This window comes from Streptomyces sp. NPDC050610 (genome assembly GCF_040654875.1).
Classification (GTDB): Bacteria; Actinomycetota; Actinomycetes; order Streptomycetales; family Streptomycetaceae; genus Streptomyces.
The window spans coordinates 1-56,033 of record NZ_JBFAIV010000038.1 but is presented as its reverse complement, the minus strand read 5'-3'; the positions used below and the strand labels follow the sequence as shown (position 1 = coordinate 56,033).

Annotated in this window: 52 protein-coding genes (1 of these 52 running past the window's edge); 32 read left to right on the top strand and 20 right to left on the bottom strand. The window is 72.7% G+C overall.

The features are described 5' to 3' along the window. Both AB0I22_RS33360 and AB0I22_RS33355 read right to left on the bottom strand, forming a co-directional pair. Positions 1-681, bottom strand: the 5' portion of a protein-coding gene (locus AB0I22_RS33360) for an ABC transporter substrate-binding protein (RefSeq protein WP_363134742.1). Its footprint begins 270 nt before the window's first position; only the first 681 of its 951 coding nucleotides appear in the window; it begins with the start codon at positions 679-681; the stop codon falls past the left edge of the window. 11 nt (positions 682-692) lie between these two features. Continuing rightward, positions 693-1,220 carry a GNAT family N-acetyltransferase gene (locus AB0I22_RS33355; RefSeq protein WP_363134741.1) on the bottom strand — a complete coding sequence of 176 codons (528 nt, stop codon included), beginning with the start codon at positions 1,218-1,220 and terminating at the stop codon, positions 693-695. A 561-nt stretch (positions 1,221-1,781) separates the two neighbouring features. Here AB0I22_RS33355 and AB0I22_RS33350 point away from each other — a divergent pair. The 7 genes from AB0I22_RS33350 (at position 1,782) to AB0I22_RS33320 (ending at position 10,502) form a co-directional block, all read left to right on the top strand. Continuing rightward, positions 1,782-2,720 (top strand): amino acid ABC transporter permease, encoded by a 939-nt coding sequence (locus AB0I22_RS33350; protein ID WP_363134740.1) that lies wholly within the window; start codon positions 1,782-1,784, stop codon positions 2,718-2,720. After that, positions 2,717-4,735 carry an FAD/NAD(P)-binding protein gene (locus tag AB0I22_RS33345; RefSeq protein ID WP_363134739.1) on the top strand — a complete coding sequence of 673 codons (2,019 nt, stop codon included), beginning with the start codon at positions 2,717-2,719 and terminating at the stop codon, positions 4,733-4,735. The genes AB0I22_RS33350 and AB0I22_RS33345 overlap by 4 nt, the downstream gene beginning before the upstream one ends. 117 nt (positions 4,736-4,852) lie before the next feature. Continuing rightward, positions 4,853-5,665: an amino acid ABC transporter ATP-binding protein gene (locus AB0I22_RS33340; protein WP_363134738.1), complete on the top strand. Its 813-nt coding sequence runs from the start codon at positions 4,853-4,855 to the stop codon at positions 5,663-5,665. Between the two features lie 230 nt (positions 5,666-5,895). Next, positions 5,896-6,984 (top strand): LLM class flavin-dependent oxidoreductase, encoded by a 1,089-nt coding sequence (locus AB0I22_RS33335; protein WP_363134737.1) that lies wholly within the window; start codon positions 5,896-5,898, stop codon positions 6,982-6,984. Then, positions 6,981-8,354 (top strand): NtaA/DmoA family FMN-dependent monooxygenase, encoded by a 1,374-nt coding sequence (locus AB0I22_RS33330; protein ID WP_363134736.1) that lies wholly within the window; start codon positions 6,981-6,983, stop codon positions 8,352-8,354. The genes AB0I22_RS33335 and AB0I22_RS33330 overlap by 4 nt, the downstream gene beginning before the upstream one ends. A gap of 5 nt (positions 8,355-8,359) precedes the next feature. Then, complete coding sequence (locus AB0I22_RS33325) at positions 8,360-9,172, top strand: DUF1684 domain-containing protein (protein WP_363134735.1); 813 nt, start codon at positions 8,360-8,362, stop codon at positions 9,170-9,172. 421 nt (positions 9,173-9,593) lie between these two features. Beyond that, complete coding sequence (locus tag AB0I22_RS33320; RefSeq protein ID WP_363134734.1) at positions 9,594-10,502, top strand: S1 family peptidase; 909 nt, start codon at positions 9,594-9,596, stop codon at positions 10,500-10,502. A 264-nt stretch (positions 10,503-10,766) separates the two neighbouring features. On the opposite strand, the gene AB0I22_RS33315 is transcribed toward AB0I22_RS33320, so the two are convergent. Together AB0I22_RS33315 and AB0I22_RS33310 are read right to left on the bottom strand one after the other, a co-directional pair. Next, on the bottom strand, positions 10,767-11,618 hold the full coding sequence (locus AB0I22_RS33315) for a hypothetical protein (RefSeq protein ID WP_363134733.1): 852 nt from the start codon (positions 11,616-11,618) through the stop codon (positions 10,767-10,769). Positions 11,619-11,662: 44 nt separating this feature from the next. After that, a complete protein-coding gene (locus AB0I22_RS33310) occupies positions 11,663-12,007 on the bottom strand; it encodes an MmcQ/YjbR family DNA-binding protein (protein ID WP_363134732.1) in 345 nt (114 codons plus the stop codon). Positions 12,008-12,096: 89 nt separating this feature from the next. Between AB0I22_RS33310 and AB0I22_RS33305 the strand changes: the two genes are divergently transcribed. Continuing rightward, the gene (locus tag AB0I22_RS33305) at positions 12,097-12,936 is read left to right on the top strand and encodes an aminoglycoside adenylyltransferase family protein (protein WP_363134731.1); all 840 of its coding nucleotides are present in this window, start codon (positions 12,097-12,099) and stop codon (positions 12,934-12,936) included. Positions 12,937-13,015: 79 nt separating this feature from the next. Continuing rightward, positions 13,016-13,993 (top strand): slipin family protein, encoded by a 978-nt coding sequence (locus tag AB0I22_RS33300; protein WP_363134730.1) that lies wholly within the window; start codon positions 13,016-13,018, stop codon positions 13,991-13,993. Between the two features lie 70 nt (positions 13,994-14,063). Here the strand turns inward: AB0I22_RS33300 and AB0I22_RS33295 are convergent, their stop codons facing one another. Continuing rightward, on the bottom strand, positions 14,064-14,648 hold the full coding sequence (locus AB0I22_RS33295) for a TetR/AcrR family transcriptional regulator (RefSeq protein ID WP_363134729.1): 585 nt from the start codon (positions 14,646-14,648) through the stop codon (positions 14,064-14,066). 134 nt (positions 14,649-14,782) lie between these two features. On the opposite strand from AB0I22_RS33295, the gene AB0I22_RS33290 reads away from it, so the two are divergent. Next, a complete protein-coding gene (locus AB0I22_RS33290) occupies positions 14,783-15,844 on the top strand; it encodes a zinc-binding dehydrogenase (RefSeq protein ID WP_363134763.1) in 1,062 nt (353 codons plus the stop codon). A gap of 241 nt (positions 15,845-16,085) precedes the next feature. Here AB0I22_RS33290 and AB0I22_RS33285 read toward each other — a convergent pair whose 3' ends face one another. Continuing rightward, positions 16,086-16,499, bottom strand: a complete 414-nt coding sequence (locus AB0I22_RS33285; protein ID WP_363134728.1) for a MerR family transcriptional regulator — start codon at positions 16,497-16,499, stop codon at positions 16,086-16,088. A 155-nt stretch (positions 16,500-16,654) separates the two neighbouring features. Between AB0I22_RS33285 and AB0I22_RS33280 the strand changes: the two genes are divergently transcribed. Both AB0I22_RS33280 and AB0I22_RS33275 read left to right on the top strand, forming a co-directional pair. Continuing rightward, positions 16,655-17,731 carry an alkene reductase gene (locus AB0I22_RS33280; protein WP_363134727.1) on the top strand — a complete coding sequence of 359 codons (1,077 nt, stop codon included), beginning with the start codon at positions 16,655-16,657 and terminating at the stop codon, positions 17,729-17,731. A gap of 466 nt (positions 17,732-18,197) precedes the next feature. Further along, positions 18,198-19,253, top strand: a complete 1,056-nt coding sequence (locus AB0I22_RS33275) for a S1 family peptidase (protein WP_363134726.1) — start codon at positions 18,198-18,200, stop codon at positions 19,251-19,253. A 339-nt stretch (positions 19,254-19,592) separates the two neighbouring features. Here AB0I22_RS33275 and AB0I22_RS33270 read toward each other — a convergent pair whose 3' ends face one another. Beyond that, complete coding sequence (locus tag AB0I22_RS33270) at positions 19,593-20,027, bottom strand: subtilase-type protease inhibitor (RefSeq protein WP_363134725.1); 435 nt, start codon at positions 20,025-20,027, stop codon at positions 19,593-19,595. A 656-nt stretch (positions 20,028-20,683) separates the two neighbouring features. After that, positions 20,684-21,529, bottom strand: a complete 846-nt coding sequence (locus AB0I22_RS33265; RefSeq protein ID WP_363134724.1) for a hypothetical protein — start codon at positions 21,527-21,529, stop codon at positions 20,684-20,686. 160 nt (positions 21,530-21,689) lie between these two features. Between AB0I22_RS33265 and AB0I22_RS33260 the strand changes: the two genes are divergently transcribed. Beyond that, entirely contained in the window at positions 21,690-22,643 is a 954-nt protein-coding gene (locus AB0I22_RS33260; RefSeq protein ID WP_363134723.1) for an aminoglycoside phosphotransferase family protein, read from the top strand. A gap of 102 nt (positions 22,644-22,745) precedes the next feature. On the opposite strand, the gene AB0I22_RS33255 is transcribed toward AB0I22_RS33260, so the two are convergent. Next, complete coding sequence (locus AB0I22_RS33255) at positions 22,746-23,960, bottom strand: amidohydrolase family protein (RefSeq protein WP_363134722.1); 1,215 nt, start codon at positions 23,958-23,960, stop codon at positions 22,746-22,748. Positions 23,961-24,061: 101 nt separating this feature from the next. Between AB0I22_RS33255 and AB0I22_RS33250 the strand changes: the two genes are divergently transcribed. Then, on the top strand, positions 24,062-24,520 hold the full coding sequence (locus AB0I22_RS33250) for a MarR family winged helix-turn-helix transcriptional regulator (RefSeq protein WP_363134721.1): 459 nt from the start codon (positions 24,062-24,064) through the stop codon (positions 24,518-24,520). 87 nt (positions 24,521-24,607) lie between these two features. Here AB0I22_RS33250 and AB0I22_RS33245 read toward each other — a convergent pair whose 3' ends face one another. Together AB0I22_RS33245 and AB0I22_RS33240 are read right to left on the bottom strand one after the other, a co-directional pair. After that, positions 24,608-24,808 (bottom strand): DUF397 domain-containing protein, encoded by a 201-nt coding sequence (locus AB0I22_RS33245; protein ID WP_363134720.1) that lies wholly within the window; start codon positions 24,806-24,808, stop codon positions 24,608-24,610. Continuing rightward, a complete protein-coding gene (locus AB0I22_RS33240) occupies positions 24,798-25,640 on the bottom strand; it encodes a helix-turn-helix transcriptional regulator (protein ID WP_363134719.1) in 843 nt (280 codons plus the stop codon). The genes AB0I22_RS33245 and AB0I22_RS33240 overlap by 11 nt, the downstream gene beginning before the upstream one ends. 533 nt (positions 25,641-26,173) lie before the next feature. On the opposite strand from AB0I22_RS33240, the gene AB0I22_RS33235 reads away from it, so the two are divergent. Continuing rightward, the gene (locus AB0I22_RS33235) at positions 26,174-26,419 is read left to right on the top strand and encodes a hypothetical protein (RefSeq protein ID WP_363134718.1); all 246 of its coding nucleotides are present in this window, start codon (positions 26,174-26,176) and stop codon (positions 26,417-26,419) included. A 27-nt stretch (positions 26,420-26,446) separates the two neighbouring features. Here the strand turns inward: AB0I22_RS33235 and AB0I22_RS33230 are convergent, their stop codons facing one another. From AB0I22_RS33230 to AB0I22_RS33205, 6 genes are all read right to left on the bottom strand, one after another. After that, positions 26,447-26,656 (bottom strand): DUF397 domain-containing protein, encoded by a 210-nt coding sequence (locus AB0I22_RS33230; protein WP_363134717.1) that lies wholly within the window; start codon positions 26,654-26,656, stop codon positions 26,447-26,449. A gap of 136 nt (positions 26,657-26,792) precedes the next feature. Beyond that, positions 26,793-28,673, bottom strand: coding sequence for an ATP-binding cassette domain-containing protein (locus tag AB0I22_RS33225; RefSeq protein ID WP_363134716.1), 1,881 nt, complete (start codon positions 28,671-28,673; stop codon positions 26,793-26,795). Positions 28,674-28,749: 76 nt separating this feature from the next. Continuing rightward, a complete protein-coding gene (locus AB0I22_RS33220) occupies positions 28,750-30,237 on the bottom strand; it encodes a hypothetical protein (protein ID WP_363134715.1) in 1,488 nt (495 codons plus the stop codon). Positions 30,238-30,846: 609 nt separating this feature from the next. Next, positions 30,847-31,524: a restriction endonuclease gene (locus AB0I22_RS33215; protein ID WP_363134714.1), complete on the bottom strand. Its 678-nt coding sequence runs from the start codon at positions 31,522-31,524 to the stop codon at positions 30,847-30,849. Between the two features lie 805 nt (positions 31,525-32,329). Then, positions 32,330-32,731, bottom strand: coding sequence for a PIN domain-containing protein (locus tag AB0I22_RS33210; protein WP_363134713.1), 402 nt, complete (start codon positions 32,729-32,731; stop codon positions 32,330-32,332). Further along, on the bottom strand, positions 32,728-32,976 hold the full coding sequence (locus AB0I22_RS33205; protein WP_363134712.1) for a type II toxin-antitoxin system CcdA family antitoxin: 249 nt from the start codon (positions 32,974-32,976) through the stop codon (positions 32,728-32,730). The genes AB0I22_RS33210 and AB0I22_RS33205 overlap by 4 nt, the downstream gene beginning before the upstream one ends. A 234-nt stretch (positions 32,977-33,210) precedes the next feature. Here AB0I22_RS33205 and AB0I22_RS33200 point away from each other — a divergent pair, with 234 nt between their 5' ends. After that, positions 33,211-33,567, top strand: coding sequence for a cupin (locus AB0I22_RS33200; protein WP_363134711.1), 357 nt, complete (start codon positions 33,211-33,213; stop codon positions 33,565-33,567). 137 nt (positions 33,568-33,704) lie between these two features. Beyond that, positions 33,705-34,247, top strand: a complete 543-nt coding sequence (locus AB0I22_RS33195; protein WP_363134710.1) for a DUF1707 domain-containing protein — start codon at positions 33,705-33,707, stop codon at positions 34,245-34,247. A gap of 74 nt (positions 34,248-34,321) precedes the next feature. On the opposite strand, the gene AB0I22_RS33190 is transcribed toward AB0I22_RS33195, so the two are convergent. Both AB0I22_RS33190 and AB0I22_RS33185 read right to left on the bottom strand, forming a co-directional pair. Next, positions 34,322-34,510, bottom strand: a complete 189-nt coding sequence (locus AB0I22_RS33190; RefSeq protein WP_363134709.1) for a hypothetical protein — start codon at positions 34,508-34,510, stop codon at positions 34,322-34,324. A gap of 52 nt (positions 34,511-34,562) precedes the next feature. Then, on the bottom strand, positions 34,563-35,615 hold the full coding sequence (locus AB0I22_RS33185) for a DUF3533 domain-containing protein (protein ID WP_363134708.1): 1,053 nt from the start codon (positions 35,613-35,615) through the stop codon (positions 34,563-34,565). Between the two features lie 241 nt (positions 35,616-35,856). On the opposite strand from AB0I22_RS33185, the gene dnaE reads away from it, so the two are divergent. The 4 genes from dnaE to AB0I22_RS33165 all read left to right on the top strand — a co-directional run bounded on the left by dnaE (position 35,857) and on the right by AB0I22_RS33165 (position 42,174). After that, complete coding sequence (gene dnaE / locus AB0I22_RS33180; RefSeq protein WP_363134707.1) at positions 35,857-39,441, top strand: DNA polymerase III subunit alpha; 3,585 nt, start codon at positions 35,857-35,859, stop codon at positions 39,439-39,441. A gap of 338 nt (positions 39,442-39,779) precedes the next feature. Then, positions 39,780-40,799 (top strand): helix-hairpin-helix domain-containing protein, encoded by a 1,020-nt coding sequence (locus AB0I22_RS33175; RefSeq protein WP_363134762.1) that lies wholly within the window; start codon positions 39,780-39,782, stop codon positions 40,797-40,799. 143 nt (positions 40,800-40,942) lie between these two features. Beyond that, positions 40,943-41,830 carry an alpha/beta fold hydrolase gene (locus AB0I22_RS33170; RefSeq protein WP_363134706.1) on the top strand — a complete coding sequence of 296 codons (888 nt, stop codon included), beginning with the start codon at positions 40,943-40,945 and terminating at the stop codon, positions 41,828-41,830. A 128-nt stretch (positions 41,831-41,958) separates the two neighbouring features. After that, the gene (locus tag AB0I22_RS33165; RefSeq protein ID WP_363134705.1) at positions 41,959-42,174 is read left to right on the top strand and encodes a hypothetical protein; all 216 of its coding nucleotides are present in this window, start codon (positions 41,959-41,961) and stop codon (positions 42,172-42,174) included. Between the two features lie 51 nt (positions 42,175-42,225). On the opposite strand, the gene AB0I22_RS33160 is transcribed toward AB0I22_RS33165, so the two are convergent. Beyond that, positions 42,226-42,549 carry a nuclear transport factor 2 family protein gene (locus AB0I22_RS33160; protein WP_363134704.1) on the bottom strand — a complete coding sequence of 108 codons (324 nt, stop codon included), beginning with the start codon at positions 42,547-42,549 and terminating at the stop codon, positions 42,226-42,228. A 249-nt stretch (positions 42,550-42,798) separates the two neighbouring features. On the opposite strand from AB0I22_RS33160, the gene AB0I22_RS33155 reads away from it, so the two are divergent. From AB0I22_RS33155 to AB0I22_RS33105, 11 genes are all read left to right on the top strand, one after another. Further along, positions 42,799-44,235: an MFS transporter gene (locus AB0I22_RS33155; protein ID WP_363134703.1), complete on the top strand. Its 1,437-nt coding sequence runs from the start codon at positions 42,799-42,801 to the stop codon at positions 44,233-44,235. Positions 44,236-44,316: 81 nt separating this feature from the next. Then, the gene (locus tag AB0I22_RS33150) at positions 44,317-45,036 is read left to right on the top strand and encodes a GntR family transcriptional regulator (RefSeq protein WP_363134702.1); all 720 of its coding nucleotides are present in this window, start codon (positions 44,317-44,319) and stop codon (positions 45,034-45,036) included. A gap of 311 nt (positions 45,037-45,347) precedes the next feature. After that, positions 45,348-45,938, top strand: coding sequence for a hypothetical protein (locus AB0I22_RS33145; protein ID WP_363134701.1), 591 nt, complete (start codon positions 45,348-45,350; stop codon positions 45,936-45,938). Next, entirely contained in the window at positions 45,935-46,546 is a 612-nt protein-coding gene (locus tag AB0I22_RS33140; RefSeq protein WP_363134700.1) for a thiamine pyrophosphate-dependent enzyme, read from the top strand. Before AB0I22_RS33145 ends, AB0I22_RS33140 begins: the two co-directional genes overlap by 4 nt. Then, positions 46,543-47,922 (top strand): aldehyde dehydrogenase family protein, encoded by a 1,380-nt coding sequence (locus AB0I22_RS33135; RefSeq protein ID WP_363134699.1) that lies wholly within the window; start codon positions 46,543-46,545, stop codon positions 47,920-47,922. The genes AB0I22_RS33140 and AB0I22_RS33135 overlap by 4 nt, the downstream gene beginning before the upstream one ends. A gap of 34 nt (positions 47,923-47,956) precedes the next feature. Beyond that, on the top strand, positions 47,957-49,102 hold the full coding sequence (locus AB0I22_RS33130) for a mandelate racemase/muconate lactonizing enzyme family protein (RefSeq protein ID WP_363134698.1): 1,146 nt from the start codon (positions 47,957-47,959) through the stop codon (positions 49,100-49,102). A gap of 75 nt (positions 49,103-49,177) precedes the next feature. After that, positions 49,178-49,855 (top strand): class I SAM-dependent methyltransferase, encoded by a 678-nt coding sequence (locus AB0I22_RS33125; protein WP_363134697.1) that lies wholly within the window; start codon positions 49,178-49,180, stop codon positions 49,853-49,855. A 33-nt stretch (positions 49,856-49,888) separates the two neighbouring features. Further along, positions 49,889-50,245 (top strand): hypothetical protein, encoded by a 357-nt coding sequence (locus AB0I22_RS33120; protein WP_363134696.1) that lies wholly within the window; start codon positions 49,889-49,891, stop codon positions 50,243-50,245. 4 nt (positions 50,246-50,249) lie between these two features. Then, positions 50,250-51,875: a carboxyl transferase domain-containing protein gene (locus tag AB0I22_RS33115; protein WP_363134695.1), complete on the top strand. Its 1,626-nt coding sequence runs from the start codon at positions 50,250-50,252 to the stop codon at positions 51,873-51,875. Between the two features lie 751 nt (positions 51,876-52,626). Next, on the top strand, positions 52,627-53,862 hold the full coding sequence (locus AB0I22_RS33110; protein WP_363134694.1) for a siderophore biosynthesis protein: 1,236 nt from the start codon (positions 52,627-52,629) through the stop codon (positions 53,860-53,862). Beyond that, positions 53,859-55,700, top strand: a complete 1,842-nt coding sequence (locus tag AB0I22_RS33105) for an IucA/IucC family protein (RefSeq protein WP_363134693.1) — start codon at positions 53,859-53,861, stop codon at positions 55,698-55,700. Before AB0I22_RS33110 ends, AB0I22_RS33105 begins: the two co-directional genes overlap by 4 nt. Positions 55,701-56,033: the final 333 nt, after the last annotated feature.

Here is a 56,033-nt window from a genome sequence, read left to right as displayed (position 1 = left end):
CAGCCCGAGCCAGACCGTCGCCGGGTCGGCGAAGGTCTTCACGCGGTACGCCTTCTTCCCCGCGTCGGCGCAGCGGTGCGCGTTCTCCTCCAGCGTCGCCTCGAACGTGGTGCCCGCGCCCGTCGCCACCGTCAGCCCGCACAGTTCGGTCAGGTCGGTCACCTTCTTCGGGCCGCCGCCGTCGAGGGCGGCGAAGCCCTGCCCGTCGTTGATGTACGTGACGAAGTCGATGGTCTTGCGGCGCGCCTCTGTGACGCCGAAGTTGCCGGTGCCCACGTCGTACTTGCCGCTGCCGAGCGCCGGCAGGATCGCCTCGAACCCGGCGACCTGCCGCTGGAGCCGGACCCTGAGCTTCTTGGCGACCGCGTCCGAGATGTCGATGTCCAGACCGGCGAGGGTCCTGCCGTCCTTGAGGTAGGTGGAGCCGGGCGGCGAGCCGACGCTGGCAGCGATCTTCACGGTGCCGCGCGCCCGTACGTCCGCGGGCAGCAGCGCGGCCGCGGCCCGGTCCGCCGAGACGCCCGAGACCACGTTCGCGGACGGGAGCTCCGCTTCGCCCGCGGCGTCGCGCGCGCCGCCGGCCGCGGCCGGGTCGCCGCTCCCGCACGCGGTGAGCGACAGCAGCGACAGCGCGGCCGCGGCCAGCAGGGCGATGGTGCCGCGAGCGGTGGTTGCTCTCACGCTGATCGCTCTCATGAGGCGCGGTTCTCCAACCGGTTCAGGTACTTCTCGAACGGCAGCGGCCCGATCGTCTCGGGGTCCGCGGAGACGTCGAAGAGGGGGCGGTAACCGGCGGCCAGATAGAGGCCCTTGGCCTCCGGCTGCCGGGGTCCGGTGGTCAGGAAGAGGCGTTCGTAGCCGTGTGCGGCGGCCTCCCGCTCCAGTACGAGCAGCACGCGCCGGGCCAGTCCGCGGCGGCGGTGCGCGGAGTGCGTCCAGATGCGTTTGAGTTCGGCCGTCGGCGGGCCGGTGGACTCGTGCCGGCGGAACGCGCCGCCCGCGATGGCCGCCCCGCGCTCCAGGAGCAGCAGGAACGCGCCCTCGGGCGGGGCGAATTCGGCGGCCGGATAGCCGTGGAGGTCGGAGGACGAGCCGTAACGCGCGGTGTATTCGTATGTCAGCTCGTCGAGCAGCGGGCGGGCGAGCGGGTCGGCGACGGTGGTGTGGTGGACGGTCAGCTCCGGGGCGCCCCCGGCCGGGGGCAGGACTTCGGAACGCATGCGGGCCCCTTCTGGGTGCATGACGTGCGTGACGTTCTACGACGTCCGTGACGTGTGTGATGTGTGTGGCGTGCTTGAAGTGCGTGACGTGTATGGCGCGGGAACGGGGCGCACGAGCGCGTGCCGCTGGTACGGGCGCGAGCGCGGGTACGGGCACGGTGCGGTGCGCGGTGCTGGGGGAGGGCGAGCCGAGGGGAGGGGAGCGAGGGGAAAAGCGGGTCGCTCAGGCGTGTGAAGGCGCGGAAGGAACGCGCGTATGCCGCCGCCGCGCCGCGAAGGGCGGGCTCAAGGGCGGAAGGTCAGCTCTGACAGGACGACGACCACACCCGACCGAAGTCGATGTGGTCTCGCGTGACCAGCCACTGCCGTGAATGCATGGTCCAAGTGGAACAGGCATCCGTTTCTTCGTCAACTGATCTGAGACGAACGGCTCACAGTGCGGACGGGGTTGACAACACACCGTACGGGCGGCTTAGCCTCCTGTCACGGTCGTGCTGAGGGGCGCGGCCCGCGTGTGAAGGCGTATCCCGTGTTCGATCTCTGCATCCACGGAGCCTTCGCATGTCTTTGGGCAGCGCAGCCACGCACCCCGAAACCCTTCCCGCCACCTCCTCCCCGTACGGCCCCGTCGGCGCCGACGGCGCCCCGGACTCCGGCCCGCGCCCCGACGAACGGCCGCGCGTCGTGCCCGTACGGCGCACCGGCCAGTGGATCGCGGCAGCCGTCGTCGTCCTGCTGCTCGCCATGGCGGCCAACTCCGTCGCCCGCAACAAGGCGTTCCAATGGGACGTCGTCGGCGCGTACTTCACCTCCTCCACCGTGCTGCGCGGCCTCGGGCTCACGCTCTGGCTGACGGCCCTGGTCATGGTGGCCGGCTTCGCCCTCGGCACGCTGCTCGCCGTCATGCGGCTGTCCGCCAACCCCGTGCTGAACAAGGTCAGTTGGGGCTACGTCTGGCTCTTCCGGTCGGTGCCGGTCCTGGTGCAGCTGCTGTTCTGGTTCAACATCGGCGTCCTGTACCCGACGCTGGGCCTCGGCATCCCCTGGGGCCCCGAGTTCGTCAGCGTCCACACCGTGAACCTCTTCGGCCCCACGGCGGTCGCCGTCGTCGGGCTGACCCTGCACGAGGCCGCGTACGCCGCCGAAGTCGTACGCGGCGGCATCATCTCCGTCGAGAAGGGCCAACTGGAGGCCGCCCAGTCGCTCGGCCTCGGGCGCGGCCGCACCCTGCGCCGCATCGTGCTGCCGCAGGCCATGCGGTCGATCGTGCCGCCGGCCGGGAACATGCTGATCGGCGCCCTCAAGGGCACCTCCATCGTCTCCATCATCGCCGTGAACGATCTGCTCTACTCCGCGCAGCTCGTCTACCACCGCACGTACCAGGTCATCCCGATGCTGATGGTCGCCACCATCTGGTACGTGCTGGTCACCTCGGTGCTCAGCGTGGGCCAGCACTACGTCGAACGGCACTACGCGCGCGGCACGGCGGGCGCCCGATGAGCACTCGCGCATCCGGCCCCCGACCGGGCGGCGCCCGCGTCCTGGACGACCGCATCCTGAACGACCGCGCCGCCCCCAGTGAGCACGCCCCGAGCGACCGCGTCTCGCAGGGCGGCGCCCTGAACGGCGGCGTCCCGGGCGGCCGGGGCCAGGGCGCCGCCCTCGTGCCCTCCGTCGTGATCGTCGGTGCCGGGCCGCGCGCCACCGGCGTGATCGAACGGATCGCCGCCAACGCGCCCGAACTCTTCGACGGCGCCCGCCTCGACATCCACCTCGTGGACCCGCACCCGCCCGGCGGCGGCCGGATCTGGCGGCACGACCAGTCGCGGCTGCTGTGGATGAACTCCATGGCCGAGGACGTCACCATGTTCACCGACGAATCCGTCGAACACGAGGGCCCGGTCCGCTCCGGACCGTCCCTCTCCGAATGGGCCCGCCTCGTGCGCACCGGCGCGCTCTCGGTGGAACTCCCGCCCGAAACGGCCGCGGAACTAGCCGAGTTGACTGACCAGTCCTTCGCCAGCAGGCGGCTCCAGAGCGCGTACCTGGGCTGGACGTACCAGCAGGCGCTGGCCGCCCTGCCCCCGCACATCACCGTCCACGAACACCGCCACCGCGCCACCCGCGTGTCCGGGCCGCGCGACGGCCGGCAGCAGGTGTGGCTCGCGGACCGGCCGACGCCGCTCCTCGCCGACCTCGTCGTCCTCGCCCTCGGCCACCTCGACGCCGAACCCGACGACGAACAGCGCGCCCTCGCGTCCTTCGCCGCGGAACACCGACTGACCCACATCCCACCGGAGTTCACCGCCGACAGCGACCTGTCCGGCCTGCGCCCCGGCGAGCCCGTCATCGTGCGCGGCTTCGGGCTGGCCTTCATCGACCTGATGGTGCTGCTCACCGAGGGGCGCGGCGGGCGCTATACGGACGACGGCCCCGGCGGCGCGCTGACCTACCACCCCTCCGGGCGCGAACCCGTCCTGCACGTCAGCTCGCGGCGCGGCGTCCCGTACCACTCCAAGCTCGGCTACCCGCTGCGCGGCGAGGCGCCCCCGCTGCCCCGCTTCTTCGGCCCCGCCGAGGTCGACGCGCTGCTGGCCCGCCCCGGCCCGCCCGACTTCCGGCGCGACGTCTGGCCGCTGGTCGAGAAGGAACTGGGCTTCGCCCACTACCACCGGCTCTTCACCGCCCACCCGCACCGTACGGCCGTCAACTGGCCGGACTTCGAGGAGAAGTACGCCGCCTGCGACCCCGGCGGCCCCGAACTCCAGGCGCTGGTCGCCGCCGCCGTGCCCGACCCCGCCGACCGGCTCGACCTCGACGCGCTCGACCACCCGCTCGCGGGCCTGCGCTACACCGACACGGACGCCCTGCAAGACGGACTGCGCGGCTACATCGAGGCCGACCTCGCCCGCGCCCACGACCCCGCGCACAGCCCCGACCTCGCCGTCTTCCTCGCCCTGCTGTCCGTCTACGGACAGTTGGCGCGCCTCGGCGACGTGGGCCCCTGGTGGCACGGCTTCTTCAGCTACCTCGCCTCGGGCCCGCCCGGCCCCCGGCTGCGCCAACTCCTCGCCCTCTCCCGCGCCGGCCTCGTGCGCTTCCTCGGCGCGGACATGACCGTGACCGCCGACCCGGAGCGCGGCGTCTTCCGGGCGGGCGGCGCGAGCGTGCCCGGCCACACCGTCGAGGCGAGAGCGCTCGTCGAGGCCCGGCTGCCCGCGCCGTCCGTGACCCGCTCGCGGGACACGCTGCTGCGCGGCCTGTACACGGACGGGGCCGTGGCGACCCCCGCCGGGCTGCTCGCCGTCGACCCCGTGGACCTGCGCGTCCTGGACCGTACGGGCCGCCCGCACCCCCGCCGCTTCGCGATCGGCGCGCACACCGACGCCCGCTCGTCCGGCGCCTTCGCCCGGCCCCGCACCAACGCGCCCGCCTTCCGGCAGAACGATGCCACCGCGCGGGCCCTGCTCTCCTTCCTCCGCGACGTGTCCTGTCGCGCACCGCTCAGTGCCTGACGCCGGTACCTGAGTGACGCACCTGAGATCAGCGACTGAGTGACGCACCTGACATCGGCGCATGAGCGACGCGCCTGAACGCACGTCGACCCGTACGTACGGACTTCGAGGACCGCTATGCCACTGATACGCCCTTCCGACCACGCCGCGAGCGCCCGGGCCGGCGACACGGACGTCATGGTCGACGTCCGGTCCGTCCACAAGAGCTTCGGCCCGCTCAAAGTGCTGCACGGCGTGGACCTGCGCGTACGCGCAGGTGAAGTCGCCGTCGTACTCGGCCCGTCCGGGTCCGGGAAGTCCACCCTGCTGCGCACGATCAACCACCTGGAGAAGGTGGACAGCGGCTGGGTGAGCGTCGACGGCTCCCTGGTGGGCTACCGCCGTTCCGGCGGCAAGCTCTACGAACTGCGCGAGCGGGAGGTGCTGAGGCAGCGCACCCGGATCGGCTTCGTCTTCCAGAACTTCAATCTCTTCCCGCATCTGACGGTGCTGGAGAACGTCACCGAGGCGCCCGTATCGGCGCTCAAACGCCCCAAGAAGGAGGCCGTCGGCACGGCGGAACGGCTGCTCGCCCGGGTCGGCCTCGCCGACAAGGCCGCCGCCTATCCCCGGCAGCTCTCCGGCGGTCAGCAGCAGCGCGTCGCCATCGCGCGGGCCCTCGCCCTCGAACCCCGGCTGCTCCTCTTCGACGAGCCGACCTCCGCCCTCGACCCCGAACTGGTCGGCGAGGTCCTCGACGTCATCAAGGACCTCGCCGGGCAGGGCACCACGATGATCGTCGTGACCCACGAGATCGGGTTCGCACGGGAGGTCGCCGACACCGTCGTCTTCATGGACGGCGGCCGCGTCCTCGAACAGGGCCCGCCCGCCGAGGTGCTGGACGCCCCGCAGCACGAGCGCACCAGGGCGTTCCTGTCCAAGGTCCTCTGAGATGAGCCGAGTTGACACCCGCGTGCGTGTGGACGTTGACACGCGCGTACGCGCGGACCGGGAAGTACGCGCGAATCGAGACGTACGCGCGAATCGAGAAGCGCCCGCGGTTCGAGAGCGATCCGCCGGGCCCGCCGCCTGCCGCCCGCCGCACGGAAGCGGCCACCGCGGCTACCGCGATCACCGCGCCTACCGCGACTACCGCGACCACTGAAAGAAGGCATCCGACCATGTCCGTTCCCTCCCCATCCCGCCCGCTGCGGCTGGCCGCGGCCGTCGACCACGGCGGCGCGCTCGACGCCGAGCCGTACGTGCGCGCCGCCCGCCTCGCCGAGCGCGGCAGGCTCGACTTCGTCACCCTCGGCGACTCCTTCGCCCGGCAGGGGCCGGACGCCCTCGCCGTGCTCGCCCGCGTCGCGCCCGCGACCGAACGGGTCGGCCTGGTGCCGACCGTCACCACCACGCACACCGAGCCGTTCCACGTGTCCAGCGCCGTCGCCACCCTGGACTGGGTCAGCCGCGGCCGGGCCGGCTGGACCGTGGACGTGTCGACGACCGCGGCGGAGGCGCGGCTCTTCGGCCGCCGCTCCGCGGCCCCCGCGCGGGAGCTGTGGCGCGAGGCCGCCGAAGTCGCCGACGTCGCGGGGCGGCTCTGGGACAGCTGGGAGGACGACGCCGAGATCAGGGACGTCGCCACCGGCCGCTTCATCGACCGGGACAAGCTCCACTACGTCGACTTCGAGGGCGGCGAGTTCTCCGTGCGCGGCCCGGCCATCGTGCCGAGGCCGCCGCAGGGGCGGCCGGTCATCGCCCTGGACGCCACCGCGTCGCTGCCGCGCGAGGCCGCGGCCCGGCACGCCGACGTCGCGTACGTACGGGCCACGAGCCGGAGCGCGGCCGCCGGGGCGCGGGCGGACCTGCGCGGGCGCGCCGCGGCGCACGGACGCGATCCGGGCGGGCTGACGGTCCTGGCCGCGCTCGCCGTCGACCTGACCGACGGCGAGGGCGCGGCCTCGGCCGACCCCGGCTCGTACGACGGGACGCTCACGGTCGGCCGCGACGGGCGGGCGCTCTACCGGGGCGGGCCCGTCGGCCTCGCCGAGCTGATCGGCGGCTGGCACGGGGCCGGAGCCGTGGACGGCTTCCACATCACGCCCACCGATCCGGAGGACGACCTGGAGCGGTTCGTCAACGGCACGGTGGCGCTGCTCCAGCACCGCGGCCTCTTCCGCACCTTCTATCCCGGCGCCACGCTGCGCGACCACCTCGGCCTGTCGCGCCCCGCCAACCGCTACGCACCCGCCGGAGGCATCGCATGAACACACCCGCCAGGAACGAGCGGAAGCAGATCCACCTCGCGGCCCACTTCCCGGGCGTCAACTCCACGACCGTATGGGCCGATCCGCGCTCCCGCAGTCAGATCGACTTCTCCTCCTTCGAGCACGTGGCCCGCACCGCCGAGCGCGGCCTGTTCGACTTCTTCTTCCTCGCCGAGGGGCTGCGGCTGCGCGAGCACAAGGGGCGGGTGCACGACCTCGACGTGGTCGGCCGCCCCGAGTCGATCACTCTCCTGAACGCCCTCGCCGCCGTCACCGAGCGCCTCGGGCTGGCCGCCACGGTCAACGCCACGTTCAACGAGCCGTACGACCTGGCCCGCCGCCTCGGCACCCTGGACCACCTCAGCGGCGGCCGGGCCGCCTGGAACGTCGTCACCTCCTCCGACGCCTTCACCGGCGAGAACTTCCGGCGCGGCGGCTACCTCGACCGGGGCGACCGCTACACCCGCGCCGCCGAGTTCGTCGCGACCGCCCGCGAACTGTGGGACTCCTGGGACGGCGGCGACGCCCCGAGCCCCTTCGCCCACACCGGGCGGCACTTCGACATCTCGGGCGAGTTCGGCGTACGGCGCAGCCCGCAGGGCCACCCCGTGGTCATCCAGGCGGGCGACTCCGACGAGGGCCGCGAGTTCGCCGCTTCCACCGCCGACATCATCTTCACCCGGCACGGCACCGTGGAGGCGGGCCGCGAGTTCTACGCCGACGTGAAGCGGCGGCTCGGTGCGTACGGCCGGCGTCCCGAAGACCTCAAGATCATGCCCGGCGTGACCTTCGTCCTCGGCGACACCGCCGCCGAGGCGCAGGAGAACGCCGCCGAGATCCGCCGGCTCCAGGTCTCGCCGCAGAACGCGATCCTCACCCTGGAACAGATCTGGGGCCGCGACCTGTCCGCGTACGACCCGGACGGACCGCTCCCCGACATCGACCCGGACCCCGACGGCGAGCTGGCCCAGGGCCGGGTCCGGCTCGGCGACCCGCTGGCCATCGCCGAGAAGTGGCGGGCGCTGTCGGCCGCCAAGGGGCTGTCCATCCGGCAGACGGTGATCGAGACGACCGGCCGGCAGTCGTTCATCGGGACCCCGCAGAGCGTCGCGGCGGAGCTCGACGAGTTCGTGCGGACGGACGCCGCCGACGGCTTCATCCTCATTCCGCACCTCACCCCGGGCGGCCTCGACGACTTCGTGGCGCGCGTGGTGCCGCTGCTCCAGGAGCGCGGCTCGTTCCGCACCCGGTACGAGGGCACGACCCTCCGCGACCACCTGGGACTGCCCCAGCCCACCGCACCGGCCTCCGCCCCGCCGGCCCCCGTCGCTCCCGCGCGTGGCACGCGCGCGAAGGCTGTGAAAGGTTGAACGACATGAGCGATGACGCACAGCAGCAGTGGAAGACCTGGCACGAGGACCGCGTGGCGACGGTCTCCGAGCCGTACGGACCGCTCGCGCTCACCGGTACGCACTGGCTCGCCGACGCCGTGGACGGCCGCGTTCCGACCCTGGACGGCGGCATGCTCCCCGGACGCTGGACCGAGGGCGGTGACGGGGGCGTGGACACGATTTCGCTCAGCGCCACCGCCGCCGACGGGCTGACCCTCGACGGCCGGCCGCTGGCGGGCGAGGTCCGGCTCGGCGAGGACAGCGGTCCCAAGGCGGCCCGCGTGGCCCGCGGCGAACAGCGCTACGTCGTGCTGCGCCGCGAGGGCCTGTGGGCCGTGCGGGTCTTCGACCCGGACGCGGAGAACCGCCGCACCTTCGCCGGGATCGACGTCTTCGACTACGACGAGCGGTGGGTGCTGAAGGGGCTGTTCCGCCCGTACGACGCGAGCCGCACCGTGCGCGTGGGCAACGCCGACGGCCAGGAACGGGGCCTCGGGCTCGGCGGCGAACTGGCCTTCACGGTCGACGGGGACGAGCACACGCTCCAGGTCGCGGTGGAGGACGACGGGTCGCTGTGGGCCGTACTCGCCGACGGCACGAGCGGCAAGGACAGCTACCGCTTCCGCTTCCTGCGCATGCCCGCCCCGGCCGCGGACGGCGCGGTGACGGTGGACTTCAACCGGACCGTGCTGCCGCCGTGCGCCTTCGCCGACCACTTCATCTGCCCGTTCCCGCCGCCGGGCAACACGCTGCCGGTCGACGTCCGGGCGGGGGAGCGGAACCGGCTGACGCGCTGAACGAATTCCGGGAGCGGAACCGGCTGACGAGCTGAGGGGCGGGGCCGGGGAACGGGGGCGGGGACGAGCAGGGGAACGGGCGGCGGAACGGGGTTCGGGGAACAGGCGGCGGAAGCGGCGGGACGGCCGGTGCGCGGCCGGACGCCCGGCGGTGGAACCGGCCCGCGCGCCGATACGTCCTATCGCCGGCCCGAGGGGGTCAGCGCCGGCCCCGGCGGCCTCCGAGCCGCCGGGGTCATGGCGCTCTGCCACGGGGCGGCCGTCCGAAACATGCCCTTGCGCCCGCTGTCCGCACGCCCCGATACTCCGCAGCAGCGCTTGTCAGGGGCACGGCGGAAGCGGAATCCGGTGTGCCCTTTGACTGCGCCTCACGGGCCCGTCCACCCCACGACGGCCCCTTACCCTCCTCGGGAGGAAGAACGTGAGGATCAAGCGCACCACCCCCCGCAGCGGCATCGCGAGACGTTCCGGCTTGCTCGCCACGGCCGCGGGCCTCGCGGCCGCGACGGCGCTCGTCGCCACCAACGCCCACGCCGACGGCGGCCAGGCCGCCGAACAGTACAGCGCCGCCCAGCTCTCCGCGGCCGACTCGGCCGTGCGGAGCGCCGACGTCGCGGGCACGGCCTGGGCCGTGGACGCGAAGACCGGTTCCCTGGTCGTCACCGTCGACAGCACCGTCACCGCGGCCGACATATCCAGGATCAAGAGCGAGGCGGGCGCCAACGCGGGCGCCATCCGCATCGAGCACATGGCGGGCAAGCTCCGGACGCTCCTCACCGGCGGCGACGCGATCTACGCGCCGAGCTGGCGCTGCTCCCTCGGCTTCAACGTGCGCAAGGGCAACACGTACTACCTGCTCACCGCCGGGCACTGCACCAAAGGCAAGCCGGCCTATTACGCGAACTCCAGCAAGACCACGAGCATCGGCCCCACCACCGGTACCAGTTTCCCCGGTAACGACTACGGCATCGTGCAGTACACCAACGCCTCGCTGGCCCACCCCAGCACCGTCGGTGGCCAGCAGATCACCAGCGCCGCCAACGCCACCGTGGGCCAGAACGTCACCCGGCGCGGCTCCACCACCGGCACCCACAGCGGCAAGGTCACCGCGCTGAACCAGACCGTGAACTACGGCAACGGCGACATCGTCTCCGGCCTCATCAAGACCACCGTCTGCGCCGAGCCCGGCGACAGCGGCGGCTCGCTCTACTCCGGTTCCACCGCCATCGGCCTCACCTCCGGCGGCAGCGGCAACTGCAGCTCCGGCGGCACGACGTACTTCCAGCCGGTCGTCGAAGCGATGAACGCCTATGGCGTGACCCTCCCCTGATCGCGTTGTGAGCGCGTTCCGAGGCAAGGCACAGCCCTCGAAGGCGTAGTTCTCGAAGGGCACGGTTCTGTTCTCGAAGGCACGGATCTCTTCCCCACCATCCCCGCCAGCGGCGCCTGCCTCCGGCCGGAACACCGGCCGGAGGCAGGCGTGTCGGGCCCCGGAAGCCGGGCGGTTCAGAGGGGCATCGGGAGCCGACGGATGCCAGGACTGCGGGGATCAGGACTGTGGATATCAGGGCTGTGGGGATCAGGAACGCGGAGATCAGGAACGTGGGACCGCGGCCGGTCCGTACGCCGCACCGCCCCGTTCCCCGCCGCCGAGCCGGCCGGCGATTCTCAGCAGTTCGCCGGTGGCCAGATACGGGCCGGATTCGCACACCACATAGGTGAAGGCCCCGTCGAACCAGGTCACGCCGTGCTCGGAACCCGTCCCCTTGAAGAGGTGGCCGGGGAGCCCGGCGACGGACACGGCCTCGCCCAAGCCGTCCTGCCGCCCTTCGCCGGTGGTCTGCGCGATGGCCAGCGACGGATTCCCCGAGCCCTTGCGGTAATAGCGGGCCCAGGCGGGCCCGTGTTCGCCCTCCCGCTGGAGCAGGGACGGAAGACCCCGCTGGAGGCCGGGCGCCTCCTGGTACATGACGTCCGTCCGCGCGTAGCCCGGTGGGAGGTAGCGGGGGCTGCCGAGGAAGGCGCCGTCGAAAGGGGGGATGCGCTGGCCGGTGGGGGCGTCGATGAGCTGTCGCTTTCCCAAGGGGGCCCGCAGCGTGGCGGAGACCTGCCGGTCTTCCGAGGTCCGGCAGGGGTGCGACAGGTCGGAGATGCCGGTCCTGATCGTCACGGCGACCGTGTCGGAGGACTCCCGAGCGGCCAGCTCGGGCCGCACTTCGTGGCAGGGGGACCAGCCGACGGCGGCGGTGAGCGTACGGCCGTCCCGGCTCACCAGCACCTGGCCGGACACCAGCCCGTCATCGCGGTGGTTCTTGAGCCGGTCCTCCCAGAGCCACCATGCGGTCAGGGCGGTGGTGACGACGGCTGTCGTGCCGACGACCCATAACCCGCGTATGAGATAGGTGAGTTGATCCGGCCGCACGGCTGCCTTCGCTTTCGCGTTCACTTTTCACGGTCTTCGGCCGACGCCCGGCGCCGGCTGTCTCAGCTTCAGCCCGCTTCGGTGAAGGCGTCCAGGAGCCGCGGCGGAGCCGCCTGCTTCCAGGAGTCCACGAGGATGTCCCGCAGTTCGCCGACGTCCTCCAGGGCGGCGAGCCGCACCCGCACCCAGTTGGAACCGGCCTCGTGCGGCGGCGCCCAGAACTTCTCCGGCTCCGCCGCGATCAGCTCCTGCCGCTCGTGCATCGGGCACCTCACCGCGAACGACGTCTCGTCGTCGGGGACCGTGACGAACATCTTGCCGGCGACGCGGAAGGTGGGCATGGACCATGCCTCCTTCTCCACCGTCTCCGGCAAGGAGAGGGCGATGCGGCGTACGTCTGCGGAATCGGTCATGATCACCAGATTAATCGGTGACGGTGCAGTGGCCGTGCCCCGCCGGAAACCTGTTGGCTCGCCCTCGCCCGTTCCCTACGATCCGGACCGTGGCGAACAGTGGGACGGGCCTCCCGGAAGCGCAGGCCGAGGACGTCGTGCGCGTGGTGCGGCGGGTGTTCGGCGCCGACGTCGTCGGCGCGTACCTCCATGGCTCCGCCGTGCTGGACGGGCTGCGGCCGAGCAGCGACGTCGACGTGCTGGCCGTCCTGCGGCGGCGCACGACGACGGGGGAGCGGCGGGCGCTCGTGGACGCGCTGCTGGAGATCTCCGGCGCGGGAGACGCGGGAGCTGGAGGGGCTCGCCCCGTTGAACTGACGGTCGTCGTCCAGGGTGACGTGCGGCCGTGGCGGTATCCGCCGCGCTGCGAGTTCCAGTACGGGGAGTGGCTGCGCGCCGAGTATGAGCGGGGCGGGACGCCGGGGCCGGGGGAGAGCCCCGATCTCGCGCCGCTGATCACCATGGTGCTGCTCGGCGACGCACCGCTGTACGGGCCGCCCCCGGCCGCCGCGCTCGACGCCGTACCGCACGAGGACCTGCGCCGGGGCATCGCCGCCGGTGTGCCGGAACTGCTGGCCGAGCTGGCGGACGACACCCGCAACGTCGTCCTGACGCTCGCCCGCGTCTGGCGGACCCTGGCGACCGGGGAGATCGGTTCCAAGGACGCGGCCGCCGACTGGGCGCTCGCCCGGCTTCCAGCGGAACACCGCCCCGTACTGGTCCGCGCGCGGGCCGGTTACCTCGGTGCGGAGCGGGAACGCTGGGACGACCTTCTGCCGCGCCTGCGTCCGTACGCCGAGTACGTCGCCGCCGCGATCGAGCGACTGATCTCCGGCCGCCTTCGGACTGGGGGCCGCACCCGCTCCAGGGGTCTCGACCGCTGCCCGTAGCGGGCATACCGTGGGAAATAACACCCGCCCTCCCCGCTCCCGCAGACGGGGAGGGGCCCAGGACGGCTAGGGGGCCGTGATGGTCGAGGAGCTGGTGGCAGCAGGAGCGGCGGTCGCGTCCGCGGGTGTGCTGTACGCACTCGCGGCGGCCCGCGTGGTCAAGCAGTACGAGCGGGGCGTGGTCTTCCGCCTCGGCCGGCTGCGGCCGTCCGTACGCGGGCCCGGATTCACGATGGTGATCCCGGCCGTGGACCGGCTGCGCAAGGTGAACATGCAGATCGTCACGATGCCGGTGCCCGCGCAGGAGGGCATCACGCGCGACAACGTCACGGTGCGCGTGGACGCGGTCGTGTACTTCAAGGTGATCGACCCGGCCAACGCCATCGTCGAGGTCGAGGACTACCGCTTCGCCGTCTCCCAGATGGCCCAGACCTCGCTGCGCTCGATCATCGGCAAGAGCGACCTGGACGATCTGCTCTCCAACCGCGAGAAGCTCAACCAGGGCTTGGAGCTGATGATCGACAGCCCGGCCGTGGGGTGGGGCGTGCAGATCGACCGGGTGGAGATCAAGGACGTGTCGCTGCCGGAGACCATGAAGCGGTCGATGGCCCGGCAGGCCGAGGCCGACCGCGAGCGGCGGGCGCGCGTCATCAACGCCGACGCGGAGTTGCAGGCGTCGAAGAAGCTGGCCGAGGCCGCGCACGAGATGTCGGAGGAGCCCGCGGCGCTCCAACTGCGGCTGTTGCAGACCGTGGTGGCCGTGGCGGCGGAGAAGAACTCCACGCTGGTGCTGCCGTTCCCGGTGGAACTGCTGCGCTTCTTGGAACGCGCCACTCCGCATGCCCAGCAGCCGCCCCAGCAGACCCAACCCCAGCCGCCGCCGCAGTCCCAGCAGCCGCCGCAGCCGCCCCAGCCCCAGCAGGCGCAGCCGCCGCAGACGCAACAGGCGCAGCCTCAGCAACCACAGGCCAAGCAGCCGGACCCACCGGGACCACCGGACCAGGCGGGGCAGCCGTATCAACCGGGCCAGGCGCGCCCGGAGCCGCAGGTGCAGTAGGGCAGGCCATGGCCCCCGCACCGGCCCCGACCTCGCCCGCCGACAAGCGCGTTGTCGAAAACGCTCGTGGTCAATGCGTCCGGCGGCGGGGCGGCATGCCGGCTTGAACCAGGTCTCGTGCGAGGCCGGTGCTCTCCCGAAGGGTGTCGATCGAGAGGGGCTGTGTGGCGAGCGCGCCCTCGTGCAGCACGAGGAGCCGGGTGGCGAGGGTAGCCGGGTGCGAGCAGCCCGCCGCGGCGGCGAGTTCCTCGAAGAGGTTCAGCAGCCAGCGTTTCTGGTCGGCGGCGATGCGGTGCGCGGGGTGTGAGGGGTCCGGGAGTTCGGCCAGCGCGTTGATGAAGGCGCAGCCGCGGGTGTTGGCATCGCCCCAGGTCCGCAGCGCCTCGAAGGGCGCGACGACGGCCTCGGCGGGAGCGCCGGCGGCATCGACGGCGGTACGGACGAGTGACCGCCAGCGCTGGTCGCGTTCCGTGAGGTAGGCCGCCACGAGGTGGTCTTTCGAACCGAACTGGTTGTACAGGGTTCGCTTGGTCACGCCTGAGTGCTCGGCGATCAGATCCACGCCGACCGCGGTGATTCCGCGCTCGTAGAACAACTCCTCGGCGGCCGCCACGACGCGGCGTCCGGCGGGCGTGATGGGCCGCGCTTCCGGCATGGCAGATCTCTCCACTGGTCGGATACCCCTTCACAGATCGGTATAGCGATGTACGGTGGGGGATGTTCACCGATCAGTATACCTGCGAGGAGGTACGAGCAATGAGCGCGTCCCAGGCCAAGCGAGCCCAGTCCATGCGGGCCCAGGCCAAGCGAGCCCAGTCCATGCGGGCGGTGCGCATCACGGAGCACGGAGGTCCGGAGGTCCTTGAGGTGGCGGAGGTCGCCGTCCCCACGCCCCAGGCAGGGGAGGTGCTGGTGCAGGTCGGCGCGGTGGCGCTGAACAACACCGACCTGTGGACCCGGGAGGGCGCCTACGGCCGTCCGGGAGACCCGAAGGCGCGGTCGGGCTGGCGAGGCCCGATCGACTTCCCGCGCATTCAGGGCGCGGACGTGGCCGGCCGGGTCGTGGCCGTCGGCGCGGAGGCGGACGGGAGCCTCGTCGGGCGCCGGGTGGTCGTGGACCCCGCGATCTACGATGCCGAGGGGCCGGACGCCAACCCGGTGGGCCTGATGGGGAGCGAACGCGACGGCGGGTACGCCGAGTACGTGACGGCGCCGGCGGAGCAGGTGCACGACGTGACGGAATCCCCGCTCACGGACGACCAGCTCGCGGCGTTGCCGACCGCCTACGGCACGGCGCTCGGCATGATCGAGCGAGGCCGGCTGCGGAAGGGGGAGACCGCCCTGGTCTCGGGGGCGTCCGGTGGCGTCGGCCTCGCGCTGGTGCAGCTCGCCCGTGCGCGCGGCGCGAGGGTGGTCGCCATCAGCAGCGGCCCCAAGATCGACGCGGTGCGCGAAGCGGGCGCGCACGAAGTCGTCGACCGCGCCGGCGACATCGTCGGGCAGATCCGCGCCGCCGCCCCGGAGGGCGTTGACGTAGCACTCGACGTCGTGGCCGGCGAACTGGTGGGCGAGGGGCTGCCGTTGCTGCGCGAAGGCGGCCGGTGGGTCATCGCCGGTGCGCTCGGCGGCTACGGCGTGACCTTCGACGTGCGCCGCCTCTACCTGCACAACGCCCAGGTCATCGGCTCGGCGATGCACACGCCCACGCACTTCGCTCTCCTCATGGACCTGGCCCGCCGGGCGGAGGTCCAGCCCGTCATCGCCGCGGCCTTCCCACTGGACCAGGCCGCCCGGGCACAGGAGGAACTCGCCCGCAGGGGGCACGTGGGAAAGATCGTCATGCGCCCCTGAGCGCGATGCGACGGTCGTGCGCGCAGCCATATGCGGACCAGCACATCGGTGTCGGCCGGTCCCGTGGAACCGACGGCCGAATGATCCCCGGACAGCGCGGCCCAGGCGCCCGATCGAGCGGTACGCCCGGTCGGGCGCCGCGTGCACGGGCATCCCCACGGCTGCTCCGTACCAGCGCGATCCGTCCGTCGAGACCCTCGACTCAGCGGCATCGCCGTCCGGCGGCATCACGCCCGGAAGCTCAGTGGGAGCACCGAAATCCCGCGCCTTCCGCCACCGGCGCGGCACCCGCGTGCGTCAGCGTCTCCCGGTGGGTGCGGGCCACGTCCACCATGCGGTCGAGGGTGTCCCGGGCCCGCTGTAGGCCGTCGATCCGCGTGGTGAGCTTGTCGCGTTCGAGGGCCATCCGCTCCAGGGCCGCGTCGGAGTTGTGCGTGCTCGGCGATTCGGCGCACGGCATGAGGGCGGCGATGGTGCGGCTGGAGAGGTTGGCCGCGTACAGGCCCTGGATGTAGTGGACGCGGTCGACGTCGGCCTCCACGTAATGCCGGTGCCCGCCGCCGCTGCGGACGCTGGTGAGCAGCTGCTGCTCCTCGTAGTAGCGCAGTGATCGCACGCTGACTCCGGTACGTGCCGCAAGTTCGCCGATGCGCACGGTGCCCCCTTCGCCGGTCTCCGGCGGTGTGCATCCATGTGAGGGCTCTCACACGGTTTCGCGACGCCTTCGACTTGAATCTGACATCGGTGTCAGATTTTAGCGTGGTCCCGCGCCCCGAAAGATCGGGGCGCGGGTGCACGAAGGAGAAACCGATGCCGTCCCTGTTCAGCAGCTACCAGCTCGGCGGGCTGACCCTCCCCAACCGGACCGTCATGGCTCCGATGAGCCGCGTCCGGGCCGCCGCCGGCGGTCTGGCCACCCCCGAGATGGCGATCTACTACGCCCAGCGGGCCACGGCCGGTCTGATCGTCTCGGAGGGCGTCCAGCCCAGCCTCGTCGGGCAGTCCAACCCGGGCACGCCCGGTCTGGCCACCGACGCGCAGCGGGACTCCTGGCGGCAGGTGACCGATGCCGTGCACGTCAACGGCGGCCGCGTCTTCGCCCAGATCATGCACGGCGGCCGGGTCTCGCACCCGGACACCACGGGCTTCCAGCCGGTCGGCCCGTCGGCCGTGGCCGGCGAAGGCAATGTCTTCACCCCGAACGGTCCGCGGCCCATGCCCGTGCCCCGGGCCCTGGAGACCGACGAGGTGCCGGAGCACGCCCGTTCCTACGCGGACGCCGCCCGCCGCGCCGTCGACGCCGGCTTCGACGGGGTCGAACTGCACGGCGCCAACGGCTATCTGATCTCCCAGTTCCTGTCGTCCAACGCCAATCTGCGCGACGACCGGTACGGCGGCTCGGTCGCGGGCCGTATCCGGTTCGCGGTCGAGGCGGCCGCCGCCACCGTCGAGGCCGTGGGCGCCGACCGTACGGGCATCCGCCTGTCGCCCGGCGGCGGTATCTGGGACGCGTGGGAGAACGACGCCGTCGAGCTGAACACCGCCTTGCTGGCGGAGCTGGCCCATCTCGACCTGGCCTACGTGCACTTGGAGGCCACGGCGGACGACGACGTACTCCTCTCGCTGCGCAAGGCGTGGCCGGGCACCCTGATCGTCAACCCCACCATGCCCGGCGGCCCCCAGCAGACCGGACCGGCCGAGGCCGTCCGCTGGCTGGACAGGGGCGCCGACCTGATCAGCTTCGGCCGCGCCTTCCTCGCCAATCCCGACCTGGTCGAGCGCCTGCGCAACGGGCTGCCCATCGCCCCCGTCGACCAGGACACCTTCTATCAGGGCGGCGACGCCGGATACATCACCTACCCGACGTATCGGCACACGGCGGCCTGAGCGGGCGGCGGCGGTCCGCTTCCGTACGCGCGACGGGCGTCCGTACGGAGGCGGGACCGGTGGGTGCCCGGAACCCGGCAGACGCCCGAACGGAGCCGGCGCCCCCGCCCGTAATCCACTCGGCGTAACCGCCTCGCATTCCGGAAACGGAGGGGCGGTTACCGGACAGCTTTGCGCTTCACCCTGCGCTGACCAGCCATCAGCCCACCGTGTTCAGCACCTTGGCCGACGTGCGGGGAGTTACCTGTGCGACTCCTGTGACAGGGGCGCGCGAAACTCTGTTCGCGCGACTGGAAGTCGGTCTTGTGTACTCCCTCGCCACATCGGAATACTCGATGGCGCAACTTGGCATGGACGCGACTCCCGATCGGGGGCGGCGCCCATGTCGTACCCCCTCCGGGTCCGGGCATTACCCCACAGCCGGGCCCATCCCCCCACTGGAGGTCAAGAGTTGAAGCACCGTCGGATGCCCAAGCGGCGCGTAGCCCTCGCCGGAGCAGGCGTCGCCGTACTCGCGGCCGCGTCCCTCACCCTGCAGAGCGCCAACGCGGCGCCAGCACCCACCCCCGACTCACTGTCCGTCACGTCCGCCGGAAAGCTTGCGAGCAAGCTCTCCGCCGGCCTCAAGGGTGACGCGGCCGGTTCGTACTACGACGCCAAGGCCAAGAAGCTCGTCGTCAACGTCCTCAACCAGGCCGCCGCGGACAACGTCCGCAAGGCCGGGGCCGAGCCGAAGGTCGTCAAGCACTCGCTCGCCCAGCTGGACTCCGCCCGTCGGACGCTGAGCGCCGAGGCCGCCGTTCCCGGCACCGCCTGGGCCGCCGACCCGAGGACCAACCAGGTCGTCGTGACCGCCGACCGCACGGTCAAGGGCGCCAAGCTGGCGAAGGTCAACAAGGTCGTCTCTTCGCTCGGCGACAAGGCCGCGCTGAAGAGAAGCGCTGGTGAGTTCAAGCCGCTGATCGCGGGCGGCGACGCGATCTGGGGCAGCAGCGCGCGCTGCTCCCTCGGCTTCAACGTCACCAAGGGCGGCAAGCCGTACTTCCTGACCGCCGGCCACTGCGGCAACGCCGTCAAGAGCTGGTCCGACCAGCAGGGCGGCCAGGAGATCGCGACCACGGAGGCGTCGACCTTCCCCGGTCACGACTACTCCATCGCGAAGTACACCGGCCAGACGGACCACCCGAGCGAGGTGGACCTCTACGGCGGCACTCAGAAGATCAGTAAGGCCGCCGAGGCCACCGTGGGCGAGAAGGTCAAGCGCAGCGGCTCGACCACGCAGGTCCACGACGGCACGGTCAAGGCGCTCAACGCCACCGTGAACTACCAGGAGGGCCAGGTCGACGGCCTGATCCAGACCGACGTCTGCGCCGAGCCCGGCGACAGCGGCGGCGCCCTCTTCGACGGTGAGTCGGCGCTCGGCTTGACCTCGGGCGGCAGCGGCGACTGCTCCCAGGGCGGCGAGACCTTCTTCCAGCCGGTCCCGGAGGCGCTCAAGGAGTACGGGGCTGAGATCGGCTAGTCGGCTGGTCCACCGGCCATCGGCTGATCGACCGGCCCCCACCCGGTCCGCTTGACGCGGTCCCCGGGCAACCCCTCCAGGTTGCCCGGGGGCCGCACCGCGTACGGGCCCGGAGGCCGCGCGACCGCATGGCGTACGGACTCGGGGGCCGGGTCGCGTACGGGCCTCGGGCCGTGCCGCGTACGGACCTTGGGCCGCACCGCGGCGTACGGACCGTACGGGCCTCAGGTCCTGCCGCGTACGGACCTCAGCCCGCACCACGTACGGATCTCAGCCCGCACCGCGTACGGCCGGCGTCGCGGCGGCTCTCAGGGGCGGCGGCTCTCAGTAGCGGCGGCCTCAGAACTCGAAGACCGTGCTCAGCGCGTTCTCCTTGGTGCACGCGTTGGCGAAGGTGTGCTCGTACGAGACGCGGGCGCCGTCCCAGACGCCGTCCACGGTGACGACGACCGGGCTCCATACGTGCGGACACGCTCGGTTCGAGGCCGGTTCGGCCAGTACGTCGAACTTCCCGTCCGCCGCGCGCAGTTCGGCACAGGCGGCCGTCGCGGCCGGGTGCGTGCCGCTCGCGGTCGGGGCGCAGCTGAGCGTCACCGCGCGGCGGACCGTCGTGTTCGCGGCATGGTCGCCCTCGCCGACGGTGAGCACGAGCGCCGAGGGCGCGTAGAGGCTCTTGGGCTGTACGGGCGCGGCGTTGGCCATGGTCGACGCCCCGGCGAGGCCGGTGACGGCCAGCGCGGCGGCAAGAGCGATTCCCCCAGTGATGTACCGCATTTCGAACACTCCCTTGCTTGTAGGTGCAGATACCGGACGGGAGTCTGACCCAAGCGCACACCGAACGCACATCGTCCGATCACTTCCGGTCGCTGGTTGAACGCGTTCCGTAATGGCGCGAAGTCGCGTGACGGGGGTCTCAGAGCCGGAAGGTGAGGCGGGTCGCGGCGAGCTGACGCGCGATCATGTAACAGAGGCGCGAAGCGGCGCAGAAGCCTTCTGATCATTGCCTATGGTGCGCGGTATGCCTTAGTGGTTGAAGCATGACCCACGAAGTGCCTTTGGTTCCAATGGTCCGCAACGCGGCACCGGGCATCTGACGGCTCGGCCGAAAAGAGGCCCGGCGGACGGTCGCGGGACGGTTGCGGCGATGCGGGCCCGCGCCAGCAATGGCCGAAGTCCGCTCGGCGGACACAACCGCCGCGCCCCACCCGCCCCACTGGTGCGCCGCCCCGCGCGGGCTCTCCTCGGCCGCACCACCGCGCTGCCGCTCGTTCGGATATCGGTGCCGTGCGGCGGTTATTCGCGGCTCCGTGCGCCGGGGCTCGGGAGCGGCGGAAGCCGGCACCTCACCGTGAGATGCCGGCTTCCGTTACGTACGTTCGCGGGCCGCGAGCGTGATGGCCGAGGCCAGGCCCACAGGGCGGGAGAAGCGGTCAGGCGGCGGGGGTGTAGGTGATGACGGCGCAACTGTCGCCGCCCTTTGTGCCCTTGTCGCCGTTGTCGCGGCGGATGCCGCCTCGGCCGCCGTCGCCGCCCTTGCCCGTACCGGCCGGACAGGCGCCGGGGAGGCCGGCTCCGGCGTTGCCGTGTACGCCGCCCTTGCCGCCGCCGCCACCGTTGCCGTGGCGGCCCTCCGCTCCGTTGGCGCCCTTCCAGAATTCGCCGCCGGGCAGTCGCTTCCCTCGGGCGAAGCAGCCTCCTACGGCCCCGCCGTATCCGGGCTTGAGGTCCCCGCCGAGCCCGAGCCCGACCCCGGACTCGTACACGGTCCGGTGGTCGAGTGCGTAGTTGCCGCCCATCCCGCCCGCCGCACCGGCGGAGAACGCGTTGCCGGGCGAGGTGACGCGCACGGAGAACATGGCGTTGCCGCCCGGAGCTCCCTTCTCCAACGCGTTCGTGTCCTTGTAGCGCTGGGTGGCTCTTCCGCCCGCGCCTCCGCGCCGGACGTCGATGGTGAGCTTCGTGCCGGGCTGGATGGCCACCGTGCAGACGACTCGCGCACCGCCCCCGCCGCCGGAGCCGCCCCGGGTCCCGTTGGTGCCCGGCGCCGTGCCTCCGCCTCCTCCTCCGCCGCCCGCGCCGACGAACTCGAACTTCATCGACCGGACACCCTTGGGCACCGTGAACTGGTGCTTGCCCGGCTTGCTGTACGTCGTGGTCACCGGCTTCGCGGCGCTCGCCTTGGGGGTGGCCGCGGCCGGCCCGGAGACTACGGACCCGGCGGCGAGCACGCACACGGCGGCGGCGAGCACGGAACGGGGTGATCGAGGAAACGTCATGCCGGCCAGCCAACCCCCGCCGCCCCGGCCGGAAGGGCGGTGACACAAGGACCGTACGAAGTACGCCCGTAACGGCGGTACGAAAGCACCCGAAAAGCCACCCTCACCCCCGGTGAAAACGCCTTTGCGCGTGCCGTCGTCCGGGTGATGGGGTGGCGCTATGACCAATCACGATGAGGCGGCGACCGTACGGCCGTTGACGATGGCCTGGGTGAACCGGCACCTGGCGGCCGGCGAACGGGTCGTCGCGACCGAGGCGCTGCACGGCGGCATCACCGCCGAAGTGCGGCGGCTGACCATCGGCACGCGGGACGGGGGCGCCAGGGACCTGGTGCTGCGGACCTTCGTCGGCATGGAGCACGCCGAGGACTGGCTGAACAGGGAGTCCGGCGCCCTGTCCCTGCTCGCGGGGTCCGACGTGACGGCTCCCGGACTGGTCGCGGTCGACCCGACCGCCGCGCACTGCGAGTACCCGTCGCTCCTGATGACGCATCTACCGGGGCGGACGGTCCTCGCCGACGAGGGGCTGGAGGCGCGCGTCCCCGCGCTGGCCCGTCAACTCGTGGCGATCCACGCGGTGCGACCCGCCGAACGGCCCCGGGAGTACGTGGCGTTGACGACCGCCGAGACCGTCGTGACCCCGAAGGGCGCCGACACGGCGGCATGGGCCGCGGCGATCGACGTGATCCGCAAGCCCGTGCCGCCCTACGAAGGGCGGTTCCTGCACCGGGACTTCCAGCCCGGCAACGTGCTCTTCGACGTGGCGCCCGCGGCCCCGGCAGACGCCCGGATCACCGGCGTCGTCGACTGGGCGGGGGCCGCCTGGGGCCCGGCGGACCTCGATGTGGCGCACTGCTCCGCCATCCTCGCGCTGCTGCACGGCCCGGCGTGGGGCCTGCGGTTCGCCGAGGCGTACGAGGAGGCCGGCGGGGCCTTGGCCGCGACCGCGGGCGAGCGGCTGTACTGGCTGGTGCGGGACGCGCTGGCGTCCTCGGAAGAGGTGGGGGTGATAGCGCGGTCATGGCGGGAGTCGGGGCGGACGGAGCTGACGGCGCGAGCCGTGGAGCAGCGGCTGGACGCCTACGTCACCGCCCTGATGGACGCGCTGGGCTGAGCGGCCCGAGCGGGTCGCGGCAGGGGCCCGGCGGTACGGGCGGGTCGTACGTTCACCGGCCGGGCACGCCCCGCCCCGCGCCCGTACGGCACGGGGCCGCGGTCAGCTCGCCAGACGCGTGCCGCGGCGCCAGATGGCGCGGGTGTTGAGGGTGTCGCCGATGGTGGCGGTCGGGTCGCCGTCGACGAGCAGGAGGTCCGCGCGGAGCCCCTCCGCGATGCGGCCCCGGTCGCCGAGGTTGAAGCGCCGGGCCGTGGTCGCCGTCGCCGCGCGCAGGGCCCGCTCGGGCGTGAAGCCGGCGGCCACGAGGTACTGCAACTCGTGATGCAGGCTGGCCCCGTGCGCCAGGCCCCCGAAGAACGTCTCCGGCACGGAGACATCGGTGCCGGCCAGTACGTCCACGCCCGCCGCGTCCAGCGCGCGCACGGTGTCGTACACGTCGTCCAACTTGCCCTGCGGGTAGCGGTCGAAGCTGGAACGCAGGGTCTCGTCCCATTTGCTGTCGAGGCGCGAAGCGACACGGGGGTCGTCGGCGAGTTCGCTGCCCGTGATCCCCATCAGCGACGCGTTGAGACTGATGCAGGGCACCACGAACATGCCCGCGTCCTTGATGAGTTCGATGATCTCGGCCGTGTGCGGCTGGTCCATGAACACGTGCACGACACCGTCGATGCCCGCTTCGACGGCCATCCTGGTGGCCTCCACGGTCAGCGCGTGGGCCACGGTCAGGGCCCCGTACTTCTTGGCCTCCGCCACACCGGCGTTCACCGTGGCCTGGTCGAGCATCGGCAGTCCGGGGTGCCCCTCCACGCTCCCGTCGTCGATCATGAACTTGATGAAGTCGGACCCGCGCGCCAGCAGCTGCGGAACGTACGCCGCCGCCTCCTCCGGCGTGGTGGAGAACGGCATCAACGGCTTGACCGGCGGAAGGTCGAAGTTCGGCCGGTACCCCTCAGGCATCAGCTCGCTCGGGTGGCCTCCCGGCGGCGTGATGCCGAACCCGGCGGAGCGCACGTCCGCCACCGTGTCGTCCTCCGTGACGGCTCCCCGGTTCTCCCGGGTGTTCATCCCCTGCATCTCCAGCTCGGTCGTCACGCCGAACCGCAGCGCGAGGGCCAGGGAACCCGGGAACGAGTGCACGTGAGCGTCGATGAGCCCCGGCAGCAGCGTCGCCCCGCTGCCGTCCACGGTCACGCAGCCGTCAGGAACCTCCCCGCCGACGCGGACGATCCGCGCGCCGTCGATGACCACGGTCTGCACGCCGAGCGCCTTCTCCCCGTCGAAGACCCGCGCCCCGGTGATCGCGGTGAGTGCCATAGCGGCCCACCTCACTTCCTTGCTCGTTCACATTTACATACCTGATGCTATGTACTTGCTTATGGGTATGCAACTGTACAGCGCTGGCTAGGATGAGGCCCATGAGCAGCGCGTCTTCCCCCGGCCAGCCATCCGACGACGACGATCCGGTGCTGGACCAGATCGGCCCGGCACTGTCCCGCCTGCGCCGCCGCGCACCCGCCTCGAACAAAGACCTCTCCCGCAACCTCGTCCTCAACGTCATCGCCGACGCCGCGGACGAAATGACGGTCGGCGGCCTCGCCGCCGAGATGGGCGTCGTCCAGCCGGTGGCCAGCCGCACCGTCGCCGCCTGTATCGCCGACGGACTCCTGCGCCGCGTGGCCTCCCAGGCCGACGGACGCCGCACCGTCCTCGAACTCACCAAACCCGGTGAAGCCGAACGCCACCGATTCGCCGCCGAGCAGCGAGCGGCCTTCGAGGAGATCACCGCCGCCTGGACGCAAGAGGAACGCGTCCAGTTCGCCCGCCTCCTCGTCCGCTACGGCCTCGACGCCGCGGCGTGGTCACGCGGGCGGTAGGCCGGGGTCGGGCCGGGGCCCGGACCGGCGAAAGCCGGCACCGCGTGATGCGGTGCCGGCTTTCGTGTGCGTACGCGCTGGCGGCGCTCAGACGTCGCTACGGGCCGCGAAGGCGATGAACGAGGCCCACGCGGTGGGGGAGACGGTGAGGACGGGGCCGCTCGGGACCTTGCTGTCACGGACAGGTACGACGCCGCGCGTTGCCACGGTGGCCGGTGCCCACTCGATGCAGTTGCCGCCTTCGCCGCCGCTGTGGCTTGACTTGTACCACGCGTGCTCACTGATCATGCTTCTTGTGCTCCTCAAGTGCCGCTTTGACCCAGGCGAGAGAGTCTGCTTGTGGAAGTGCGGTAGCCCTCACCAGATCGTATGACCTTCGGCAGGCTGCCACCTCTCCCGCCGTGTCGAGCACGCTGCCAGAGTGGGGGCCCTCTGTATAGGCGATCTGGGCGCCGTCCTCCAGCGTCATGATCCGAAGTTGTCCGGTCTTGAGTGCATGCATCCCGATGTCTTGCGGCAGCAGCTGCAAGACAATCTTTCGCCCCTCAATCAGCTCGACGATGTGCTCAAGTTGGCTGGCCATGATGCCTGCGGGTAGGCGTGTGTGCAGCAGTGCTTCTTCGAGAATGATCCAGACTTCCGGGCCGCCCTGAGCGGTGAGGATCTCAGCGCGTTCCAATCGGGCGTCGACCAACTGCTGGATCTTCTCGGGCGGATGGTACGGCCACACGGCCTTGAATACCTCACGGGCGTAGTCCGCTGTCTGTAGCAGCCCAGGGACCAGGCTGGGGGAATACTCCTCGATCCGCTGTGCCGACTTCTCCATCTCGGCCACCCAAGCGAAGAAGTCGGGTATCGCGCCGGTTGACTTCTTGGCCAGTTCGAATAGGCGCACGAAGTGTCCGTCTGTGTCGAATACTTGGTCCAAGCGGACCGACAGCTCCTGCGTCGGCGGTCGTACGCCTCGCTCTAGGCGGCTGACGTAGTCCTCCGAGACGTTGATCTCCTTGCCGAGCCTGCTCTGGAGCCAACCCCTTTTCTCGCGCAGGCGTTTGACCTCGGTATGCCAGAAGCTCCGGGGGTCGTTCGCCCCGTCCAGTTCTTCGGTCTTCTCGGGCATGTGTGCCTCCCCGGCCGGACAATGCCGTTGTCCGGCTGTCACTGCTAGTGATCGTACGACCACGGGGCCAAGGTGGTATCGGGAAACCGGCAGGAAGGTGCGCGACGTGATCGAACAGGCCCCCGGGCCCCCATCCCCAGGGGACGACCTTGAAGCGCTGTGCGAACTCATTCGCACAGGCGGCTTCTGGCGATTGGCTCCTGATTGGGTGCCACGTCAATACGCGGAGCCCACAAGGGAATTGACCGAACGGGTACGGCACGGACTGAGGCGAATGATCGCATGAAGAGCACAGCGCGGGCGCTCCTGGCCCGAATGATCGCGGAGAGGGGGACCGATGGGGCGCTCCTCGTTTCCACGGTGCCCCCGAATCACCTGGACGAGTCGGACGAGGGGCCGGAACTTCCGCCCGGCTCCCTCGTCTTCCCCCGGTGCGAATGCCCTCAGCACCGTGCCGGTCTCGGCGTACCGGACACGGCGGTTCGGCTGGCCGTCAAGGACGTTTCCGGCGAGAGCGGCCGAGGGGAGGCGTCATGAAGCGCGCTTCCCGGTATGCGGCGTGGACGTTCGAGCGGGACCCCGAAGCGCGCCCGGAGTACAGCGCCGAATGCGTCGCTGTTGAGGTGAAGGGCTGTGGGGAGATGATCCGTTCCGGGGGTCCGGAATGGATCGAGGAGTGGATGCGCCGTCATACGCAGACCACTGGTCACACCAGTTACCGCCGGGCCGTCGATGATTACGTGACGCTGGAACCGTTCGTCACGCGGCCCGAGGTCTGACACGCCTTTGCCACGGGAGCCGGTGCCTCACGATGAGGTGCCGGCTCCCGCACGTACGAAGGCGATGAACGAGATCCACGCGGTGGGGGAGACGGTGAGGGCCGGGCCGTACAGGACCTTGCTGTCACGAACGAGAACGAAGGCCCGCGTCGCCGCACCGGGCGGTGCCCATTCGACGCACTGGCCACCTTCGCCGCCGCTGTAGCTCGACTTATGCCAGATCTGTTCATTGAGCATGTTTTTCACGCTCCTCAGAATGTCCTGGACAACCTCTCCGGCGTATTCAACGCTACCGCCGCGCCCCTTCCGCAGCCGAGCGATCTCCGGGAGGACCCCCCGTATGCGAGCGGTTTTCCATGCCGCGCTGCCCGCCTCACCGGTCCTGGGCGAGTTTGTACAGCTCGGCGAAGAGGCGGCCGGAGTCGAGCAGGGAGTCGAATGTGCCGGTTTCGACGATGCGGCCGTGGTCGAGGACGATGATGCGGTCGGCGATGCGGGCGTTGTCGAGGTTGTGGGTGACGAAGACGGCCGCTCTGCCGGCCGCGAGTTCTTTGAAGCGGCGGATGACCTGGTGCTCGGCGCGGGGGTCCATGGCGCTGGTGGGTTCGTCGAGCAGCAGCAGGTCGGCGTCGCGGTAGAACGCGCGGGCTACGGCCACGCGTTGCCATTGGCCGCCGGAGAGGTCGACGCCGCCCCAGTTGGAGCTGGCGACCAGGGTGTCCAGGCCGTACGGGGCGGCGGCGATGACGCTGTCCGCGCCTGCTGCCTTCGCCGCCGCGAGCAGCAGCGAGTCGTCTTCGGTGCGGGGCTGTCCGAGGTGGATGTTGGCGCGCAGGTCCATCGGCCAGCGGGTGAAGCGCTGCGGTACGAGTCCGACTCGTTGGCACACGCTGTGCAGGTCGGCCTGGGCCAGGTCGACTCCGTCCCAGCGCACCTGGCCCTCGTCGGCGAGGTACAGCCCGGTCAGCAGCTTGACCAGGGTGGATTTCCCGCAGCCGTTCTCCCCGACGAGCGCCACCAGTTCGCCGCGGCGCAGGGTGAGGCTGACGCCGTCGAGTGCGGGGTGGTCGCGGCCTGGGTAGCGGTAGCTGACGTCGCGTACTTCGATGAGGCCGGGGGAGCCCGGGGGGATGGGTGTCTGGCCGCGTACCGCGCGCAAGCTGTGGGCGGTACGCAGGTAGGACTGCCAGTCGTCCAGGTAGAGGCTGGTGCGGAAGAGGCGGGCGGCGGCCATGACCATGGCCGTGAGCGCGCTGGTGGAGGCTTGGACGGCGACCACGGCCGTGGCGGCGATGGCGGCTTCCATGCGGCCGGTGGCGGCGAGCCAGCCCAGGACGCCCCAGCACAGGGCGAGCATCAGGCCGCTGATGGCGGAACCGGCCAGCGTCACCCGCAGGACGTGCGGCGCGGCGGCGCGGTGGTGGGCGCTGATTCGGCCGGTGACTTGGCGGTACCAGCCGCTCAGGAAGCCGGACATGGTGCCGACCCGTACTTCGGCGGCGCTGCGTTCTTCGGTGCTGTAGTAGCGCAGCAGGTAGCGCAGCCGGTTGTCGGCGAAGCAGCGGTGCTCGGCGCGGTGGGCGATCCGTGCGGCGACCACGGCTGCGCCGCCCCGCGGCAGCACAGCCAGCACGAGCAGCGGCAGCAGCAACGGGTGCAGGACCGCCAGGACGCTTGCTGCCGCCGCCAGTTGGGCGAGGGCGGCGGTGGCGGCCTGTGCGTCGGCGATGAGGGTCTCGGTGGCCTCGGCCCCCTTTCCCGCTGCGTGGAGGCGTTCGGCGAAGCCGGGCCGGTCGTAGGCGGCCAGCTCAACTGCCGGGGTGACAGCGAGAATCTGCTGGTCGGCGGCGGTCGTCACCTCCGGGGCCAGCCGGGCGACAGCGTACTGAGCGCCTGCGGCTCCACCCGCGCCGACGACGAGCGCCGCCCCCAGGCCGGTGAGGGAGGGGACGGCGGCGTGCAGCCGGGCAGCGATGTCTCCGGCGGCGAGCACATGACCCATCACCGTGGGAGTGACGGCCAGAGCGGCGGCCGAGGCGCTGCCCAACGCCACCTGACAGGCCATCAGCCACAGGACGGCGGGGCGGTCGGCGTCCCATCCCAGGCGCGCGGCGGTGGCCAGGGTGCGCGGCAGGCGCGCGGCCATCTGGCCCAGGCTCGCCTGGCTGAAGTCGTCGAGGCGTGGATCGTGCTCGGCATCGAGTGTCTGCTGCGCGGCCCCGGCGGGTCCGGGGGCGGGTGGGGTGGTGGTCACTCAGCTCATGATGGTGCGGCGCCCGGGGCAGGCAGAGCCGAATGCGCCGAAGCCACCCGTGTGGTGCGGCGCGCGGCTACAGTGCCCGCAGGGTCAGCTCGACCGCCGTCACCAGGTAGAGGACCGTACGGTACGGCGCGGCTTCCTCGGGCCCGGCCGCCGCTCGTTCGACCGCCTCGGCGAAGGGCTGCGGGGCGAGGTAGCCCTGCTCGATCAGGTGCAGGTCCTCGCCCCAGCCGCGGAGCAGCGGTACCGCGTGCCGGTGGACCGCCTCGTTCATCAGACGGCCGAAATTCTCCCGAAGCGGCGGGAACACCACGTCCTCGGGAAGGCCGAGGCAGGCCAGTCGGTGGCGCAGTATCAGCTTGTCGCGCTTCCACTCGGCGGGGAGCCGCTCGCCGAACCGCACCATGTCCGGATCGGTGAACGGCGCGAGGGCCCACAGTCCTTGGCGGGCCAGCAGCGGCGTGGCCACGCTCAGGGCGTCCAGGGCGGTCTCCGGGGCCACGGTGGGCGGCGCGGTGCCCGTCACCCGGGCCTCGCCGATGAGGTCGCGCACGTGCGGCCCGCACCACGGCGGCAGCGGCGGAGCAGCGGTATCAACGGTGTCCCCGGGCCTGGAGTCGAAGACTTCGTCGCCGCCGAAGCCGGTGACCACGGTGGTGATGCCGCGCTCCGCGAGGCGGCCGGCAAGTGTGTGGGCGGCTTCCACATACGGCTCCTCCATTGGGCTGATGCGATCGGCCGCCAGGCGGCGCCGGCCGTCCGGGTGCAGCGGCAGGTGCTGGGCCGCCGCCACCACACAGTCGGCGCCGAAGGCGAAGGGGGAGCTGTCGATGATGGCGCGGCGGCGCATGGACTGCTGGGCGCCGGCCGGGCCGTCGATGAGCAGTGCGCACGGGGTGACGCTCCCCGGAAAGGCGGCAGCCAGCGTGAGGGCCAGATTGGTGGAGTCCATGCCCCCGGAGAGATGGGCGGCCACGAGGCCGCCGGCCAGGGGGCGGCGGGACAAGACGTGGGCGGCCAGCGCCTCGAAGCCCGCCACCACGTCTGCCCCCGCGGTGATCCTGGTCGGCAGCGCATGCGCGGCCGGGGGCGGGTAGAGCAGGCTCAGCCCGTCCTCGCGGAAATGGGCCGTCGACCGCTCGGACAGCCGCCGCACCCGTGCGAACAGCGTGGCGTGGCCGTAGCCCACGGTGCCCGTCAGCAGTCGGGTCAGTTCCCACTCGTCCAAGCCGCCCGGTGACAGCAGGGTCCGTAGGTCCATCAGCTCCCAGGAACCGAACAGGTGCCGCCCGTCGCCGTCCGCCGCCAGGTAGAGGGGGCACACCCCGCCCAGGCCGGTCTCGATACGGACGCCGCCTGGGGCGGTCTCGATCCACACGGCCTGCAACGGCCGGCGCCGGCACTCCCGCACCACCTGCGCGTAGACGTGCCGATCAACCCGGACCGGGCCCAGGTCGCGCGGTGATGACGGCTGTCCCGCGGCGGCCCGCTCGCGCACCACCAGCAGCGTGGCACAGCCGTCGGTCACGGACAGCGCCTCCAGTGCCGAGTGCGCCATGGGCTCCACCCAGTCCTGGCCCCTGCGCCACCGGCCCCGGTCCCACCCCCACGGCTCCAGCCCTGAACTTCCCTGGGTCAATGAGCACTTGAGCATCCGTGTCTCCAGGCGAGTACGGCCCCGGGGCCCGCGCGATACGCGCGGACCCCGGGGCGCTGGGTACAGCGACAAGGAGCCGAGTCAGTCCTCGGTGTACCCCTGGTCGGAGACCCCGCGGGGCTTACGGTGAGCGGCCCATGTCTCATCCGGGACGACGAGTACCTCCGGGCCGTCGAACACGCTCTCCCACACTGGTGCGGTCTGTTCGCGCAACTTCGCCTCCCGGCTCGGATCGAGCAGATGCCCGTACCATCCCGCACAGCCGACCGGCAGGGAAGCGGGGCACCACGCCCGTACGGGCCCGTGTGCGGCAAGCGGGTCCCCTGCTTGACCCGGCACGGTGTCATCCGCGAGTCCAGCGCCCAGTACCGCCATGCAGTCGGGCCACGTACTTGTGCGCGGCGCACAAGCATGGACCCCGTGCAGGCGGCGCGCGAGCCGGTCGGCCCCGCTGGGAGAGAGCTCCCGACGGGGGCTGCCGCACATGCCGCCCGACGAAACTCCGGCTGTTCAGCGCCCCAGCGGCGGCTTCCGCGGGGGTGGTATCGACGGGAGGATCTCCCACAGCGGGCGCGCCCCGAGGGCCCATTGCTCCAGTAGCGGGCGGTCGACCAGGTGCAGCCGCTGCTCCCGGGCGAACGCCTGGGCAGGCCGCGAGATACGACCGTTGGTCACCATCACGACGACATCGCCCTTGTGCACCGGCCGGCCTGTGCCGTTGAGGGTCTGCAGTGCCGGTGTGCCGACCGCTGACCCGTCGAGCCCCGCCTTGCGGTGTTTGCACTGGAGCACCCACAAGCGACCGAGGGGATCGTGGCCCTTCACATCGGCGCCGAGATCGCCCCGGCCGCCGCAGCGCAGCGCGTCCCGGGAACCGTCCCGGGCGAGCAGATCGCGTATGGCGTCCTCGAATGTGGTGTGGTGCATCGCGTCGAGCTGGCCGAGCGAATAACTCAGACCCTGGCTGCGCAGTTGCGCTGACCTCATCCGGCCAATGCCCCGGTAGATCCAGCCCACGAGCATGAGGAGCACCACCAGGCCGAGTACGACCAGAACCCACCAGTTCACCAGCGCCCATTGGGCGACCTTGACCAGCAGCAACCCGATGGCGACGAGAACGCCGAGGACGACGGGCAGTTCGTTGCCCTTACCCGGGCCGCTGCGACGCCGCCGGCGGCGCGGGCTCACTGCCCGGCCCCCGCAGCCATGTCACGGCACTGCCGCAGCCGTGCGATGCCGGTGTGCCACACGCTGACGAATCTCCAGTTCCCAGGCACTGTTCCCCCTTGTCCGCGGCCTCTCGCGTTCGTCGCCGCCTTCATGACAGCACCCGCCACCGACAGTCGCACCGACATCGCGATCACCGGGCCGAAAATTGCCGTCCGATCCATAACGTCCGTATGTGATGGGAGAGTTGGCCGCCCTGAATTGTCAGTGGCGACCGATACCGTCGAATTGTCGCGCCGAGGAACACCCGGCCCCGCCTGGGGTGCTCGCCCGCCCCCGTCTTCACCAGCGAGGTTCTGTGACCTACGTTCGCCCCCACATCCGCAGCGACGGAACGCCCGTCAAGGGCCACTACCGCCGTCGGCGTCCCCGCATCGCCACCGCGCCGACGGCGCCCCGAAGCACCGCACCGCGCCGTGCTCCCGCGCCGCGCCCCCGCCCGGTCCCCACCGGCCCCACGACCTATGTAGCCCCCTACTACCGGGCGGACGGCACCCGCGTACGCGGCCACCGCCGGTCTGTCAGTCCCCGTACCGTCGCCGTGGCGGCGGGCGGCGGGGGTGGGGTCATCCTGCTGGTCCTTGTGCTGCTGACGCTGGTCAGCGGGCCCGGCGACAGTGTTAAGCCCCCGGCAAGGACAACGCCGTCGCAGTCCGCATCGGCGCCGGTCGGCCCCGGCTAGCCTCGACGTGCACCACGGAGGCCCCCGCCATTTCTGACGGGGGCCTGCCGCTCGACGCGATCGTGCTCTGGGCGGGCCGGCGGGTCAGAGGGAGATGGTGCGGACCTGGTCGCCGCAGAGCTTGGTCATGTCGTCGCCGTAGGACGTCAGGAGGGCGACCGGTTTCGGCTGGCGCAGGGCGAGCTCGGCGACCGTGGCGTCGATGGCGTACTTGTGCCCGTGCAGTCCAGCGCTCTTGAGGAGCTCCGCCGCCGCTTTCGCCGCTTGTTCGGTGACCGGTTCTACCTTGATCCGGGATAGGGCACAGTTCAGGCGAGGCACGTCGGTACGGGAGTGGCTGACCTCCACGATGGTGTTCGCCCCGATCACCAGCTCGGCTCCCATGTCGTGGAAGACCTGCAACATCGCGAGGAACTTGCGGTCCTGTGCGATCCAGGCGGAGAGCCCTTCCGAGTCCAGGACGACGGTCTCGACGTGCTCGCTCACGCGGTGTCCACGTCCTTGGCGGAGCCGGCGGTGCCGAAGATCTTCGCGCGGGCCTCGGCGAGCTCCTGGTCGCTGAAGCGTCCGTGTTCTTCCTCGTGTCGGCGAAGGCCCTCGCCCAGAAGCTGGTGCCGGATCTGGCGGGCCACGGCTTCCGCCACGTAGCCGGAGACGTTGTCCGTGAGCTTGCGGAGCTCCGCCACCTGATCGCTGGGGAGCGTGACGGTGATGCGAGTCGTGGAGGACATGCGGCGAGCATATTGGGGCATGCACGGGCGGGCTCGGCTTGGCCCTCGTGCCCTCATGCGCCGCTCTGCGTAGGGCATCAGGGTGACTTTCCCCTGGGGCCGGCGGGCATGTGGTCGGCGGCGTTGGATGCGGCTGCCGGGTCGCCGTTCGGCTCAATGAGACCGCCTCGGCGAGGGAGCGGGAGTTACGGTGGTCGCGTAGCGCTACTCGTCATCTGTCACTGGGAGACTCCGATGGAGGATCTGAATTCCCTGGCCGACGAGCACTTGGCCAGGGCGCGGGCCGCCGAGCACGGGCGCAGCGCTCATCTGGTCCTGCACGACGGCCCGTTGCGGCAGAGCGTCATCGCGCTGGTCTCCGGCGCGGCTCTGGACGAGCACAGCGCGCCGCCCTCCGGGAGTCTCCAGGTGCTGCGCGGCCGGGTGCGGCTGACGGCGGGTTCCGGGGACCGGGAGCTGGCGGCCGGTGCGCTGCACGGCATCCGGCAGGAGCGGCACGGGCTGGTGGCGCTGGAGGACGCGGTGGTGCTGCTGACAGCGATCACGGCCGTCGGATGGCCCCCGGACGACAAGAGCGTCACGGTCGCCTAGCGCCCGCCGCCTCTTGGCCGGTACGCGTCTCTCGGCGGGGCGGGGCATCCGGCGGGGGAGCCGGTATCCGGCGCGGTGGACGCCGCGGCCGCGGCCTTGGCGTGTTCGCGTCGCCGGTACGGCAGTAGAGTGAAAAGGTGACCATACCGTCGGCCGGTCGGCCGCCACTGATCAGCGAAGATGACCGCGACACGGCCGTACGGCGCCTCCAAGAGGCGTACGGCGAAGGGCACATCTCGCACGAGGAGCTCGAAACCCGCCTCCACCAGGTGCTCACCGCCACGACGCACAGCGAGTTCGCGTCGGCTCTGCACTCGCTCCCGGAGGAGGACGCGGGCACCACGTCCACGATCGCCGCGGCGGGCGGACGGATCAAGCGGCGCGGCGCATGGCGGGTGCCTCGGACCCTCAAGGTCGTGTCCGCGTTCGGGAAGGTGCGGCTGGACCTGTCCCGGGCGGTCTTCGAGCATCCGGCAGCCGACATCGAGCTTCAACTCGGCACGGGCAAGGCCGCTATCACGGTGCCCCGCGACGCGGTCGTCGATGTCGAGGGGCTGCACACCGGGTGGAAGGACCTGCTGTACAAGCCCCGGCAGCCGTCCCGCCCCGGCGGGCCGACGATCCGGATCACCGGGGCCATGGGGTTCGGGCGGTTGAAGATCCGCCACGCGCGGCGCTGAGCCCGCGTCAGGACGGCCGCCGGGCGTTCGCCGGGCGGCCGGTTCCTGTCGGCCCGTAGATTCGGCCCGTGGACTCAGCAGGCCACGACGGCCACGACGGCTGCGCCGCCGCCGGGCATCGCCGGCGCGGTGCGCGCCCACCTCGTGCAGTAGCAGCCCAGGCCGTAGAACAGTACGGCGAGCGGCAGGAAGACGAGCGGGGTCAGCTTGGCGTCCTGGACCGCGCTTCCCACCAGCGCGACCACGAGCGCGCCCAGGCCCACCGCGAAGGCGGTGGCCGGCGCCGCCGCAGCGCCAGGGCCACCGCCGCTCCCGTCAGCGCGGCGGCTTCGCCGCGATCGCCCCGTCCGACGGCTTCTTGAACGCGGAGAACAGCAGCGTGACCACGGACCCCGCCACCGCCCAGGCCGAGAGCACCAGCAGCGGTCCCGTCACCGCGTTGCCCCGGAAGTACGCGATGGAGCGCGCCGTCCAGGTGCCCGCGCCCGGTGGCAGGGCGGGGCCGATGGCGCGCCAGAAGCCCGGCAGCAGCGGGTAGGGGTACGCGCCGCCCGCGCTCGGGTTGCCCAGGACGACGACGACCGCGATGGCGAGGCCGATGCCGACGATGCCCGCCAGCCCCTGGAACGCCAGCGTGGTGGCGCCGACCGCGAAGACGACGAGGGCGCCCAGGCCCCACAGTCCGAGGACGGGGCCGGGCAGCGCTTCGAGGATCGGGCCCATGATGACCGCGCCGCCGATTCCGGAGGCGATCGAGTAGAGCGCGAGGGTGCCGAGCCGGATGACCGCGCGCTGCGGGTTGGCGGGCCGGGCCCCGGCGCTGATCGCGAGGATCGCGGCGCACAGATAGCCGCCCACGCACCACCCGACCACCAGGTAGAACGAGGACAGCCCGCGGGCGTCGCCCTTGGCGACCGGCGCGATGTCCTGGGTCTTCACGGTGCGCTGCTGGGACTTCTCGGCGGCGGTGACGACCTTTTCGACGGCCTGGGAGAGCGAGGCGCCGCCGCCGCTCGCGACGAGCAGCCGGTCGGTGCTGCCGCGCGGGTCGACGATCAGGGCCGCGTCGATGTCCCGCTCGCGGATCTGCTGTACGGCCTTGGCCTCGCCGGCGGCGGCGCGCGGGTCCAGGGGGTCGCCCGGCAGTTTGCCGAGCTTGGCCATCAGCTGCCCGCGGGCCTGTTCCGGGGCGACGACGGCGAGCGCGATGTTCTTGGGCTTGGGGCTGTGGAAGGCCCCCACGTAGGAGGCGATGAACGCGAACTGGAGCGCCAGTACGCCGATCACCAGCAGGGCGGCGCGGGTGCTGACCGCGTTCCTGACCTCCCGGGCGAAGGAAGGGCGGGTGCCGGGGTCTGTGGTGGCCATGGGCCGCTCCTCGCCGTGGTGGGTGGGGTTTCTGCCCCCATATGGTGCGCATAAAAGCGGGCATTCCGCAGTGCGAACGAGGCGAAGCGGTGAGATGAGATCCGCTCGTACGGATGAGGTCTGTTCGTACGAGTGTTCGACGTAGGGGTTATGGTGAAGGAGGGAGACAGGGAGTGTCAGGACGGTCAGGGGGTGGGGCTTCACGAGTTTCGGGTTTCGGGTTTTCGAGTGGGAGGTGCGGATGTCGGCTCTTCCGGTTCCCCCTGGCTTCACGCATCTGCACACCGCCTCCGGGTTCTCGATGCGGTACGGCGCGGTGCACCCGGAGCGGCTCGCCGAGCGCGCCGCCGAGCGGGGCATGGACGCGATCGCGCTGACCGACCGGGACAGCCTCGCCGGGGCCGTACGGTTCGCGAAGGCGAGCGCACGGGCCGGGGTGCGGCCGGTCTTCGGCGCCGACCTGGCCGTACGGGAACGGATCGAGCCCCAGGGCCGCCACGGCACGGTGCGGCGGCGCGCGCCCGTACGGGGCGGCGCGTTCATCGACGAGTCGACGCCCCGCGCGGTCTTCCTCGCCCGCGACGGCGCGGCCGGCTGGGCCACCCTGTGCGGACTGGTCTCGGCCGCCCACGCGGACACGGTCCGTACGGGCGGCCCCGGCGCGGACCCGCTCGGCACGGCCCCCATCCGCCCCGACCCCGCCCGGCGGCCCCGGCTCCTCTGGGAGGACCTGGAGAACAGCGCCGCCGGGACGCTCGCCCCGCTGACCGTGCTGCTCGGCCCCGACTCCGAGATCGGCCGCGCGCTCGCCGCCGGCCGGCCCGACCGCGCCGCCCGGCTGCTGGCCCCCTGGCGCGACCTCTTCGGCGATGCCCTGCGGCTGGCCGCCGTATGGCACGGCCGGCAGGGCACCGGACCGGGCTCGCTGCGGCTCGCCGCCCGCACCGTCGGCTTCGCGGCCGACCAGGGCGTACGGGCCGTGCTGACCAACTCCACCCGCTACGCCGACCCCGGACAGGGCCCGGTCGCCGACGTCCTGGACTCGGCGCGGCGACTGGTGCCGATCGACCCGCGCAGACCCGAACTCCTCGACAGCGGCGAGCGCTGGCTCAAGGACGCCCGGGACATGGCGGCCGTCGCCGAGAAGATCACCGAGGCCGCCGGGCAGGGGCGGGGCGCCGCGCGGCGGCTGCTGGCCGAGACCGGCCGCACCGCCGCCGAATGCGCGGTCGACCCCGAGGACCACCTGGGGATCGGCCACGTCCACTTCCCCGAACCGCACCTCGTCGGCGCGGAGCGGCGCACCGCCGCCCGCGTGCTGCGCTCGCGGTGCGCGGCGGGCCTCGTGCTGCGCCGGTACGACCGCGACCGCCGGTACTGGGACCGGCTCTCCGACGAACTGCGCGTCATCGAACACCACGGCTTCGCTTCGTACTTCCTCACCGTCGCCCAGGTCGTCGACGACACCCGCGCGCTCGGCGTCCGCGTCGCCGCGCGCGGCTCGGGCGCCGGATCGCTCGTCAACCACCTGCTGGGCATCGCGCACGCGGACCCCGTCGAACAGGGGCTCCTGATGGAGCGCTTCCTCTCCGTCCGGCGGGCCGTGCTGCCCGACATCGACATCGACGTCGAGTCCGCCCGGCGCCTCGACGTCTACCGCGCGATATTCGACCGCTTCGGCGCGGAGCGGGTGGCGACCGTCGCCATGCCCGAGACCTACCGGGTGCGCCACGCCGTACGGGACGTGGGCGCGGCGCTGGGCATGGACCCCGCCCTCACCGACCGGCTCGCCAAGTCCTTCCCGCACATCCGGGCCAGGGACGCCCGCACCGCGCTGGCGGAACTGCCGGAGCTGCGCGGCGTGGACCCCGACGGCACGAAGCACGGGCGGCTGTGGGAGCTGGTGGAGGCGCTGGACGCGCTGCCGCGCGGCGTCGCCATGCACCCGTGCGGGGTGCTGCTCTCGGACGCCACGCTGCGCGCCCGTACGCCCACCGTGCCCACCAGCGGCGAGGGGTTCCCGATGGCGCAGTTCGACAAGGACGACGTCGAGGACCTCGGGCTGCTCAAGCTCGACGTGCTGGGCGTGCGGATGCAGTCGGCGATGGCGCACGCGGTGGGGGAGATCGAGCGGGCCACGGGGGAGCGGGTGGACCTCGACGACCCGGCGCGGGTGGCGCCCGGCGACCCCAGGACGTACGAGCTGATCCGGACCGCCGAGACGCTCGGCTGCTTCCAGATCGAGTCGCCCGGCCAGCGGGACCTGGTGGGGCGGCTCCAGCCCTCGACTTTTCACGACCTCGTGGTCGACATATCGCTTTTCCGGCCGGGCCCGGTCGCCGCCGACATGGTGCGCCCCTTCATCGAGGCCCGGCACGGCCGGTCGCCGGTCCGCTACCCGCACCCGGACCTGGAGAGACCGCTGCGCGACACATACGGCGTGGTCGTCTTCCACGAGCAGATCATCGAGATCCTGGCGATCATGACCGGCTGCGACCGGTCGCTGGCCGACGAGGGGCGGCGCGCGCTGTCCGACCCCGAGCGGCAGGGGCGGGTACGGGCCTGGTTCGAGCGGGAGACCGCCCGGCGGGGGTACGCGCCGGAGACCGTCCGGCGCACCTGGGGGATCGTCGAGGCGTTCGGCAGCTACGGCTTCTGCAAGGCGCACGCCGTCGCCTTCGCGGTGCCGACCTATCAGTCGGCCTGGCTCAAGGCGCACTACCCGGCGGCCTTCTACGCCGGGCTGCTCACGCACGACCCGGGGATGTACCCGAAGCGGCTGCTGCTCGCGGACGCGCGGCGGCGAGGGGTGCCGATCCTGCCGCTGGACGTGAACCGGTCGGCGGCCGCCTATGGAATCGAACTGGTGTCTGGTTCGGAAGGTTCGAAAGGCGGACCGGACGGCGTCTTCGGGGTGCGGCTGGCCCTCGGCGACGTGCACGGCATCAGCGAGGCGGCCACCGACCGGATCGCGGCCGGCCGCCCGTACGCCTCGCTCCAGGACCTGTGGCGGCGCGCCCGCCCCGGCCGCCCCGTCGCCGAACGGCTCGCCCAGGTCGGCGCGTTGGACGCCTTCGGGCCCAACCGCCGCGACCTGCTGCTGCACATCGCCGAACTCCACCGCGGACAGCGCGGCACCGACCCCCGGGAACGCCAGCTCCCGCTCGACGGCGGCACGCTCTCCGAACCCGTGGGCCTGCCCGACCTCGACGCGGACGAACGGCTCGGCGCGGAGCTGGGCGTCCTCGGCATGGACGCCTCCCGCCATCTCATGGACGACCACCGGGAGTTCCTGGCCGAACTGGGCGCCGTGCCCGCGAAACGGCTGCGCGACGCCCGGCACGGCGAGACCGTACTGGTCGCCGGGGCCAAGGCCGCCACCCAGACCCCGCCGATCCGCTCGGGCCGGCGCGTCATCTTCACCACCCTCGACGACGGCACCGGCCTGGTCGACTGCGCCTTCTTCGACGACAGCCACGCCGCGTGCGCGCACACCGTCTTCCACTCCTGGCTGCTGCTCGTACGCGGCGTGGTCCAGCGCCGCGGCCCCCGCAGCCTCAGCGTCGTCGGCGCCGCGGCCTGGAACCTCGCCGACCTCACCGCGCTGCGCCGGGAAGGGGGGCTGGAGGCGGTCACCGCGCTGCTCGCGGCCGAGCCGGGGGAGTCCGCCGCCTCCGGAGCCGATTCCGCCGCCTCGGAGACCGACCGCCGCATCCAGCTCCCCACCGGGTACGAGCTGCACCCCTGGGCCGACCTCCAGCCGGCCGGCGACCGCGCCGCCACGGGCCGCAAGCTGTGGCACGCGAGCCCGGGGAGCGCGGGATGACGGGCCGCGCGGCGGCGGATGAGGCCCGTACGGGCGTGTCGCGTACGGGCGCGTCCCGTACGGGTGCGGGCGGGCTGACGTACCGGGGGATCTGGGGCGAGCTGGCCGCGCGCCCGAGGGCGGGCGGCGACGAGCCGGGGCCGAGGGGGGAACGGCCGGACGAGCGGTCAGCTGAGCGCCCGGATGAGTGTCCGGATGAACGGTCGGATGAATGGCCTGATGACCGGACGGCGGAGCGGGCGGACGGGGGCGGGCGGTTCGGGCCCGGCTTCGGGTCCGGGGCCGGGCCCGGCGGCTCCGTATCGCCCGCTGCCGCCGACGAATCCGCGCCGCACGTCCTGTACGTGCACTTCCACCGCCGCGCGCCCGAGCCGGCCGCCCAGCCCGCGGGCCCCGGCGGCCGGCCCGTCGCCCTCGGCGAGGGGACCTACGGCGGGCTGCTCGCGATGCTCGCGGAGTTCTCCCCCGTGGTCGAGGCGCTGCCGCCGGACGCCGCGCTCGTCGACGTACGGGGCGCCCGGCGGTACTTCGGGCGGGACGCCGCCGGGCTCGCCGACCTCATCCGGCTCCGGGCGCTGGCGCTGCACGGGGTCGACTGCACGGTCGGGGCGGCCGCGAACCCGATGCTGGCGCGGATGGCCGCGCAGGACGGCCCGCCCGGCGCGGTGCGCACGCTGGCCGGCGACCCGGTCGAGGTCGCGGCCTTCCTCGCCCGGAAACCCGCCGCCGCGCTGCACGGAGTGGGGCCCGCCACCGCCCGCACCCTGTGCACGTACGGGCTCGACAGCGTCGGCCGGATCGCGGCCGCGCCGCTCTCCGCCCTCCAGCGAATCCTGGGCGCGAGCACCGGCCGCCGGATCCACGAGCGGGCGCGCGGCCTCGACCCGACGCCCGTCACGCCGAACGCGCCCGCCCGCTCGCTCGCCGCCGAACACCGCTTCGGCGGCGACGAGCTGGACCCCGGCCGCAGGCGCCGCGCGCTGCTCACGCTCGCCGACGGGCTCGGCTCCCAGCTGCGTACGAGCGGGCAGACCGCCCGCGGCCTCGCGCTGACCGTGCGCTACGCGGACGGCTCCTCGACCGTACGGACCAGGGCCTTCGAGGAGCCGACCGCGCACACCCCGGCGCTGACCGCCGCCGCGTACGCGCTGCACGCGGCGCTCGGGCTGGAACGGGCCCGGGTGCGGGCGGTGGCGCTGCGGGCGGAGGACCTGCGGGACGCCGACCGGACCGCGCGCCAGCTGACGTTCGACCCCGCCGACGACAAGGCGCGCCGCGCCTGGGCGGCCGTGGACCGGGCGCGGGCCCGGTTCGGCGCGGCGGCGGTCGGGCCCGCCGCGCTCCTGGACGTGGCGTGAGGGCTCCGTGCCTCTTTCTTCACCGGCGCACGGCTGGTCACCTTCCCTACTCGTGAGTACTTTGACGTGCACTCGGCAATTCTGTGGTCCGGACCGCAGCGTGAACGGCTGACGCAACCTCCCACCACCTGCGAGGAGTCCATATGAAGCTGACCTTGGGACGCGCCCGCGGGCCGCTGTCCGCGCTCGCCCTGACGCTCGCCGCCATCGCCGCGTTCGTGACGCCGGCCGGCGCGGCCACCGCGCCGTCCGCCGCTGAGGGAGCCCGTACCGCCGCCGTCGGCCGCGGCTGGAACGACTACTCCTGCAAGCCCTCCGCCGCCCATCCCCGCCCCGTCGTCCTCGTGCACGGCACCTTCGGCAACTCCGTCGACAACTGGCTCGGCCTCGCCCCCTACCTGGTGGCGCGCGGCTACTGCGTCTTCTCCTTCGACTACGGCCAACTGCCCGGCGTCCCGCTCTTCCACGGCCTCGGCCCGATCGCGGACTCGGCGAAGCAGTTGTCCGCGTACGTGGACAGAGTGCTGGCCGCCACCGGCGCGCCCAAGACCGACCTGGTCGGGCACTCGCAGGGCGGCATGATGCCGCGTCAGTACCTGAGGTTCCTGGGCGGCGCGGCCAAGGTGGGCGCGCTCGTCGGCATCGCCCCCGACAACCACGGCACGACGCTCAACGGCCTCACCAAGCTGCTGGACTACTTCCCGGGCGCGGCCGACGCGATCCACGGCGCCACCCCCGGCCTCACCGACCAGGTCGCCGGGTCCGACTTCCTGAACCGCCTCAACGCGGGCGGCGACACCGTGCCGGGCGTGCGCTACACCGTCATCGCGAGCAAGTACGACGAGGTCGTCACGCCGTACCGCTCGCAGTTCCTGAACGGCCCGGACGTCCACAACGTCCTGCTCCAGAGCCTGTGTCCGGTCGACCTGTCCGAACACCTCGCGATCGGCCTGACGGACCGGCTGGCCTTCCACGAGACGGCCAACGCCCTCGACCCGGCCCACGCGACGCCGACCACCTGCTTCTCCTGAAGCCTTTCCCGAAGCCTTTCCCGAAGCCACGGCAGACGGATGGTTTCTGCTGCCGCTCTCGCTCGTTGAGCCCTAGCTGATCTTGTTCAGCGGGATACGGGATATACGAGACGACAGAGGAGAACACCATGCGCAGAATGAGTGCCGCCCTGGCCCTGGCCATCGCCGTCGGCGGGCTCGGCGCGTCGGCGGCGGCCGCCCAGGCCGCCGCCCCGCAGGGACCGCCGTTCCCCTACGCGGACTGCCTCAAGGCGACCGCGAAGAAGGGCGAGAGCCCGGCGCAGGCGAAGTGGCACTGCGACCAGCTGGTCAAGAAGGGCTGGGTCAAGCAGCCGAACCGCTGACCTGCCGCGCTCCGGGGCCGTTCCGCTTTCGCGGGGCGGCCCCGGCCGTTGTCACGCCTGCCCGGTCTCGAAGCGGCCGACCTTGCCGTCGTCGACGGTGAAGACCCAGCGGGTGCGCATGGCGCCCCAGGTGTCGTTGCTGTAGAGCGCGGTCAGCGAGCGCCCGCCGTCCGCCTCGGACTCCACCTCCATGCGGCCGTGCGAGGAGAAGATCTCCCGGTCCGCCCACTCGCCCAGGGCGCGGTCGGTACCGTCGTCGGACATGGTCGCGCCGGGGGCGAGCGCCGCCCGGAACGCCTGCTGGTCGTTGGCGTTGAGGGCGGTGACGAAGGCCCGTACGGCCGGGTCGGACAGGCTGTCGGCGGCGATGCTCACGGAAGACCCCTTCGCTGGCGCGGGCGCGCGGACGCGCACGGCGGTTCCCCGAGGCTCTTCAGACTCACACCGGGCCGGCGGCCCCGCAACCGCGTGCCCTCGGGCCGGTCGCGCGTGCTCTGCCGGAAGGCTTGTGGGGACCCATATCGCTAAGTAGCATGCCACGCTATCTGATTGGTATTTCACGTAATGACAGTGGCCTCCCATCGGCTTGCCGTGGGCGTTGTCAGCGTGGATCAGGAGGCCTCAATGACATGGATGACACGGGCGGCACGGGCGGCACGGGCGGCAAGGGTGTCCGGTCCGCCGCAGGACGATCCGCTGCGGGCGCGCACCGTGCGCAGAATGACCCGCCGGATCGTCCCGCTCCTCGTGGTCGCGTACGCCGTGAGCCATCTCGACCGGATCAACATCAGCTTCGCGAAGTTCGGCCTGGAGCAGACCTACGGCATGAGCGGCTCCCAGTACGGGTTCGCCGCGGGGATCTTCTTCGTCGGCTACGTACTCGCCGAGATCCCCAGCAACCTCATCCTGGCCAAGGTCGGCGCCCGGTTCTGGATCAGCCGGATCATGGTGTCCTGGGGCATCGTCGCCGCGTGCATCGGCTTCGCGCCCAACGTGGAGACCGTCTACGTCCTGCGGTTCGTGCTCGGAGTCGCGGAGGCCGGGTTCTTCCCCGGCATCCTGCTGTACCTCACCCGCTGGTTCCCCAACAAGGAACGCACCAGGGTGGTCTCGACCGTCATGATCGCGATCCCGCTGGCCGGCGTCATCGGCAACCCCCTCGACGGCTGGATACTCTCCGCCTTCGACGGCGCGCTCGGGCTCGAAGGGTGGCGCTGGATCTTCCTGGTGGGCGGCGTCCCCGCGGTCATCCTGGGCGTGGTCTTCTTCGCCACCGTCACCGAACGCCCCGCCGACGCCCGCTGGCTCAGCCGACAGGAGCGCGACTGGCTGGTCTCGACGCTGGCGGCGGAGGAGCGCGAACGCGCCGCGACGGCCCCGGCCGGACACCGCGCCGTCTTCCGGGACAAGAAGGTCATCGCGCTCACCGCCGTCTACTTCCTGCTGATGTGCGGCGCGTACCCGCTGACGTACTGGATGCCCTCGGTGGTCAAGGACGTAGGGAAGTCGCTGAGCGACGTCGAGGTCGGCTGGGTGTCGGCCGTGCCCTTCCTGATGGCCGCGCTCTGCATGTACTTCGGCGCCCGGCTGGTCCGGGACGAGCGCTCGCCGAAACCGGTGGTCATCGCGCTCAGCGTCTCCGTCGTGGCCTTCATCGTCACCGCGCTCACGATGGGGACGCCCGCGCTCGCCTTCGTCGCCATCAGCGTCGCGACGATGGCGGCGCAGACGGCCAAGCCGCTGTTCTGGTCCCTGCCGACGGCGTTCCTGGCCGGAGCCGGGGCCGCGAGCGGCATCGCCCTCATCAACTCGCTCGGCAACGCGGCCGGGTTCATCAGCCCCTTCGCCGTGGGCTGGATCCAGGACGCCTCCGGCGGCGACGACGGCCTGTCGATGACCGTGATGATCCTCGCCAACATCCTGGCGCTGGCCGTCCTCGCCGCCCTGGCGCGCTCCGCCCGCCGCCGGCGCCGCGCGAGCGCCCCGCCGGGGGAGACGGACGGCGGGCGACAAGGGGAGGAGACGTCCCCCGCCGCACCGGAATCCCGGGCGATCGGGTAGCGGTTATCCTGGGGCCCCGGTCGTGGGCCAGGCGGGCCGGGACTTGTGCACACGGTCGCTCGGCCGGTATCGGGGAATGTCTTGACGTCAGACGGACGGGCCGACAGCAAGGCCGAGCAGATCGCGGCGGAGATCCGCGACGCGATCAGGCTCGGCAAGCTCCAGCGCGGACTGCTCTACTCCTCACGGGAGCTGGGCGAGCGCTTCGGCGCCTCCCGCACCCCCGTGCGCGAGGCCCTGCTGAAACTCGCGGACCTCGGCCTCGTCAGAATCGAACGCAACCGGGGCGCCCGGGTGCTGGGCCCGGACGGGCGCGGCATCGTCGAACTGTGCAGCCTGCGCGTGCTGCTGGAGCCGCCCGCCTGCCGCAGCGCCGCCGCCGTCATGACCAGCCGCGACGACGAGGCCATGGCCGCCGAGCTGGCGATCATGGAGGAGCGGGCGGACGGCGGCCCCGAGTACTTCGCCGCCGACGAGCGGCTGCACGACCTGATCATGCGCGCGAGCGGAAACCTGCGGCTCGCCAAGTTCGTCGCCGAGCTGCGGCAGACCCTGGCCCTGGACGGGCGGCACAGCGTTCCCGAATTCCAGCCGGTGGACACCGCGCTGAAGGACCACGGCGCCGTCGTGGAGGCGCTGCGCCGACGGGACGGCGCGGCCGCCGAGCGGGCCATGCGCAGGCATATCGTGCGCTCCGCGGATCTGCTGGTGGCCAACAGCAGCGAGGACAGCTGGGGTCTCGTCGCGGAGTGGCGGCGCTGGCTGGAGATCGCGGCGCCGGCCGGCGGCGAGGGTACGTAAGGCTCGCGGGGCTCGTGAGACCCGTAGGGCTCGTAAGGTCCGTAGGGCTGGTGGGGCTTGTAGCGTCCCGAGCCGCCCGTACCGCTCGTAGCGTCCACGACGCTCGTAATGAGCTGACCGCGCGCGGAATCGGACCTCAAGAAGGCTGAACAGGCCCCCGGTGCAAGGCCGCTGGGGCCGGCCCGCGCTCTGCGTGAGTGTTGCATGCTACTCAAAAGCAGTAGTACGTTACCTCTCATTGGTGATCAGCCACTGCCATGCGGCACGGCGGCGGTGGCTCCTCAAGACGGAAGAGACGGAAGGGGCATCCCTTGTCCTCACCCCCACCCACCTACGCGGCCTCGATCGCCGCCGGCATCTGGGCCTCCGGCGCCGATCTCGTCGGCTACGTCCCATCGGTCAGCGTCGCCCCGGTCATCACCGCGCTGACCGAGACCGAGACCGAGACCGACACTGACACCGGCAGTGGAATCGGCAGTGAAATCGGCGGCGACGACCGCCCCGGCCGGGTCTTCCCGCTCTCCCGCGAGGAAGAGGCCATGGGCGTACTCGGCGCCCTGCCGCTGGCGGGCAAGTTCGGGGCGATCGTCATGCAGGACAACGGGTTCGGCAACGCGCTGACCGCCCTCACCACGTTCAACGCCGCCTACCACCTGCCGCTGCTGATCGTGGCCAACACGCGCGGCGGGCTCGGCGAGTACAACTCGATGATCCACTCGCTCTGCCAGCACGTGCCCGGGCTGCTCGACCGGCTCGGCGTGCGCGTCTTCGAACTCGACCGGCGCAGCGGGCCCGACGACTGGCAGGCGGTCGTCGCCGAGGCCGGGACGCACGCCCGGATGACCTACCGGCCGGTCGTCGTCCTCGCACACTTCTGGGCCACCGACGGAAAGGGGGCATGAGCGTGAAACGCGTCGAAGCACTGGAGATCGTGGCCGGGCCCACGTCCGACCTGCCGGTCGTCGTGACCTGCGCGGCCAGCAGCCGCGAACTGGCCGCCGTCGCGGGCGGCCCCAACCACCTGTATCTGCTGGACGCGATGGGGCTCGCGGGCTCGGTCGCCACGGGGCTCGCCCTGGCCCTCGCCGACACGCCCGTACGGCGGGTGGTGGCCGTCGAGGGCGACGGCTCGCTGCTGATGAACCCCAACGTCCTGCCCACCGGCGGCTATCTGCGGCCAGAGAAACTGCTGATGGTCCTCCTCGACAACGGCGTCTACGGCGCCACCGCCGACCTCCCCACCTACGCCGGCCGCGTGGACCTCGGCGGCCTCGCCGAGGCGGCCGGCTGGACGGTGCGCCGCGCGGGCGACCCCGACGGACTGCGTACCGAACTCGCCGGGGCCCTCGCCGACGAGGGGCCCGTACTCCTGCACGTACGCATCGTCCCGGGCAACGCGGCCGGCGTCCCCAAGCTGCTGGAGGACCCCGTCGTCCTCGGGCGCCGCTTCCAGGACTGGCTGGCCGCGCAGACCGGCGAGGCGTCGGCCGGCCGGGAGGGCGCGCGATGAAGGAGATCACCACCGTCAACCCCGCCGACGGGCAGGCCATCGCCGCCTACCCGCTCACCACGGAGCGCGAGCTGGACGCGGCGCTCGACGCCGCGGTCGCCGCGGTCCGCGACCGGCGCGGCGAGCCGGCCGACGAGCGGGCGGCGCGGCTGCGGGCGATGGCCGCGCGGCTGCGCCTCGGCGCGGGGGAGTTCGCGTCGCTGATCACCGCCGAGATGGGCAAGCCGCTCGACCAGGCCGCGGCCGAGATCGAGAAGTCCGCCGCGGCCTGCGAGTACTACGCCGACCGCCTCGAAGAGCTGCTCGCGCCCCGGCCCGCCGACGTCGCGCCGGACACCGGCTTCGTCCGGCTCCTGCCGCTCGGCGTGGTGCTGGCCGTCATGCCGTGGAACTACCCGTTCTGGCAGGTGTTCCGCGCCATGATCCCCGCCGTCGCGATCGGCGACGCCGTCGTGCTCAAGCACGCCGACAACGTCACCGGCAGCGCCCGCGCCGTCCAGGGCCTCTTCGACGCGGTGTTCGGGCCGGGGGTGCTCACCGCCGCCGTGCTGCCGCCGCACCGGGTCGGCCCGCTGATCGACGATCCGCGGATCGCGGCGGTCGCGTTCACCGGCAGCAACCGCGTCGGCGCGATCGTCGGCGCCCGCGCCGGGGCGGCGGCCAAGAAGACCGTGCTCGAACTCGGCGGCTCCGACGCCTTCGTCGTGCTCGCCGACGCCGACGTCGACGCCGCCGCCCGCGCCGCCGTACGCTCCCGTTTCCTCAACACCGGCCAGAGCTGCATCGCCGCCAAGCGGCTGATCGTGGAGCGCCCGGCGCGCGACGCGTTCCTGGCGGGCCTGGTGCGTGAACTCGGCCGGCTCGTGGTCGGCGACCCCACCGCCCCCGGTACGGACCTCGGCCCGATGGCCCGTACGGACCTCCGCGACGAACTGCGCCGCCAGCTCGCCGAGACGCTGGCCGGCGGCGCCCGGCTGCTCGCGGGCGGCACGGCCGACGAGCGGCCCGGCGCCTGGTTCACACCGACGCTCGTGGAGGTGGCGGACACCGCGAACACCGCGTTCCGGCAGGAGACCTTCGGGCCGCTCGGCGCGGTCCTCGCCGTGGCCGACGGGCCCGCCGCCGTCGAGGCCGCGAACGCGTCCCGCTACGGCCTGGGCTGCTCGCTCTGGAGCCGCGACCCGGACCGGGCCGAGGCGCTCGCCGCGCGCGTCGAGGCCGGTTCCGTCGCCGTCAACCGGATCTCGGAGTCCGATCCCCGGCTGCCCGTCGGCGGCGTCAAGGCGAGCGGGCACGGCCGGGAGCTCGGCGCGTACGGAGCGGTCGAGTTCGCCAACGTCCAGTCCGTGCGCACCGCCGCCCGCACCCCCGCCTGACCCCCGTACCTCCCCTTCGCGAAGGACACGTTCCATGACGATCACGGACGTCCGTGCCCGCGCCGTCGGCATCCCGGTGGACAAGCCCACCCGCATGTCCAACCGGGCCCTCAACGACCGCCATTACGTACTGGTCGACGTCACCGACGACACCGGCCGCACCGGCACCGGCTACACCTACGCCGGCACCGCCGGCGCCTTTCTGACCAAGGCCGCCGTCGACGACCTCCTCGCGCCGGTCTACCTCGGCGCGGACCAGGACGACAGCACCGGCCTGTGGTCCCGCGCCTACCAGGAGACGCTGCTCGCGGGGCGGCGCGGCGCGGTCGTACGGGCCCTGTCGGCCCTCGACATCGCGCTCTGGGACCTCAAGGCCAAGCGCGCCGGGCTGCCGCTCGCCGCGCTGCTGGGCGGCTCGGCGGCGCCCCAGCCGGCCTACGCGTCGGGCGGCTACTACCGTCCGGACGACGGCGAGTGGACCCGGGCGGTCGCCGACGAGATCGCGTTCAACGCCGCGCAGGGGTTCACCGACCACAAGATCAAGGTCGGCGGGCTCTCCGTCGCCGAGGACGCCCGCCGGGTCGCCGCCGCCACCGCCGCGATCGCCGACCAGGGCGACGGCGGCCGGCTCGCCCTCGACGCCAACAACGCCTACCACTCCGTGCGCGAGGCCCAGGTCGCCATCGAGGCGTTCGAACGCGCCGCCGGGGACGCTCCGCTGTGGTGGTTCGAGGAACCCCTCTCCCCGGAGGCGATCGTGGGCCACGGCGAACTGGCGAGCCGCATCCGCACCCCGGTCGCCACGGGCGAGATCCACCAGACCCGCTGGGAGTTCCGCAGCCTCATCGAGGCGCGGGCCGCCTCCGTCCTCCAGACGGACGCGGGCGTCGTCGGCGGCGTCACCGAGTGGCTGCGGGTCGCGCACACCGCCGACAGCTTCGGCCTCCGGATGGCCCCGCACTGGCACCACAACCTGCACGTCCACCTGACGGCCGCCGTGGCGAACGCCCTCGTCGTCGAGTACTTCGCCGCGGAGAAAGGCATCTACAACTTCGAGACGCTGCTGACGCCGGAGACCCGGCTGACGTACGGCGACGGCCAGGTGTTCGTGCCCGACCGCCCCGGAATCGGCATCGAATTCGACGGGGAGGCCGTCGCCAAGTACGAGATCGGGGTCTGAGTGGTGTCCGGCCCCCGGGCGACGGCCGGGGGCCGGACGGCCGCCCTCAAGCCGGTGGCGATAGGGTCCCCGACCATGACCGAAGCCGACTTCCTGACCTCCACCCGCGCGTCCTACGACGCCTTCGCCGACGACTACGCCGCCTGGCTCCGCACCGAGTTGGAGAGCAAGCCGCTGGAGCGGGGACTGCTCGCCGGGTTCGCCGAGTACGTACGGTCGGCCGGCGCCGGGCCGGTCGCGGACATCGGGTGCGGCACGGGCCGGGTGACGGCGCATCTGCACGGGCTGGGCGTGGACGTGTTCGGCATCGACCTGTCGCCGGGGATGCTCGCGGCGGCCCGGCGGGAGCACCCGGCGCTGCGGTTCGAGGAGGGCTCGATGCTGTCGCTGGACCTGCCGGACGGCGGGCTCGGCGGCGTACTCGCCTGGTATTCGACGATCCATGTGCCCGGGGAGCGGCTGCCGGAGGCGTTCGCCGAGTTCCGGCGGGTGCTGGCGCCGGGTGGCGAGGTGCTGCTCGGCTTCCAGGTCGGGGACGAGTCGCTGCGGCTGGAAGAGGCGTTCGGCCACACCGTGGCGCTCGACTTCAACCGGTGGCAGCCGGACCGCATCGCCGAACTGCTGACGGAGGCCGGGCTGACCGTACGCGCCAAGATGTGGCGCGACCGCGACACCGACAGTGAGTACCCGGAACGGACGCCGCAGGCGTTCGTACTGGCCCGCAAGCCGGCCGGGGGCGGGCAGTCGGGCTGAGCCGGCGGTCGGGCCTCCGCGCCCGGCGGGAACGTGCTGCCGACCGAGTTCGGCAGGAATTCGGCAGGAATTCGGCAGGAAGGCGTCCGGCAGCCGGGCCGCCAGGGCCTGCTGGGTTGCCCGGCTGGTGCGGTACGCGGGCACCACCACTGCGGGCCGCCCCGCACCCCGTACAGCCGCCGGACGCCGGGCGTCAGCTTCGTGCCGGTCGCGGGGCACGGTCCCAGCCGCGTGGTGCTCGCCTGGCGGGCCGGAGAGTTCGACCGGCTGGTCCTCGACCTGATCGACATCGCGGCCGGTGACATAGGGGCCGGTGACATGGGGAGCGGGTCGCCCCGCGCGACCGCGCCCCCTCGGGCCGTCGGCCCCGCCCGGCGCGTGGCAGGGTGATTCCATGACCGCACCGAGCCCCCGCACGCCCGCGCTGGAACTGATCGAAGCCGTCGTGGACCCCGGCAGCTGGCGCTGCTGGGACGAGCCGGCCGGGGCGCTCGGCGAAACACCGGACCCCGCCTACCGGGCGGATCTGCTCGCCGCGCGCGAGCGCACCGGCCTGGACGAGTCCGTGATCACCGGCGAGGGGCGGCTGCGCGGGCGCCGGGTGGCGGTCGTCGCCTGTGAGTTCCGCTTCCTGGCAGGGTCCATCGGCGTGGTGGCGGGGGAGCGGCTCGTACGGGCCGTGGAACGCGCCACGGAGCTGCGGCTGCCGCTGCTGGCCGCCCCGGCGTCCGGGGGCACGCGCATGCAGGAGGGCACCGTCGCCTTCCTCCAGATGGTCAAGGTCACCGCCGCGATCACCGACCACAAGGGTGCCGGACTCCCGTACCTCGTCTACCTCCGCCACCCCACGACGGGCGGCGTCCTGGCCTCCTGGGGCTCCCTCGGCCACCTCACCGCCGCCGAACCCGGCGCCCTGATCGGCTTCCTGGGACCGCGCGTGCACGAGGCCCTGTACGGCGAGCAGTTCCCGGCGGGCGTCCAGGTCGCGGAGCACCTGCTGGCTCACGGCCTCATCGACGCCGTCCTCCCGGCGGGAGAGCTGGCGGCCGTCGCGGCGCGGGCGCTGGACGTCCTGTGCGCGGAAGGGGCGCGGGACGGTGCCGTGGCGGGGGAGGCCGCTGAGCCCGGCGCTCGGCCGGGAGACCCGGTTGGTGAGGCGGGAGGCCCGGCTGGTGTGGCGGGCGAGCCGCGTGATGCGGTGGGCGCGTCGCCCTCCGCCGCCGAGCCGCCGACCATCGCCGAACCGCCCTCCGCCGCCGAGTCGATTCGGCGGTCGCGGTTGCCGGGACGGATCGGTGTCCGGGAGCTGTTGGACGCCGTCGCCGCCGAAGTGACGCCGCTCAGCGGTACGGGCGCGGGGGAGCGGGACCCCGGGCTGCTGCTCGCGCTCGCGCGCGTGGGGTCCGTGCCGTGCGTGGTGCTCGGGCACGAGCGCGGCAGCCGACGCGCGGGCGAGGCCCCGGCGGCCGGGCAGGCGCTCGGGCCCGCCGGGCTGCGGGCGGCGCGGCGGGGCATGCGGATCGCCGCCGAACTCGACCTGCCGCTGCTCACCGTCATCGACACGGCGGGGGCCGCGCTGTCGCGGGAGGCCGAGGAAGGCGGGCTGGCGGGCGAGATCGCGCGGTCGCTCGCCGACCTGGTGACGCTGCCCGCGCCGACGCTGTGCCTGCTGCTGGGGCAGGGCGCGGGCGGCGCCGCGCTGGCGCTGCTGCCCGCCGACCGGGTCGTGGCCGCCCGCCACGCCTGGCTGTCGCCGCTGCCGCCCGAGGGCGCGTCGGCGATCCTGTACCGGACCACGGAACGGGCGTACGAGGTCGCCGCCCGACAGGGCGTACGCTCCGCCGACCTGCTGGCGGGCGGCATCGTGGACCGGGTGGTGGAGGAGGACGAGGGGGCCGATTCCTTCACGGCCCGCCTCGGGGCCGTGCTCGGGGGCGAGTTGGCCGCGCTGCGCGCTCAGGAGCGCGGGGAACGGCTCGCCGCGAGGCGGGCGCGGTACCGCCGGGTGGGGCTGCCGTAGGGGGCGACCGCCGAGTCTGAAGCCGAGCGCCAGGCCGAGGGCGGGGGCGGTCGTCCAGTCGCGCGCGAATCGGTGCATCGGGGGCATACACCTGGGGCAAATTGACAAGGTTAGGTATGCCTAACTTAGTGTCTCTCCTGTGAACCGGACCGATCTCGGAACCGCCCGGCATGCCGCCGTGCGCCCTGCGGCAACTCGCGGGTTCCTCCCGCCGATTGCGGTGCTCGCCGCGCTCGCCGTCCGTACGGGCCCGAGTCCGGCCGCCACCGGCTCACGCACCCCGCAGCCCCCCGCCGCGACCCCGGCGGCACCTGCCCGCGCCGCTGTACGTACGCCCGGCAGGCGCGAAGCGGGCGGTATGCCCGGCCCCGCCGCGCATACGCCCCGCCCAACCGCCCGTACGCCCAAGGGAACCCGGGCGTCCGCCGCGCTCTCCGCGTCCGGCGGAGCCGGAACGTCCGGCGCCGCCCGTACGCCCGCCGTCCGCCGCCCGTACGGTGGTGGAACGCGACCACCCCGCCCCGCCGTCAGCACGCCCGGCGAAGCCCGAACACCCGGCGGCGGAACCCGGACGCCCCAGGCCGACGGCCGCGCGGACGCGACCGGCACCGGCCTCCCGGCGCCCCTGTAGCACGCACCACCCCGGCCCCTCCTCGGCCCCCGGCCCTCCCGCGCCGCCCCTTCAGCCGCACGCACCGAGCCCCCGCGCGCCGCAGGCTGACGCTCCCTTCGCTCGAAAGGCACGCATCCCGTGCGCCTCCACCTTCTCGCTCTCAACCCCACCGACTCCGTCACCGAGGGGTTCCTGCCCGCCGCCGCCCGCCTCGGGCTCGATGTCACGCTGCTCACCGACCAGCCCGACGCCCACCGCGCCGCGTACGACCGGTACGCGGCGGCCGGGGGCGCGCTGCCCGCGCTCGACATCCAGCACTGCGACGTACGCGACTTCCGCGACGTCATCAGCCGCGGCGCCCACCTCGGCCCGGCCGGCGCCGTCTTCACCAACAGCGACCACCTCCAGGCCCAAGCCGCCCTCGCCGCCGACTACTTCGGGCTGCCCGGCAAGGACTGGCGAGCCGCGCTCCGCACCAAGAACAAGGCGCACCTGCGCCGCGCCCTCGCCGCGTCCGGACTCGACGCCGTACGCGCCGCCGAACTCGCCCCCGGCGGCGACCCCGAGGCCGCCCCCGCCGCCATCGCCGCCCACGGCCTGGCCTACCCCTGCGTGCTCAAGCCGCGCGAGGGCGTCGCCAGCGAGGACGTCGTACTGGCCGCCGACGCCGGGGAACTCCGCCGCCACTGCCGGGAGATCGGTGCGCGGCGGCCCGGCGAGGCGCTCGTCGTCGAGGAGTACCTGGCCGGTCCGGTGCACACCCTCGAAACCCTGGGGGACGGCCGGACCCTGCACACCGTCGGCTCGTTCCGCACCGACATGTCCCCGCTCCCGTACTTCATGGAGGAGCGGCTCACCCTGCTCCCCGCACCGCCGCAGCCGCACACCGGCCAGGTGCTCGCCCAGCTCGAAGCCCTCGGCGTCGGGTTCGGGGCCTGCCACACCGAGTACGTCGTCCAGGGCGACCGCGCCCGGCTCATCGAGGTCAACTACCGCGCCATCGGCGACCAGTGCGATCTCGTACTCGCCGACGTGCTCGGCGTCCCCCTCTTCGAACACATCCTCCGCACCCACCTCGGCACCCCGCTCCCCGCCGACCTGGACGCCCGTACCGACGGGCGGGCGCGACTGGAGTACATACGCGCCGAACGCGGCGGACGGCTGGTCGCCGCGCCCGCCGCCAGCGACCGTACGACCCCCGACGGCGTGCGCCTGGACTACCGGCCGCTGCGCGACCTGGGCGAGGACCGTCCGCTGCGCCATACCAACCGCGACTATCTGGGCGTGCTGCGCGCCACCGGCCGAGATCAGGAACGCATCGACCGGGCCGTCGAGGAGTTCCTGGCCGCTCACCGCTGGGAGATCGCCTCATGAGCGCCGCGATGCCCGACATGGGCAGCCCCGCACCCGAGGCCACGGCACCCGACGCCACCGCCCCCGAGACCACCGCCCCCGAGACCACCGCCCCCGACCCCTTCGAGAGCGAGCTCCTCGGCCGGGTCCTCGCCGCCCTCCTCCGCGAGAACGCCTACGGGCTCCGCGCCGCCGCGCACACCGAGCACCGCGCCGACGGCGACTGGCTGCGCCTCGACGTGGCGGGGGAGGCACTGGCGCTGCCCATACGGCCCGACGGGTTCCAGTGCGAGGTCGGGCCGCGCAGGCCCGAACTGGAGACGCCGGGCGGCACCCTCACCGGACTGCGCCCGGTCCTCGCCCGGCTGCGGGAGGCCGCCGAGCCCGAGGACCGGCCCGGATTCGACGCGTTCGCCGTCGAGTGCGACGAGGCGCTCGACGCCATGCGGCTGCACGGCAGAGTGCGGGAGAAGACCACCGCCGCCCTCGCCGACCGCTACGGGCCCGACCCCGCCCGCGACTGGACGGGGCTGCGGGCCACCCTCGCCTACGACACCCTCGCCGCCTTCCGCGACCACCCCGTCTACCCGACCGGACGCGGCCGCTCCGGCCTGACCGAGCCCGAACTGCGCGCCTACGCACCGGAGTTCCACCCCTCCTTCGCGCTGCGCTGGCTCGCCCTGCCGCGCGAGGCGGTACGCGGCGACCCGGCCGCGCTGCCCGCCTGGTGGCCCGCCCCCGGCGACCTCGGCCTGCCCTACCTCGACGCCACCCACCTCGCCCTGCCCGTCCACCCGCTCACCGCCCGGCGCTCCCTCACCGACGCGCTGCGCGCCGCCGGGCTCGACGGCTCCGCGCGCCTCGCCGGCCGGCCCTGGCTGGACGTCCGGCCGACCCTGTCCACCCGCACCGTCGCCGTCGCCGACGACCCCGCCGTACACCTCAAACTCCCGCTCGCCACCGCCACCCTGGGGCTGCGCAACCGCCGCACCATCAAGCCCGGCACCCTCGTGGACGGCGCCACCGGGCAGCGGCTCCTGGAGTCGGTCATCGCCCGGCAGCCGCGCTTCGCCCACTCCGTACTCCTCGCCGACGAGCGCACCCACCTCTCCGCCGGGCACGAACTGCTCGCGGCCCTGGTCCGCCGCTACCCGGCCGGGCTCGACGGCGCCCAGGTGGTGCCCGTCGCCGCGCTCCTGGCGCCCGGCCCCGACGGGACGCTCGTCATCGACGCGCTCGCCGACCGCTACTACGGCGGTTCGCTCACCGCCCTCCTCGACGCCTATCTGACGCTGCTCCTCGACTGGCACACCACCCTCTTCGGCTACGGCATCGCCCTCGAATCGCACCAGCAGAACACCTCCCTGGTGCTCGACGAGGACGACGCCGGCCGCACCCGGCTGCGGCTGCTGCTCAAGGACAACGACGGGCCGCGCGTGCACTCCGTGCGGCTCGCCGCCGTCACCGGCGGCGCCGCCGCCGACCTGTGCGGCTTCGCCGACCGGCGGATACTGGTCGGCGCGGACAAACCCGTCGCCGACGTCTTCGCCACCATCACCGTCCACCTGTGCGCGGGCGCCCTTGCCTTCGGTCTCGCCGACGCCGGCCGCGCGCCCCTGGACGTACTCCTGCGGCAGCTCGCCGACCGGCTCCGCGAGGCCGTGGACCGGCTGGAACACGCCTCCGGGGTGCCGGGCGCGCCCGCGTCCGTCCTGCGCGCCCGTGTGCTCGACGCCGACCGGCTGCCCATAAAGGCGATGGTCACCGCCGGAACCCTGCTCACGAAGGAGCGCTCCGGCGCCGCCGACATCAACAAGTTCTATGTGAGCGGGCCCAACTACCTGCGGACGGCCGGCTGATGACGACGGCTTTACCCGGTCGTCGCGGCGGCTGCACGGGGGATCAGAGGCGGGCGGGGCACGGCCGCACGGGCCTCGTAGCGGTGTCGGCAGGGCGCGGCCGTCCGAGCCTCGCAGCGGCATCGGCGGCGTGTGACCGTCCGAGCCTCGCAGCGGCTCCGGCGGCGCGCAGCCGCCGGGAGTCCATACCCCAGGCCGGGCCCGCCGCCTCCCAAGGCGGGCGGGTCCCGGCCGCCCCCCCCCCCCCCCCCCCCCCCACAACGGAAGAGCGGCGGGGAGGGGAAGAGGGTTTGAAATTGGGGGTAGATATAGGGTGGGGGCGGGTGAATAAAA

What these genes read in the sequence shown, in the direction of transcription:
- AB0I22_RS33135 (WP_363134699.1), top strand. Translation starts at nt 46,543, where the DNA reads ATGAAGGAGATCACCACCGTCAACCCCGCCGACGGGCAGGCCATCGCC.
- AB0I22_RS33345 (WP_363134739.1), top strand. Translation starts at nt 2,717, where the DNA reads ATGAGCACTCGCGCATCCGGCCCCCGACCGGGCGGCGCCCGCGTCCTG.
- AB0I22_RS33235 (WP_363134718.1), top strand. Translation starts at nt 26,174, where the DNA reads ATGAAGCGCGCTTCCCGGTATGCGGCGTGGACGTTCGAGCGGGACCCC.
- AB0I22_RS33260 (WP_363134723.1), top strand. Translation starts at nt 21,690, where the DNA reads ATGACCAATCACGATGAGGCGGCGACCGTACGGCCGTTGACGATGGCC.
- AB0I22_RS33265 (WP_363134724.1), bottom strand. Translation starts at nt 21,529, where the DNA reads ATGACGTTTCCTCGATCACCCCGTTCCGTGCTCGCCGCCGCCGTGTGC.
- AB0I22_RS33200 (WP_363134711.1), top strand. Translation starts at nt 33,211, where the DNA reads ATGGAGGATCTGAATTCCCTGGCCGACGAGCACTTGGCCAGGGCGCGG.
- AB0I22_RS33105 (WP_363134693.1), top strand. Translation starts at nt 53,859, where the DNA reads ATGAGCGCCGCGATGCCCGACATGGGCAGCCCCGCACCCGAGGCCACG.
- AB0I22_RS33205 (WP_363134712.1), bottom strand. Translation starts at nt 32,976, where the DNA reads ATGTCCTCCACGACTCGCATCACCGTCACGCTCCCCAGCGATCAGGTG.
- AB0I22_RS33335 (WP_363134737.1), top strand. Translation starts at nt 5,896, where the DNA reads ATGTCCGTTCCCTCCCCATCCCGCCCGCTGCGGCTGGCCGCGGCCGTC.
- AB0I22_RS33325 (WP_363134735.1), top strand. Translation starts at nt 8,360, where the DNA reads ATGAGCGATGACGCACAGCAGCAGTGGAAGACCTGGCACGAGGACCGC.
- AB0I22_RS33130 (WP_363134698.1), top strand. Translation starts at nt 47,957, where the DNA reads ATGACGATCACGGACGTCCGTGCCCGCGCCGTCGGCATCCCGGTGGAC.
- AB0I22_RS33250 (WP_363134721.1), top strand. Translation starts at nt 24,062, where the DNA reads ATGAGCAGCGCGTCTTCCCCCGGCCAGCCATCCGACGACGACGATCCG.
- AB0I22_RS33125 (WP_363134697.1), top strand. Translation starts at nt 49,178, where the DNA reads ATGACCGAAGCCGACTTCCTGACCTCCACCCGCGCGTCCTACGACGCC.
- AB0I22_RS33290 (WP_363134763.1), top strand. Translation starts at nt 14,783, where the DNA reads ATGCGGGCCCAGGCCAAGCGAGCCCAGTCCATGCGGGCGGTGCGCATC.
- AB0I22_RS33240 (WP_363134719.1), bottom strand. Translation starts at nt 25,640, where the DNA reads ATGCCCGAGAAGACCGAAGAACTGGACGGGGCGAACGACCCCCGGAGC.
- AB0I22_RS33220 (WP_363134715.1), bottom strand. Translation starts at nt 30,237, where the DNA reads ATGGCGCACTCGGCACTGGAGGCGCTGTCCGTGACCGACGGCTGTGCC.
- AB0I22_RS33170 (WP_363134706.1), top strand. Translation starts at nt 40,943, where the DNA reads ATGAAGCTGACCTTGGGACGCGCCCGCGGGCCGCTGTCCGCGCTCGCC.
- AB0I22_RS33155 (WP_363134703.1), top strand. Translation starts at nt 42,799, where the DNA reads ATGACATGGATGACACGGGCGGCACGGGCGGCACGGGCGGCAAGGGTG.
- AB0I22_RS33295 (WP_363134729.1), bottom strand. Translation starts at nt 14,648, where the DNA reads ATGCCGGAAGCGCGGCCCATCACGCCCGCCGGACGCCGCGTCGTGGCG.
- AB0I22_RS33330 (WP_363134736.1), top strand. Translation starts at nt 6,981, where the DNA reads ATGAACACACCCGCCAGGAACGAGCGGAAGCAGATCCACCTCGCGGCC.
- AB0I22_RS33355 (WP_363134741.1), bottom strand. Translation starts at nt 1,220, where the DNA reads ATGCGTTCCGAAGTCCTGCCCCCGGCCGGGGGCGCCCCGGAGCTGACC.
- dnaE (WP_363134707.1), top strand. Translation starts at nt 35,857, where the DNA reads ATGTCGGCTCTTCCGGTTCCCCCTGGCTTCACGCATCTGCACACCGCC.
- AB0I22_RS33115 (WP_363134695.1), top strand. Translation starts at nt 50,250, where the DNA reads ATGACCGCACCGAGCCCCCGCACGCCCGCGCTGGAACTGATCGAAGCC.
- AB0I22_RS33140 (WP_363134700.1), top strand. Translation starts at nt 45,935, where the DNA reads ATGAGCGTGAAACGCGTCGAAGCACTGGAGATCGTGGCCGGGCCCACG.
- AB0I22_RS33245 (WP_363134720.1), bottom strand. Translation starts at nt 24,808, where the DNA reads ATGATCAGTGAGCACGCGTGGTACAAGTCAAGCCACAGCGGCGGCGAA.
- AB0I22_RS33275 (WP_363134726.1), top strand. Translation starts at nt 18,198, where the DNA reads ATGCCCAAGCGGCGCGTAGCCCTCGCCGGAGCAGGCGTCGCCGTACTC.
- AB0I22_RS33280 (WP_363134727.1), top strand. Translation starts at nt 16,655, where the DNA reads ATGCCGTCCCTGTTCAGCAGCTACCAGCTCGGCGGGCTGACCCTCCCC.
- AB0I22_RS33300 (WP_363134730.1), top strand. Translation starts at nt 13,016, where the DNA reads ATGGTCGAGGAGCTGGTGGCAGCAGGAGCGGCGGTCGCGTCCGCGGGT.
- AB0I22_RS33165 (WP_363134705.1), top strand. Translation starts at nt 41,959, where the DNA reads ATGCGCAGAATGAGTGCCGCCCTGGCCCTGGCCATCGCCGTCGGCGGG.
- AB0I22_RS33255 (WP_363134722.1), bottom strand. Translation starts at nt 23,960, where the DNA reads ATGGCACTCACCGCGATCACCGGGGCGCGGGTCTTCGACGGGGAGAAG.
- AB0I22_RS33185 (WP_363134708.1), bottom strand. Translation starts at nt 35,615, where the DNA reads ATGGCCACCACAGACCCCGGCACCCGCCCTTCCTTCGCCCGGGAGGTC.
- AB0I22_RS33340 (WP_363134738.1), top strand. Translation starts at nt 4,853, where the DNA reads ATGCCACTGATACGCCCTTCCGACCACGCCGCGAGCGCCCGGGCCGGC.
- AB0I22_RS33350 (WP_363134740.1), top strand. Translation starts at nt 1,782, where the DNA reads ATGTCTTTGGGCAGCGCAGCCACGCACCCCGAAACCCTTCCCGCCACC.
- AB0I22_RS33230 (WP_363134717.1), bottom strand. Translation starts at nt 26,656, where the DNA reads ATGCTCAATGAACAGATCTGGCATAAGTCGAGCTACAGCGGCGGCGAA.
- AB0I22_RS33310 (WP_363134732.1), bottom strand. Translation starts at nt 12,007, where the DNA reads ATGACCGATTCCGCAGACGTACGCCGCATCGCCCTCTCCTTGCCGGAG.
- AB0I22_RS33270 (WP_363134725.1), bottom strand. Translation starts at nt 20,027, where the DNA reads ATGCGGTACATCACTGGGGGAATCGCTCTTGCCGCCGCGCTGGCCGTC.